This window comes from Shewanella indica, from assembly GCF_033842865.1.
GTDB classification, from domain to species: domain Bacteria; phylum Pseudomonadota; class Gammaproteobacteria; order Enterobacterales; family Shewanellaceae; genus Shewanella; species Shewanella indica.
Map to the genome: position 1 here is coordinate 1206180 of NZ_JAWXXR010000001.1, position 57671 is coordinate 1263850.

Annotated in this window: 48 protein-coding genes, 4 tRNA genes, 6 rRNA genes and 1 pseudogene (2 of these 59 cut by a window edge); 18 read left to right on the forward strand and 41 right to left on the reverse strand. The window is 51.0% G+C overall.

Translation table 11 applies throughout. The annotated features are described in order from the left end of the window. On the forward strand, positions 1 to 31 hold the final stretch of the coding sequence (locus SIL79_RS05525) for a BON domain-containing protein (RefSeq protein ID WP_039035995.1). Its footprint begins 539 nt before the window's first position; the window shows 31 of its 570 coding nt (coding positions 540-570); its start codon lies off the left edge, out of view; the stop codon is at positions 29 to 31. A 35-nt stretch (positions 32 to 66) separates the two neighbouring features. On the opposite strand, the gene SIL79_RS05530 is transcribed toward SIL79_RS05525, so the two are convergent. After that, the gene (locus SIL79_RS05530) at positions 67 to 942 is read right to left on the reverse strand and encodes a DMT family transporter (protein ID WP_319619055.1); all 876 of its coding nucleotides are present in this window, start codon (positions 940 to 942) and stop codon (positions 67 to 69) included. A 122-nt stretch (positions 943 to 1064) separates the two neighbouring features. Between SIL79_RS05530 and SIL79_RS05535 the strand changes: the two genes are divergently transcribed. Further along, positions 1065 to 1955, forward strand: a complete 891-nt coding sequence (locus SIL79_RS05535) for a LysR substrate-binding domain-containing protein (RefSeq protein WP_028780984.1) — start codon at positions 1065 to 1067, stop codon at positions 1953 to 1955. A gap of 57 nt (positions 1956 to 2012) precedes the next feature. Here the strand turns inward: SIL79_RS05535 and trpS are convergent, their stop codons facing one another. Genes trpS through rpe form a run of 3 tightly spaced genes read right to left on the reverse strand, consistent with a single transcriptional unit; the run spans position 2013 to position 4384 of the window. Continuing rightward, complete coding sequence (gene trpS, locus SIL79_RS05540; protein ID WP_025011602.1) at positions 2013 to 3017, reverse strand: tryptophan--tRNA ligase; 1005 nt, start codon at positions 3015 to 3017, stop codon at positions 2013 to 2015. An 8-nt stretch (positions 3018 to 3025) separates the two neighbouring features. After that, a complete protein-coding gene (locus SIL79_RS05545) occupies positions 3026 to 3712 on the reverse strand; it encodes a phosphoglycolate phosphatase (protein WP_039035992.1) in 687 nt (228 codons plus the stop codon). A 3-nt stretch (positions 3713 to 3715) separates the two neighbouring features. Continuing rightward, the gene (rpe, locus tag SIL79_RS05550; RefSeq protein WP_039035991.1) at positions 3716 to 4384 is read right to left on the reverse strand and encodes a ribulose-phosphate 3-epimerase; all 669 of its coding nucleotides are present in this window, start codon (positions 4382 to 4384) and stop codon (positions 3716 to 3718) included. Positions 4385 to 4576: 192 nt separating this feature from the next. Between rpe and SIL79_RS05555 the strand changes: the two genes are divergently transcribed. Both SIL79_RS05555 and SIL79_RS05560 read left to right on the forward strand, forming a co-directional pair. Next, positions 4577 to 4927, forward strand: coding sequence for a hypothetical protein (locus SIL79_RS05555; RefSeq protein WP_039035990.1), 351 nt, complete (start codon positions 4577 to 4579; stop codon positions 4925 to 4927). Then, entirely contained in the window at positions 4928 to 5116 is a 189-nt protein-coding gene (locus SIL79_RS05560; protein WP_071475629.1) for a DUF2970 domain-containing protein, read from the forward strand. A 21-nt stretch (positions 5117 to 5137) separates the two neighbouring features. Here the strand turns inward: SIL79_RS05560 and SIL79_RS05565 are convergent, their stop codons facing one another. From SIL79_RS05565 to SIL79_RS05605, 9 genes are all read right to left on the reverse strand, one after another. Then, positions 5138 to 5977, reverse strand: coding sequence for a Dam family site-specific DNA-(adenine-N6)-methyltransferase (locus tag SIL79_RS05565; RefSeq protein WP_039035988.1), 840 nt, complete (start codon positions 5975 to 5977; stop codon positions 5138 to 5140). Between the two features lie 48 nt (positions 5978 to 6025). Further along, entirely contained in the window at positions 6026 to 7495 is a 1470-nt protein-coding gene (locus tag SIL79_RS05570) for an AAA family ATPase (RefSeq protein WP_319619056.1), read from the reverse strand. Between the two features lie 16 nt (positions 7496 to 7511). Further along, positions 7512 to 8588 (reverse strand): 3-dehydroquinate synthase, encoded by a 1077-nt coding sequence (gene aroB, locus SIL79_RS05575; RefSeq protein ID WP_101095889.1) that lies wholly within the window; start codon positions 8586 to 8588, stop codon positions 7512 to 7514. An 8-nt stretch (positions 8589 to 8596) separates the two neighbouring features. Next, positions 8597 to 9112 (reverse strand): shikimate kinase AroK, encoded by a 516-nt coding sequence (aroK, locus tag SIL79_RS05580; protein WP_025011596.1) that lies wholly within the window; start codon positions 9110 to 9112, stop codon positions 8597 to 8599. A gap of 331 nt (positions 9113 to 9443) precedes the next feature. Beyond that, positions 9444 to 11450, reverse strand: a complete 2007-nt coding sequence (locus SIL79_RS05585) for a type IV pilus secretin PilQ (protein WP_405130430.1) — start codon at positions 11448 to 11450, stop codon at positions 9444 to 9446. 69 nt (positions 11451 to 11519) lie between these two features. Then, positions 11520 to 12038: a pilus assembly protein PilP gene (locus tag SIL79_RS05590; protein WP_039035984.1), complete on the reverse strand. Its 519-nt coding sequence runs from the start codon at positions 12036 to 12038 to the stop codon at positions 11520 to 11522. Next, positions 12035 to 12655 carry a type IV pilus inner membrane component PilO gene (gene pilO / locus SIL79_RS05595; RefSeq protein ID WP_039035983.1) on the reverse strand — a complete coding sequence of 207 codons (621 nt, stop codon included), beginning with the start codon at positions 12653 to 12655 and terminating at the stop codon, positions 12035 to 12037. The genes SIL79_RS05590 and pilO overlap by 4 nt, the downstream gene beginning before the upstream one ends. Continuing rightward, positions 12652 to 13239 carry a PilN domain-containing protein gene (locus SIL79_RS05600; protein WP_039035982.1) on the reverse strand — a complete coding sequence of 196 codons (588 nt, stop codon included), beginning with the start codon at positions 13237 to 13239 and terminating at the stop codon, positions 12652 to 12654. Before SIL79_RS05600 ends, pilO begins: the two co-directional genes overlap by 4 nt. After that, entirely contained in the window at positions 13227 to 14306 is a 1080-nt protein-coding gene (locus tag SIL79_RS05605; protein WP_039035981.1) for a pilus assembly protein PilM, read from the reverse strand. The genes SIL79_RS05600 and SIL79_RS05605 overlap by 13 nt, the downstream gene beginning before the upstream one ends. A 182-nt stretch (positions 14307 to 14488) precedes the next feature. On the opposite strand from SIL79_RS05605, the gene SIL79_RS05610 reads away from it, so the two are divergent. Continuing rightward, the gene (locus SIL79_RS05610) at positions 14489 to 17023 is read left to right on the forward strand and encodes a penicillin-binding protein 1A (protein WP_319619058.1); all 2535 of its coding nucleotides are present in this window, start codon (positions 14489 to 14491) and stop codon (positions 17021 to 17023) included. An 84-nt stretch (positions 17024 to 17107) separates the two neighbouring features. On the opposite strand, the gene argH is transcribed toward SIL79_RS05610, so the two are convergent. The 5 genes from argH to argC all read right to left on the reverse strand — a co-directional run bounded on the left by argH (position 17108) and on the right by argC (position 22512). Beyond that, positions 17108 to 18475, reverse strand: a complete 1368-nt coding sequence (gene argH / locus SIL79_RS05615) for an argininosuccinate lyase (RefSeq protein WP_319619059.1) — start codon at positions 18473 to 18475, stop codon at positions 17108 to 17110. A gap of 65 nt (positions 18476 to 18540) precedes the next feature. After that, entirely contained in the window at positions 18541 to 19764 is a 1224-nt protein-coding gene (locus SIL79_RS05620) for an argininosuccinate synthase (RefSeq protein ID WP_319619060.1), read from the reverse strand. A 34-nt stretch (positions 19765 to 19798) separates the two neighbouring features. Further along, positions 19799 to 20704: an ornithine carbamoyltransferase gene (locus SIL79_RS05625; RefSeq protein WP_039036118.1), complete on the reverse strand. Its 906-nt coding sequence runs from the start codon at positions 20702 to 20704 to the stop codon at positions 19799 to 19801. A gap of 11 nt (positions 20705 to 20715) precedes the next feature. Beyond that, the gene (argB, locus tag SIL79_RS05630; protein WP_025011587.1) at positions 20716 to 21498 is read right to left on the reverse strand and encodes an acetylglutamate kinase; all 783 of its coding nucleotides are present in this window, start codon (positions 21496 to 21498) and stop codon (positions 20716 to 20718) included. Between the two features lie 33 nt (positions 21499 to 21531). Then, positions 21532 to 22512 carry an N-acetyl-gamma-glutamyl-phosphate reductase gene (argC, locus tag SIL79_RS05635; protein WP_039036117.1) on the reverse strand — a complete coding sequence of 327 codons (981 nt, stop codon included), beginning with the start codon at positions 22510 to 22512 and terminating at the stop codon, positions 21532 to 21534. A 264-nt stretch (positions 22513 to 22776) separates the two neighbouring features. On the opposite strand from argC, the gene argE reads away from it, so the two are divergent. The 3 genes from argE to SIL79_RS05650 all read left to right on the forward strand — a co-directional run bounded on the left by argE (position 22777) and on the right by SIL79_RS05650 (position 27245). Continuing rightward, positions 22777 to 23928 carry an acetylornithine deacetylase gene (gene argE, locus SIL79_RS05640; RefSeq protein ID WP_319619061.1) on the forward strand — a complete coding sequence of 384 codons (1152 nt, stop codon included), beginning with the start codon at positions 22777 to 22779 and terminating at the stop codon, positions 23926 to 23928. Between the two features lie 144 nt (positions 23929 to 24072). Beyond that, the gene (gene ppc, locus SIL79_RS05645; RefSeq protein WP_071475625.1) at positions 24073 to 26709 is read left to right on the forward strand and encodes a phosphoenolpyruvate carboxylase; all 2637 of its coding nucleotides are present in this window, start codon (positions 24073 to 24075) and stop codon (positions 26707 to 26709) included. A 29-nt stretch (positions 26710 to 26738) separates the two neighbouring features. After that, complete coding sequence (locus SIL79_RS05650; RefSeq protein ID WP_052248306.1) at positions 26739 to 27245, forward strand: DUF1439 domain-containing protein; 507 nt, start codon at positions 26739 to 26741, stop codon at positions 27243 to 27245. Between the two features lie 86 nt (positions 27246 to 27331). Here SIL79_RS05650 and SIL79_RS05655 read toward each other — a convergent pair whose 3' ends face one another. The 6 genes from SIL79_RS05655 to SIL79_RS05680 form a co-directional block, all read right to left on the reverse strand. Next, positions 27332 to 28606: a CinA family nicotinamide mononucleotide deamidase-related protein gene (locus tag SIL79_RS05655; RefSeq protein WP_319619062.1), complete on the reverse strand. Its 1275-nt coding sequence runs from the start codon at positions 28604 to 28606 to the stop codon at positions 27332 to 27334. A gap of 436 nt (positions 28607 to 29042) precedes the next feature. After that, positions 29043 to 29158: ribosomal RNA gene (gene rrf, locus SIL79_RS05660) — 5S ribosomal RNA — on the reverse strand. Between the two features lie 180 nt (positions 29159 to 29338). Further along, positions 29339 to 32334, reverse strand: a 23S ribosomal RNA gene (locus tag SIL79_RS05665). A 295-nt stretch (positions 32335 to 32629) separates the two neighbouring features. Further along, positions 32630 to 32705 (reverse strand) — tRNA-Ala (locus tag SIL79_RS05670). A 181-nt stretch (positions 32706 to 32886) separates the two neighbouring features. Further along, a tRNA-Ile gene (locus SIL79_RS05675) sits at positions 32887 to 32963 on the reverse strand. A gap of 65 nt (positions 32964 to 33028) precedes the next feature. Then, positions 33029 to 34573 (reverse strand): 16S ribosomal RNA (locus tag SIL79_RS05680). The 16S, 23S and 5S rRNA genes sit together here with 2 tRNA genes alongside, the layout of an rRNA operon. Positions 34574 to 35135: 562 nt before the next feature. On the opposite strand from SIL79_RS05680, the gene SIL79_RS05685 reads away from it, so the two are divergent. Next, complete coding sequence (locus tag SIL79_RS05685; RefSeq protein WP_039036161.1) at positions 35136 to 35585, forward strand: RNA recognition motif domain-containing protein; 450 nt, start codon at positions 35136 to 35138, stop codon at positions 35583 to 35585. Positions 35586 to 35590: 5 nt separating this feature from the next. Here SIL79_RS05685 and murI read toward each other — a convergent pair whose 3' ends face one another. Beyond that, positions 35591 to 36394 (reverse strand): glutamate racemase, encoded by an 804-nt coding sequence (gene murI, locus SIL79_RS05690; protein ID WP_039036162.1) that lies wholly within the window; start codon positions 36392 to 36394, stop codon positions 35591 to 35593. A gap of 165 nt (positions 36395 to 36559) precedes the next feature. Between murI and trmA the strand changes: the two genes are divergently transcribed. Next, on the forward strand, positions 36560 to 37660 hold the full coding sequence (trmA, locus tag SIL79_RS05695) for a tRNA (uridine(54)-C5)-methyltransferase TrmA (protein ID WP_039036163.1): 1101 nt from the start codon (positions 36560 to 36562) through the stop codon (positions 37658 to 37660). A 331-nt stretch (positions 37661 to 37991) separates the two neighbouring features. Beyond that, entirely contained in the window at positions 37992 to 38207 is a 216-nt protein-coding gene (locus tag SIL79_RS05700; RefSeq protein WP_222116214.1) for a transposase, read from the forward strand. Here the strand turns inward: SIL79_RS05700 and SIL79_RS05705 are convergent. The 10 genes and pseudogenes from SIL79_RS05705 to SIL79_RS05750 form a co-directional block, all read right to left on the reverse strand. After that, positions 38143 to 39181 (reverse strand): annotated as a pseudogene (locus SIL79_RS05705) (IS630 family transposase). The gene SIL79_RS05700 and the pseudogene SIL79_RS05705 sit on opposite strands and share 65 nt — an antisense overlap. A gap of 138 nt (positions 39182 to 39319) precedes the next feature. Next, positions 39320 to 39396 (reverse strand) — tRNA-Asp (locus SIL79_RS05710). Between the two features lie 37 nt (positions 39397 to 39433). Beyond that, positions 39434 to 39549, reverse strand: a 5S ribosomal RNA gene (gene rrf / locus SIL79_RS05715). 116 nt (positions 39550 to 39665) lie between these two features. Further along, a tRNA-Val gene (locus SIL79_RS05720) sits at positions 39666 to 39741 on the reverse strand. Positions 39742 to 39832: 91 nt separating this feature from the next. Next, positions 39833 to 42828: ribosomal RNA gene (locus SIL79_RS05725) — 23S ribosomal RNA — on the reverse strand. Positions 42829 to 43117: 289 nt separating this feature from the next. Then, positions 43118 to 44662 (reverse strand): 16S ribosomal RNA (locus tag SIL79_RS05730). 433 nt (positions 44663 to 45095) lie between these two features. Then, a complete protein-coding gene (locus SIL79_RS05735) occupies positions 45096 to 45680 on the reverse strand; it encodes a TlpA disulfide reductase family protein (RefSeq protein WP_039036144.1) in 585 nt (194 codons plus the stop codon). After that, positions 45680 to 46159: a heme lyase NrfEFG subunit NrfF gene (nrfF, locus tag SIL79_RS05740; protein ID WP_039036145.1), complete on the reverse strand. Its 480-nt coding sequence runs from the start codon at positions 46157 to 46159 to the stop codon at positions 45680 to 45682. Before nrfF ends, SIL79_RS05735 begins: the two co-directional genes overlap by 1 nt. Further along, a complete protein-coding gene (locus SIL79_RS05745) occupies positions 46156 to 46710 on the reverse strand; it encodes a DsbE family thiol:disulfide interchange protein (RefSeq protein WP_039036146.1) in 555 nt (184 codons plus the stop codon). Before SIL79_RS05745 ends, nrfF begins: the two co-directional genes overlap by 4 nt. 16 nt (positions 46711 to 46726) lie before the next feature. Next, on the reverse strand, positions 46727 to 48703 hold the full coding sequence (locus SIL79_RS05750) for a heme lyase CcmF/NrfE family subunit (RefSeq protein WP_039036147.1): 1977 nt from the start codon (positions 48701 to 48703) through the stop codon (positions 46727 to 46729). Positions 48704 to 49155: 452 nt separating this feature from the next. Between SIL79_RS05750 and ccmI the strand changes: the two genes are divergently transcribed. Beyond that, the gene (gene ccmI / locus SIL79_RS05755; protein WP_071476054.1) at positions 49156 to 50409 is read left to right on the forward strand and encodes a c-type cytochrome biogenesis protein CcmI; all 1254 of its coding nucleotides are present in this window, start codon (positions 49156 to 49158) and stop codon (positions 50407 to 50409) included. A 65-nt stretch (positions 50410 to 50474) separates the two neighbouring features. Here ccmI and SIL79_RS05760 read toward each other — a convergent pair whose 3' ends face one another. Continuing rightward, positions 50475 to 50768 (reverse strand): c-type cytochrome, encoded by a 294-nt coding sequence (locus SIL79_RS05760; protein ID WP_039036052.1) that lies wholly within the window; start codon positions 50766 to 50768, stop codon positions 50475 to 50477. Between the two features lie 323 nt (positions 50769 to 51091). Between SIL79_RS05760 and ccmA the strand changes: the two genes are divergently transcribed. The 6 genes from ccmA to SIL79_RS05790 all read left to right on the forward strand — a co-directional run bounded on the left by ccmA (position 51092) and on the right by SIL79_RS05790 (position 54949). Beyond that, entirely contained in the window at positions 51092 to 51739 is a 648-nt protein-coding gene (gene ccmA, locus SIL79_RS05765) for a cytochrome c biogenesis heme-transporting ATPase CcmA (RefSeq protein WP_071476055.1), read from the forward strand. Between the two features lie 12 nt (positions 51740 to 51751). After that, positions 51752 to 52438 carry a heme exporter protein CcmB gene (ccmB, locus tag SIL79_RS05770; protein ID WP_025011984.1) on the forward strand — a complete coding sequence of 229 codons (687 nt, stop codon included), beginning with the start codon at positions 51752 to 51754 and terminating at the stop codon, positions 52436 to 52438. A 1-nt stretch (position 52439) separates the two neighbouring features. Further along, positions 52440 to 53186, forward strand: coding sequence for a heme ABC transporter permease (locus SIL79_RS05775; RefSeq protein ID WP_025011983.1), 747 nt, complete (start codon positions 52440 to 52442; stop codon positions 53184 to 53186). Beyond that, positions 53186 to 53386, forward strand: a complete 201-nt coding sequence (gene ccmD, locus SIL79_RS05780) for a heme exporter protein CcmD (RefSeq protein ID WP_025011982.1) — start codon at positions 53186 to 53188, stop codon at positions 53384 to 53386. Before SIL79_RS05775 ends, ccmD begins: the two co-directional genes overlap by 1 nt. Next, the gene (gene ccmE, locus SIL79_RS05785; RefSeq protein ID WP_039036050.1) at positions 53383 to 53871 is read left to right on the forward strand and encodes a cytochrome c maturation protein CcmE; all 489 of its coding nucleotides are present in this window, start codon (positions 53383 to 53385) and stop codon (positions 53869 to 53871) included. Before ccmD ends, ccmE begins: the two co-directional genes overlap by 4 nt. A gap of 103 nt (positions 53872 to 53974) precedes the next feature. Further along, on the forward strand, positions 53975 to 54949 hold the full coding sequence (locus SIL79_RS05790) for an ABC transporter substrate-binding protein (RefSeq protein WP_162207296.1): 975 nt from the start codon (positions 53975 to 53977) through the stop codon (positions 54947 to 54949). Between the two features lie 66 nt (positions 54950 to 55015). Here the strand turns inward: SIL79_RS05790 and rplQ are convergent, their stop codons facing one another. The 5 genes in view from rplQ to rpsM are tightly spaced (at most 41 nt apart) and all read right to left on the reverse strand, a layout consistent with a single transcriptional unit that may run on beyond the window. Next, on the reverse strand, positions 55016 to 55414 hold the full coding sequence (gene rplQ, locus SIL79_RS05795) for a 50S ribosomal protein L17 (protein ID WP_028781249.1): 399 nt from the start codon (positions 55412 to 55414) through the stop codon (positions 55016 to 55018). Between the two features lie 41 nt (positions 55415 to 55455). Further along, complete coding sequence (locus tag SIL79_RS05800) at positions 55456 to 56445, reverse strand: DNA-directed RNA polymerase subunit alpha (protein WP_039036048.1); 990 nt, start codon at positions 56443 to 56445, stop codon at positions 55456 to 55458. Positions 56446 to 56469: 24 nt separating this feature from the next. Continuing rightward, positions 56470 to 57090, reverse strand: a complete 621-nt coding sequence (gene rpsD / locus SIL79_RS05805) for a 30S ribosomal protein S4 (protein ID WP_025011979.1) — start codon at positions 57088 to 57090, stop codon at positions 56470 to 56472. A gap of 34 nt (positions 57091 to 57124) precedes the next feature. Further along, positions 57125 to 57517 carry a 30S ribosomal protein S11 gene (gene rpsK / locus SIL79_RS05810; protein ID WP_025011978.1) on the reverse strand — a complete coding sequence of 131 codons (393 nt, stop codon included), beginning with the start codon at positions 57515 to 57517 and terminating at the stop codon, positions 57125 to 57127. Positions 57518 to 57531: 14 nt separating this feature from the next. Further along, on the reverse strand, positions 57532 to 57671 hold the final stretch of the coding sequence (gene rpsM / locus SIL79_RS05815; RefSeq protein WP_039036047.1) for a 30S ribosomal protein S13. The gene runs 217 nt beyond the window's last position; only the last 140 of its 357 coding nucleotides appear in the window; its start codon lies beyond the right edge, outside the window — the gene reads right to left on this strand; it ends in the stop codon at positions 57532 to 57534.

A 57671-nucleotide genomic window follows, 5' to 3' on the forward strand; every position in this document is an offset into this window, starting at 1 on the left:
GATCAAGGTGTTCGACTACGTCACCCCTTAACAGCCAAATCCCTCGTCTATGCAAACAAGAGCCGGTTATACCGGCTCTTGTGCTTTCAGTTCACGGGTTTTCATCAGCTTGGCGATGGCGGGCAGGCACAAGGTTGGCAGCACCACCAACGCAGCCCCAATCCAACTCAGGGTATCCAGCCACTCATCGAACAGCAGCCAACCCAGGAAGACAATAAAGATCAGTCCGCTGTATTCAGCCACGGCAATTTCACTGGCCTTGGCCCTGCGATAAGCCAGAACACAGAACCAGTGATACGCCAGCAGGAAAGCATTGGATAACAACGCCACCCCGAGCAGTTGCCAACTGAGCCCGGCCAGTTGCTGCGACAATGCCACCAGCAGAGTCAGCGGCAGACTCAGCAAGTTGTAACAGAGCAAAGTCAGACTGGCGGCTTCGGTACCGGGCAGCTTTCGCAAACTCATCTGGTTCAAGGAGAAGGTAAAGGCAGAAACCAACACCGCGATACCGGCAAGTTCCAGTTCACTAGGCTTTAGGATCAACAAGATACCGACAAATCCCAGTGCGGCAACTCCCCACTGCAGCGGCGTGATCTGTTCCTTCAGAAATACAGCGCCGAGCACCATGATCATCAGGGGCGCCGAATAGAATAGCGAGCTGACAGTCGCCAAGGGCAGCGCCATCAGGCCAATAATCAAAAAGAGCGCGCCAACAGCTCCTGTGTTGGCACGCCAAAGGTGGATCTTAAAATGAGAAGTCCCCGGGCGACCGGCCTTGAGCCACAGGGGCAGCAACATAAGTACCGCTGTCACCTGGCGCACCAGCAGGAAAGTCGCCGCATTGGCATCATCCGGTAACCACTTGACCGATACGTCATAAAAAGCGCTGAAGAGATTTCCTACGGTCAATAAAATCAAACCGATAGCAACGGTTCTCTGCATCTTGGTTATCCTGAACGACTCTCAATCGGCGGCATCATATCCGGGTTAAAAACCAAACTGAAATGATGTTTTTTGCGTATAAATGAATTAAATTCATACTAAATTTCCGGAAAGAATAGCCGATGCGAAAACTTCCCCCCTTGAGAGCGCTGCAGGTATTCGAGGCAGCTGCGCGCCAGAGCCACTTTTCCCGCGCCGCCGAAGAGCTGTGCATCACCCAGAGTGCCGTGTCCCATCAGGTCAGATTACTGGAAGAACACTTTGGCGAGTCCCTGTTCCAACGTCAGGGGCGCAGTCTCAAACTGTCACCCAAGGGAGAGATCCTCTACGGGGAACTGGAGCGAATATTCAACGAGCTGGCTGATCTTGGCCGTTTGTTCGGTGAACCCAATCGCGAGCTGAAACTGGCGGTTTACAGCTCTTTTGCAGTTAAATGGTTGATCCCCAGGCTCAGCGACTTTCGCCGCCGTCACCCTGAGGTGCAGATCAGGCTGGAGATGGTGACTCAAGATCCCGAGCTCAGCGACAGCGTGGCCGATCTCTTTATCAGTGGTGGCCTCAAACGACGGGGTTACTGGCAGACGGTGCTGCACAAGGAGCGGCTTATTCCGGTTTGCAGCCCACAATTGCCCCCCAGAGCCGGACAGATAACGATTCAGAGTCTGCAGCAGTACCCACTGTTGACTGTGGATGAAGGCCCGTTGGGGCTGGACTGGAACCGTTGGGCCGAGGCCAACGGTGTGACTCTGACAGCCAATCACAGGCAGCATATTTTCAGCCATGTGTTGATGGCCATAGAGGCCGCGATTGCCGGTCAAGGCATAGCACTGGCGTCAGACTTTATGGTAGAGGATGATATTGCCAGTGGCCGTTTGATTGAGGCCGAACTGCCGGATGTGCACACAGGGTTTGAGTTCACTTTTTGCTGTAAAGAGCGGCGCCTCAAAGAACCGGCGATAGCGGCCTTTGCCGATTGGCTGATGTTGATGGCAAGCCAGCCACAACCGCAGTAACTCGAACGCAGCCACAAAAAAGCCGACCTTGTAGGTCGGCTCTCAAGAGTGGCTGATTTACACCAGCAAGCCTATCTTCTCATAAACTTTCTTCACTGTGACTTCGGCGCGGGCCTGGGCCTTTTCCGCGCCCTGCTTCATCACAGACTCCAGGAAGGCTCTGTCTTCGCGGAACTCACGGAAGCGTTGTTGCAACGGCTCCAACATTCCGACCACGGCTTCACCGGCGGCCACTTTCAAATGGCCATACATCTTGCCTTCAAACTCGGCTTCCAGTTCGGCTATGCTCTGGCCTGTCACCCCGGACATCAGGCTCAGCAGATTGGACACCCCAGGCTTGTTGTCTATGTCGAAACGCACGACAGGCGGCTCATCGCTGTCAGTCATCGCCTTTTTCAGCTTCTTCATCACCGCCTTGGGATCTTCCAGCAGGCCGATGACATTGTTGCGGTTGTCATCTGACTTGGACATCTTCTTGGTGGGATCCTGCAGCGACATCACCTTGGCACCCAGCTCAGGGATAAAAGGCTCTGGCACTGTGAAGGTGTCACCATAGGCGTTGTTGAAACGGGTGGCGATGTCCCGGGTCAACTCCAGATGCTGTTTCTGATCCTGACCGACAGGGATCTCATTGGCCTGGTACAGCAGGATATCGGCCGCCATCAGCACAGGATAACCAAACAACCCGACGTTGATATTGTTGGCGTGCTTTTGCGACTTATCCTTAAACTGAGTCATGCGGCTCAGCTCACCCATCTGGGTATAACAGTTCAGTACCCACCCCAGTTGAGTGTGCTGCGGCACCTGTGACTGAATGAATACTGTACTCTTCTTGGGATCAACACCACAAGCAAGGTACAGCGCCAATGTGTCCAGGCAAGCTTCACGCAAGGCATTGGGATCCTGACGCACAGTGATGGCATGCAAATCCACCACACAATAGAGGCAATCATGGCTGTCCTGCATGGCCACCCACTGACGCAGGGCACCCATGTAGTTACCTATGGTCAACTCGCCTGAGGGCTGGGCACCGCTCAATACTATGGGTTTGGGACTGCTCATGAATTTCATTACTCCGATTGCTGTGGCGGCAAATGCGCCAAAATTTGCTCAAAATGATCGCATACGGCATCTGGGCCGCAAAGCCCAATATCTTCACCGTAGTTGTAGCCATAGGTCAAGCCGATTGAGGCAATACCTGCAGCTTTCGCCGCCAGAACGTCGTTACGGGAATCACCCACCATCAACATCTGCTGAGGCTGCAACTGCCATTTCTCCAGCAGATGAGTCAGCGGCAAGGGATCCGGTTTCATCTTAGTGAGAGAATCGCCGCCGAGAATTTCACTGAAAAATAACTCAATACCAAAAGCCTGCAATAAAGGGATAGTAAAGCGATAAGGCTTGTTGGTGACCACCGCCAACTTAAAACCTCTTTGCTGCAGGGTTCTGAGCACAGACTCAACCCCGGGATACAGCTTGCTGTAACGCTCAAGGCAAGCTTCATAATGCTTCATAAATACCGGCATGGCATCGGCCATGACAGAGGCATCCGGTTCAGCCCCCAGGCTAAAGGTCAGCGCGCGGCGCATCAACATCTCTGTGCCGTTGCCAACCCAGCTGCGTACCTGATCTTCAGTGCAACTTCTAAGCCCCAGATCGGCAAGCGTCGCTTGGGTCGCCGCGGCCAAGTCCGGCACACTGTCAACCAGAGTGCCATCCAGATCAAAGGCGATCGCGCTGATACTGCTTGCGATCATAACTTACACTCCCGCCAGTTCGCTGCGCATTTGGTCGATAACCGCCTTATAGTCAGGCTGGCTAAAGATGGCTGAACCGGCAACAAACATGTCGGCACCGGCGGCGGCAATTTCGGCTATATTGTCCACCTTAACGCCCCCGTCGACCTCCAGGCGGATATCGCGGCCACTCTCATCGATACGGCGGCGTACTTCGGCCAGTTTATCCAGTGTCGATGGAATAAATGACTGACCACCAAACCCAGGGTTAACCGACATCAACAAAATCACATCCAGCTTATCCATCACATAGTCCAGGTAGTGCAATGGCGTGGCAGGGTTGAATACCAAGCCGGCCTTACAGCCGTGGTCACGGATGAGTTGCACTGTGCGGTCCACATGCTCGCTGGCTTCCGGATGGAAAGTGATAATAGAAGCCCCCGCCTTGGCAAAATCAGGCACTATGCGGTCGACCGGCTTCACCATCAGGTGCACATCGATTTCGGCGGTAATACCATAGTCACGCAAAGCTTTGCAGACCATGGGGCCTATGGTCAGGTTAGGTACATAATGGTTGTCCATCACATCGAAGTGAACCACGTCGGCCCCCGCATCCAATACGGCTTTAACATCATCACCCAGGCGGGCGAAATCGGCAGACAGAATGGAAGGAGCAATAAGATATGGGCGCATAGCAATCTCACAGGATGTTTAAGAAGTCGCCTATTTTACCCGCCAAGGCGCTCAGGCTCTATAGCCTGGCGCCCATTTCTGCCGTTGAAAAGCATCATAAGTTGGAATAAGGTTGTTACTTGGTAAAAAGCTGTTCAATTTATCAACGGCTTTGTTATAATCGACCAACGTCACATTTGGGGATGGAACAGGATGAACCAGAAACCGCAGGTTTTCACACACAGCATCAAGTCAGCAGTCATACTCGCTGCCGCCGCTGGCGTGGTGGGAGCGACTGCTGTTGGCTTCCAAAGCCTGGGTTCTTCCGCGAACAATCTGGCCTGCAGCTACAGCCAGGAACACGACTACAATCCCAATCTGCCTTCCAGCCATCCCAATAATCGCTGTGCGACTCAGGAAGATGACTTGAGCTGGGGGGGCTGGTTCAGCGGCAAGAGTCGTTCGGGCCAGTTCCATTTTGTCGACTTACTGGAGTTACTGCACGGCCATCAACGCAAACCGGTTGACGATATCGCCCCGGCAAATTCCAACAACGGTTTTTAAATGTTTGGCCGCTACTGGCGTTACCTTTACAGTACGCTGGCGGCCTTCTTCGGCGTGCAGAGTGAGTCCAATCGTGCCAGGGACTTCAGCGCCAATTCCTCACCTCTCCCTTACATCATCACAGGCGTGTTGCTGGCAGCACTCTTGGTGGTTGGACTATTGCTGCTGGTAAATCAAGTACTCGCCTGATTACTTTGGCAAAGATGACTTTCAGTCGTTCTCGTTGTGATAGGTTTCGTCGTACAAAGCCATCAGCTCATTCACCTTGGTTCTGCTGCTGCCCTTCTGGCTGATATTTCGCTGTACCTGAATCGTTTCCATTCTTGAACCATGGTACAGCTCACGGGTCAGCGGAATATCATGGTTGCTGATAAGCACTGGAATACCACGCTCAATAGCGGTATGACGAGAGTGCCTGGCCAGCAGCGCCTGGTCATCCAACGAAAAGCCGGCCCCAACATAAGTAGTAAAGCTGGCGGTGGTCGATAGGGGGGCGTATGGCGGATCGCAATAAATCACATCACCGCTTTGGGCCAGAGCAAACGCCTGCTCGTAGCCAATACAGCGAAACTCGGCATTTTGTGCCTTGGCGGCAAAGCCGCGTATTTCCTTCTCGGGAAAATACGGCTTCTTGTAGGAACCGAAGGGCACATTGAATGAGCCTTTACGGTTGTAACGACATAAGCCATTAAAACCAAAACGATTGAGATAGAGAAAATAGATAGCTCTATCGAAGGGGTCGCGACTACGGTTGAATTTATCTCGGATCAGATAGTATTGCTCTTTGTCGTTCATCTGCGGCACAAACAACTCGGCCGCCGCCCCTATGTATGCTTCCGGACGAGTCTGAATGATGGAGTAGAGATCGATTAGATCACGATTGATATCGCACAGCAGGTAGCTGGGGTAATCTGTGTTGAGGAACACAGAACCGGCACCGACAAAGGGTTCAACCAGGCGCTCGCCCTTGGGCAAGTGCTGAATCAGGGCATCAACCAGTTTAAATTTACCACCGGCCCACTTGAGAAAGGCTCTTTGTTTTTTCTTCATTAAAATTGATTGGTGCCCGGAAAAACGAAAGTGAGGATTGTACTCGGTTTAAGATGAAATTTCACTGTTACTTAGGCCAGCTTGTAAGCGATAGTGTTGCAGTGATTGCCAGGACTTAATCAAAGGTTGAGGCAGGTCCAAAGACAGTTGCAATACCTTACCGGCTTCGATGGCTTCTTGCTTGCTGGCATATTCCCCTACCAATACCACCCACCAATCCTTATGTTTGGCCACTCTGACATTTTTCACTTTTTTCAGCTTAATCATAAATGCTGTCAGTGAAGACTCGCGTTTCAGACTTACCAATTGCAAGGTGTAACCTTGTGTCGGTAGCACTCCGGCACTAGGCTCTTGTTCAAGCTCAGATTGAGCTTGAATTTCCTGCGCTTCATTATTCATAGAGGCAGCCTCTTTGACCTGCGGCTTTTGGGTAACAGGAGCGGTTTCCACATCCAGCGCCGCCTTGGCATCGCTGAGCAGTTCAGAACCAGTTTCCGACTCAGGGGTCGACTGACTATCCGCTTGGGGCACGGTTTTCTGAGCTGATTTCGGGTCTTGCTGCGAGTCAATCGCTGGTGAAACAAGGCTCTGGCTTCGTGGTTGTTCGAGACGAACATATACAGGAGCCGAGCTGAGAACTTTCGAGGCCGGTTCCGATTCAATATCGAGCCAACGCTCGGCAAACTGGCTTAAGGGACTTGTCCTATGTTCCAGTACCAAGGCAGACTTGGTCAGCTCGGGCAGAGGCTCGGTCGAACGCAACAGATACCAGGAGAGCAATGCCAAACAACTCAGCACAGCAAGGCTCGACATCAGTAAGGTCTTCCACGGGAATACTCTTGGCCTCGGCGGCTCACCATTCAATGCCAGCTCCAACAATGCCAAAACCTCGGCCGGTGTGCCCTGCTGCCGCTCCAACTGCTTAACCACTATAGCCCGCGGCGTAAAGGTGTGTACTGCGCTGCGAGTCAACAAAGTTTGATACAGCCCCTCACGCTCGGCCAGAGAAAGCGGCTCAAGCTTAACCGGCAATACCTGCTGTTTCTGTGCCTTGGGCAGTTGCAACTGTAACTGTTCAGCAAATTCCGGAGAAACCGAACAGGTCAGCGTGATAGGTTCACCTCTGGCTTGCAGCTGAGTCAGCAACAAACACTCGGCCCAGAGCTCCAGCGGCATGTTGTCGGCATCGTCGATCAGTATGTGGATAGGCTTGCGCATCTCACCGAGATAACGCAGCAGGGTGTCGGCCAGCGGCTGTTCGTCGTCAAACAGGGGGTCGGGCAGTAGTTGGATCAGCAACTTGCGCCTTATTTCGGCGGCATCCGCATGTTGAGGACAAGTGACCAACGCCAGATTATGCTCATCGAGCACATTGGCCAAGGCGGTCAACAGCCGTGTCTTACCGGCTCCGACCTGCCCCTGCAACAAAACCAGCTGCTGACCGTAACAGGCCAGATGCTGCAGTCTTTGTAACAGTGCCTCTTGCGAGGGCAGGAGAAGTTCTTCGGTTGCCACCATTGTCACCCATCAAGGTTCAAGCGCGGCAGATCACCTGTTCGAGTAGGGATTCCGGCACTTGAGCAAAAATACCGGCCTGCCCCATATCAGTGGGCAAAACCAAGCGAATTTGCCCAGCCAAAACTTTTTTGTCACGCCGCATGTGTTTGATAAAGCTTTCAAAATCCATGGACTCTGGTGCAGTTATCGGTAAGTCGAATGCCTGTAGCAGCGCACTGATGCGACAGAGAATTGACTCGTCAATCAGTTCCATGGCTTTTGCAGTTTGTGCAGCAAGGACTGTGCCAGCGGCAACCGCTTCACCATGAAGCCAATTGCCATAGCCCATTTCGGCCTCGATGGCATGACCAAAGGTATGCCCCAGATTCAACAGGGCACGAACACCTTGCTCTGTCTCATCTTCGGCAACCACTTCGGCTTTTATCTCACAGCAGCGACGTATGGCATAAGCCAACGCCTCTGGCTGCTGCGACTTGAGTGACTCGACATTGTTCTCGAGCCACAGGAAAAAATCAGCATCCCAAATGATGCCGTATTTGATCACTTCAGCCATACCGGCAGCAAATTCACGCGCCGGCAGGGTCTTCAGACACAGGGTATCTATCAACACAAGTTTGGGTTGATAGAAAGCGCCTATCATGTTCTTGCCCAGCGGATGATTGACTGCCGTCTTGCCACCTACGGATGAGTCGACCTGAGACAGGAGCGTAGTGGGGATCTGGATAAAATCCACCCCCCGCTGATAACAGGCGGCAGCAAAGCCGACCATATCACCAATAACTCCACCGCCGAGTGCCACCAGCACCACATCACGACCGCAGTTATGCTCAAGCAAAGCCGTAAATACGCTATCGAGCTGTGCCAGTGTCTTGTATTGCTCACCGTCGGGTAAAATATGAGCAAAAACCTGAGCCGCAGGCAGCAGAAGGCGCTGCAAGGATTGCAGATACAGGGGAGCTACTGTGTCATTGGAGACAATGAGGACCTTTTTACCCAAGATGCTCGCCGTCAGGCAATCGCTCTGGGCCAACAGACCCTGGCCAATGAAGATAGGATAACTACGTTCACCTAAATCAACCCGGATCTGTTGCATCTTGCGTCCTAGAAACCTAATTGTTCAATGATTTGATTGGCCACCACTTTGGCGCTTTGCTCGTCTGTCTTGACGATAACATCAGCGATTTCCTCATAGAGAGGATTACGCACGTCTGCCAGTGCTTCCAACACTTCACGAGGGTTATCGACCTGCAGCAAGGGGCGACGCTTGTCGCGCTGAGTGCGGGCCACTTGTTTATCAATAGTGGTTTCCAAATACACCACGATACCGCGGGCAGAGAGGAAGTTGCGGATATCTTTGCTTTGAACTGAGCCACCACCAGTAGCCAGAACTATGCCTTGTTTCTCGGTCAGATCGGAAATCACCTGAGCCTCGCGGCGACGGAAACCTTCTTCGCCTTCAACGTCAAATACCCAGGCAATGTCAGCGCCGGTGCGATTTTCAATCTCTTGATCTGAATCGTGGAATTCCAAGTGCAGCATTTGTGCCAGATGACGACCTATGGTGCTCTTGCCTGCGCCCATAGGGCCTACCAGAAAAATATTACGTTTTTCAGCCATTTCTTGTACGTCTGAATCTTATGAAAAGTTTGCCGAATGTCGACTTACTATCAAATCGACGGGATTTGTTACCTTGCTCTTATGAGACTTGACCGGGGATTATCTCAGCTTAAGGACATTCAAGGCAAGTAATGCCGACTATTAAAGCCAAATTTCCCCGCGCCCAAACATCAAAGCCAGCGACTGGCACTGGCTTTGGTTGAAGTTTTACAGGTTTGGAAAAAACTTAAGCAGACCCCCTCATAGCTTCAATCAGATGCCGTGAACGCCAATTGCGTTGCAAGCGACGCACTACAAAAGAGAACGCCACGAGGACTTTTTCGCACCTTCCCTAGATTTCCTCAGTCACTATCTTGGGCGTTACGAAGATCAGCAGCTCCTGGCGCTCATTCTTGTCCGAAGTATTGCGGAACAGGAAGCCAACCAGGGGAATATCCCCCAAAACAGGCACCTTGCTGACCCGACTGATCAAGTTCTGCTGATAGATCCCCCCCAGCACTATGGTTTCACCATTGTCCACCAGCACTTGGGTACCTATGCGCTGGGTATCGATGGAAACAGCTTCTCCCAGCGGCGTCTGTACTATCTTACCTTGAGAATCCTGAGTGATTTCCAAATCCAGTATCACACGGTTATCCGGGGTAATTTGTGGTGTTACCCGCAGTGACAATACCGCTTTCTTGAACTGTACTGTAGCCGCGCCACTGGAAGCCGATTCCACATAAGGGATCTCGACACCCTGCTCAATATAAGCGGCTTTCTGATTTGAGGTGGTAATTCTGGGGCTGGCGATAATTTCACCCTTGTTTTCCTGCTCCAGCGCACTCAATTCCAAATCCAAGACAGTACCGTCGGCCAGTTTGGCAACATGGAAAGCTATGCTGGCAGCATTGCTAGGAGCCGCCGGCAGGTTCACATTGAGACGGTCGCCTATGGATGGAATGGTGCCGTTGGTAATGTCCTGAGCGCCTTCCAGACTACCCGAGGTGCCTTTATTGCCCTGTTGATCTGTGATCCCCCAACGGATACCCAAATCCTCAGCAACATCATCCTTAACCGTAACCATTCGGCTTTCAATCAACACCTGACGAATAGGCACGTCCAGCACTTCTATCAGCTTGTGCACGTTTTCCAGAATATCGGCCGTGTCTTTAACCAGCAGAGTATTGGTTCTTTCGTCCACGGCAACTGTGCCGCGTTTGGACAATAGGCTTGATCCTTCTCCCCTTAACAAGCTGGCAATCTCGGTGGCCTTGGCATAGTTCACCTGCAAATATTCCGAGTAAAGTGGCGCCAACTCTTCAGAGACTTTTTTCTTGTTCTTGAGCTGGTTTTCTTCACGTATGGCAAGCTCCTCAGCCGGCGCAACCATCAGAATATTACCTTCGATTCGCTTATCCAACCCCTTGGTCTGCAGGATAAGATCCAGCGCCTGATCCCAAGGTACGTCATCCAATCTCAGGGTGATACTACCTTCGACTGTATCACTGGTCACCAGGTTGAAGTCGTTGTAATCGGCAATGATCTGCAGCACGGTTCTGACTGAAATATTCTGGAAGTTGAGTGATAGGGTCTTGCCCGAGTATTTCTTCTCCGTCTCCATCTGAACTGCACGCTCAACCTCGGTCATCGCCAAGGTGAACATATTACCGTCTTGTTTGTAGTTGTATTCGTAGTCGCCCTTGATATCGATCAGAATTCGACTGGTCAGCTCTTCTTTGAAGGTCTCAAAGCTCTTCACCGGGGTGGCAAAGTCTTGCACATCCATAACATAAAGCATGTCAGATGGAATATCTGTGTTGTACAACTTCAGCTCCAGCCTGGAACCGACCTGCTCAACATTGGCGGCAACCGATGAATTACGCAGCTCAACCAGCAATTCACCACCCTTATCCCCCAAGCGGCGGAAGTCGATATTTTTTATGCTATTAACAAACGGGCTGCTGGCCTTGCTCTGGGGATCCATGACTTCATCATTGACAGTCAAACGATAGACGTTCCCCACGGCCTTACCTTGATAAGGTTTCACTTTTTTCAGTGCCAAAACCAGTTGCAACTTATCGCCATCCTGCATGCTGGACAGCTGCTCGACCCCGGCAGTGTTAATAGGGATCTGTGCTTTTTCCAGCGCAGAAATACTGTCGCTAAAGTTCAATTGGATACTGGCGGGATCGGCATTCAAATTGATTTCCGGCTCAGATATCGGCCTGTCAAACACCAACTCCAATTCCAGTTGGTGATCCACAATGGCATGGTACTTAACATCTACCAGCTTGTTGGCAGCATCAGCATAGGGACTTAGCCCCAGGATGAGCAAGCTGCCCAGGATATACTGCATCCATTTGGCTGCATTTTTTGGGGTGATATTCGCGGCAGAAGATTCCATTATTCCCTCATCCTTCGCTTGTTATTCTCCGGTCAATTCCAGGCTGCTGTTGCGCTCTGTCCAGCAGCCGGAACCGTCCGGTACTAATTCAATGATATCGATATACTGTGCTGATACTTTGGCTATCCGGCCATGATAAAGTCCCAAATACTCACCGACGCCCATGCGATAGACATTGCCATCAGTCGTCTCCACCAAGGCCCAAACCACCTTGTCTTCGCTCAGGGTGCCGCGCATCTTGAGATTATCCAGGGCATAGGTTTCTAGACGGCCCTTGCGACGCTTGAGATCCGGTTGCAGGCAGTCTTTGGTGGTGTCTATCACCTCTTCCGTCAGTTCTCGGGAAGGTGGTACAAAGGGGCTACGCATCATATCGGCCTGATAATCAAAGTGCTCAAACTGAGGCGGCTCTTTCAGCGGCGGGATTGGAGCAACCGGCTGGGCCTTGGTGCTGGTAACAAAGTCCTCAAGATCCGCTCTGTCACCAATACAACCACTCAGCAATAGCACCGCAGCGGTCAGGGTAATGAGTCGTTTCATTTACCTTTCCCCTTAGCCTTCTCCGGCGGTAATTCCGTTCCTTCTTTAAATCTGTAGGTCTTGGCAAGGATCTCCATCGCCAAGATGCCTGATGGGTCACGCTTAATCACAAAATCATGCAGACTGACAATCCGTGGCAACTTGGCAACCCCGCCGACCATGTGACCCAGTTGGTGATAATCGCCGGTCACGGCCATACGTATCGGAAATTCAATGTAGAAGTCCCGCTGGATCTCTGCGTCCCAATCCAGACTCTGAATCTTCAACCCGGCATCTGTAGCCACATAGGTCAAGTCATCAAGCAAACCCGGCATTTCGTTTTCAGATGGCAGCATCTTCAGCAATTCGGCAAATTGCGCTTCCATCTGCACCAACTGCTCTCGATATAATTTCAGGTTAGCGGCCAAAAGATACTTTTGCTTGAAATCATCACGCAGTTGTTGCTCTTTAACTTGCTCGGACTGATAGATATCTATGGCATCTGAAACAAACAAATAATAGCCACCAACGAACACCAGAATTGCCAGCAAGCCGGCAAACACAGCCTTGACCTGAGTCGGCCAAGCGCCGATATTCTCCATGTCCAGGTCATTGAACTGGCTCAAATCGAAACTCATTTGCCCGCTCCTTTCGCCATCTGTGCCGTCCCCTCAAGCCGATTTGCTCCCTTGATACTGACCTTGAGACTGAAGCGTTGCAGCTCTCTGAGTTCTTCCTGCTGAGAAACTATCGACTGCATACTCGGGTCCTGAAGCCACTCTGATGCTTTAATTTTTCGCATCATGTTGGCGACATTGTTATTGGACTCACTACGCCCCTCGATCCAGATGAGGCTGCCTTTCTTTTCTATGCTGGAAAGATAGATGCCTGGCGGAATAACCCGTACCAGCTCATCCAATACATGGGTAGGCAAATTACGCGCCTGTTGCAGGTTAAGAATAATCTCGGTGCGACGTTCAATATCCTTTTTGCGCTGTTTGATCTTGGTAATCTCAGCTATCTGTTTGTCTAACAAGCTAATTTCTGATTGAAGATAAGCATTTCGCTGCCGCTGATCTTCTGTCATCAAACCGATAAAGTTCAGTGCCATGTAAACCAACAACGCGGCGCCAATAAAAACAGCAGCCAAAATCCCTATATAGTCACGTTTCTGTTTTTCCCTGGCTTCTTCGCGCCATGGTAATAAATTTATGTTCGCCATTGACCATAACTCCTCAGCGCCAGGCCGCAGGCCACCATGTATTTACTGATATGGGGTTGCAGGGCATTTTTTACTGAATCGTCTGCATGCAAACTTCCCTGAAAGGGGTCGGCAATTATTGTATGAACACCTAATTCATTGGTCAGAAGATTAGCCATACCTTCTAATTTGGAGGTACCGCCACAAAGCACCAAATGATCGACTTTATCTTTACCACTGGAAGTGCAATATATTTGCAGCGTGCGTTTTATTTGTTGCAATAATTGCGTTTGGAATGGCGATAACACCTCAAACATATAATTGCGAGGTAGATCACCTTCTATCTTGGCCTTTTCCGCCTGCTCATAAGACATGCCGTAAAAAGACAATATAGATTGAGTGAAGAGTTCACCACCAAACGCCTGTTCGCGGATAAAGGCCGTCTCCCCTTTTTCCACTACCGCGAAGGTAGTCATATTGGCACCAATATCAACTAAAGCGACCACCTGTTCAGCAGCGCCGTCCGGCAGCTGTCCCAAGACCAATTCAAGGGAACGGCCTAAAGCATAACCTTCTACATCAACGACTTTGGGCTCAAGGTCAACACTGTCCAGCGCATCGATTCTGGCATCGATATTTTCGGTTCGGCAAGCACTGAGCAAAACATCAACTTTACTGGGATCTGTCTTGTTAACGCTCAGTGTTTCAAAATCAATACTGACTTCATCAAGTGAATAGGGAATAAGGTTATCCGCTTCAATCTCAATCTGTGCCTCCATTTCCACCTCACTCAGAGAGGCATCCATGTAGATGACTTTAGTCATTACGGCTGATCCGGATACAGCGACAGAAGCAAATTTAGTTGCTTTGGGCAATTGCCTCTTGAGCTGTTTCATTGCTTCAATAACGGCTTCAGGATCCCGAATATCATGATCATTGATGGCTCCTTTTTTAACAGGAGCTGCGGCGTAAGCCTGGATTTTATAACCATCGCCTGTCTTGCCCAGCAGGATTGCCTTGACCTCGTGAGAACCGATGTCAATACCCACCATTTGCGGAGCCTGACGCTTCCATAGATTCGAAAGCATAGTCCTTTGTCACTTTGTTATTGTTAGGTTTTAGAGTAGCACATTTTCAAATTGTTACGCCTCTTTGTATAAAATGTTTGAGTACATTACAACGGCTAATTTTTTGACGCTGCCTTTTTGCTTCACCCTGCACAAAACGCCTTATATACTATTGTGCCCGCAGCAAGTTTTGGAATAATCTAGTGAAGTGGTTAAAACGTATACTCATAGCTCTATTCAGCCTGGCCCTTTTGGGGGTTGCAGCTATCGTTGGAGCCTACTTCTACGTCCTGCCCGAACTCCCGGATGTCGCCACACTCAAGACAGTGCAACTGCAAACACCACTGAGGGTTTATTCCAGTGATGGCAAGCTGATCTCACAATTCGGTGAAAAGCGCAGGATCCCGTTGGAATTGGCCGATGTGCCCAAACCATTACTGCAAGCCTTTCTGGCAACCGAAGATTCACGTTTTTATGAGCACAAAGGCGTCGACCCCATAGGGGTAGCTCGGGCCGCACTGGTTATGTTGGCCACCGGCGAAAAAAAGCAGGGCGCCAGTACCATTACCATGCAGGTGGCCAGGAACTTCTTCCTGACCCGAGACAAGACAATTATTCGTAAAGTCAAAGAGATATTTATCTCTATCCACATAGAGCAGCTGCTGACCAAAGATGAAATTCTGGAGCTCTATGTCAACCGTATCTATCTTGGACAGCGGGCCTACGGGGTTGGCGCCGCGGCTCAAGTATATTATGGCAAGGAAGTCAAAGACTTGACGCTTGCTGAAATGGCAGTTATCGCCGGCTTGCCGAAAGCGCCCTCAACACTCAACCCTATCACCTCCCCCAGCCGAGCTTTGACTCGTCGTAATCTGGTGCTCAACCGTATGCTGGAGGTCGGCTACATCACCCAGAGTGAATACAACGAGGCCAGCGCCCAACCTATTACCGCCAAATACCATGGTGCCGAAATCGATCTCTATGCCCCCTATATTTCAGAGATGGCCAGGGATTATATGGTACAAAAATACGGTGAAGAGGAAGCCTATACCGGAGGATACGATGTCTACACCAGCATAGACTCCTCACTGCAGTTAAAAGCCCAAAAGGCACTGCGCAACAATGTCTACGCCTATGATGAACGCCATGGCTATCGAGGCCCGGAAGCGGTTCTCTGGACAGACAAGCAACCTGATGAGAGCGAGTTGATTGCCACCCTGAAGAAAACCATGCCCATTCAAGAGCTCAGGCCTGCTGCCGTATTGAAGGTAGAAGAACAACAAGCTGAAGTACTGCTCGCTTCAGGAGAAAAGCTCACTCTGCCTTGGGATGGCCTCAAATGGGCCCGCAAATTTATCAGTGACAAACGCCAAAGCGCACCACCGAAGAAAGCCGAACAATTCCTGAAAGTGGGCGAACAGATTTGGGTACGTCACAACGGCGATATCTGGCAACTGGCTCAGGTGCCTCAGGTTGCCAGCGCCATAGTCTCGATAGATCCTAAAGATGGTGCAATTCAGGCACTGGTCGGTGGTTACAGCTTCAGTCAGAGCCAGTACAACCGGGTGACTCAGGCCAAGCGTCAGTTGGGCTCCAACATAAAACCTTTCCTATATGCCGCAGCGCTGGAGAAAGGCTATACCCTGGCGACACTGATCAACAACGCGCCTATCAACAAACCGGATCTCAGCCAAGGTACGGCTTGGCGTCCCAAGAACTCACCCGACGTATACGGCGGCCCCACCAGGCTGCGTCTGGGGCTGGCACAGTCTATCAACGTGATGTCGGTAAGAACCCTACGCTATGTTGGGCTGGATGCCGCCATCGACAAGCTGGTACAGTTTGGTTTCGATGCCAAAGAGCTCAACCACAACGAATCTCTGGCGCTGGGTTCGCCATCAGCCACACCTTTGCAGGTGGTCACAGCCTTCTCAACCTTCGCCAACGGGGGTTATCTGGTTGAACCATACTTCATCAAACGGATCCTGAATGCCCAAGGCGAAATCCTTGAACAGGCTCATCCGGCTCTGGCTTGTGACGCGCCGCTTAAGGCTGAAGAGGATATGACGGATAACGCCATAACCGATTTGACTATGCAAGAGCCGCTGCAGCCCCTGGTTCAGGAAGATCCTTTCAGCTGTGACAGCCCTAGCGCCCGTCACGCCAAGCAGGTGATCAGCGAGCAGACCGCATTCCTGATCACCGATGCCCTCAAGAGTGTTATCTGGGGTGGCGGTAACTGGAGCAAGGGCACTGGCTGGAACGGTACCGCCTGGCGCGCCGCCAGAGTGGTCAAACGCCATGACATAGCCGGTAAAACGGGAACAACCAACGAATCGCGGGACACCTGGTTCAGTGGCTACAATCCAACGCTTGCCACCACTGTCTGGGTCGGCTTCGATGACCATGGCCGTGAGCTGGGACGTACCGCCTGGAATGCCAGCGGCGCCAAAGATCAGATTTCAGGGGCCGAATCCGGTGCCAAGACCGCGGGCCCAGGCTGGAACGAGTTTATGCGCGATGCCCTGGAAGGAACGCCGGAAGAACCCAGCATTCCACCGGCTGGAATCGTTTCGGTGCGTATTGATTTAGACAGCGGCAAGCTGTCGCGTAAGACAGACTACACCAGCGACTTCGAGTACTTTATTCAGGGTACAGAACCCAAGGAATACGCCACCGGCGCCGAAGATGACAGTGACATCTTTATCGAAACACCGCCGGAAGAGCTGTTCCAGTAACTGTCTGTTTAACACCGCCTGTTAAACATTAAAAAACGCGCCGATTGGCGCGTTTTTGTTTGGCTCGAATCCGAGGGGTAGCTTCTATTTGGCCTGCTTGGCTGTCAGCGCAGCCTTGACCTGTTCCACCGCGGTACCACCGAGGATATTGCGTTTCGCCAGGCAAGAATCGATACTCAGATGCGGATAAACATCCTCCGCTATGATGTCGGCATAGCCTTGCAAGACTTCAAGTGGCAAGGCTTCCAGTGGCTTACCCTCGGCAATAGCATGCAACACCACTTCACCCACAACGTGATGCGCCTGTCTAAAGGGCATACCTTTGCCCACCAGATAGTCCGCCAGCTCAGTGGCATTGGCGTATCCCTGTTGAGCTGCGGCCAACGCATTGTCACGGTTAACCTTGACACCTTCGAGCACCAGAGCCGCCATTTTCAAACACAGGCTCCAGCTGTCCATCACATCGAACAAGCCTTCCTTGTCTTCCTGCATATCCTTGTTGTAGGCGAGTGGCAGCGCCTTCATGGTGGTGAGGATCCCCATCAAGCTGCCGTATACCCTGCCCGCTTTACCGCGGATAAGCTCAAGCGCATCGGGGTTCTTCTTCTGCGGCATCAAGGAAGAACCTGAGGTGACATTGTCGGCCAGTTCGATGAAGTTGGCTTCGCCGGAATTGAAGAAGATCATATCTTCGGCCATACGACTTAAGTGCATCATGCTGATAGAGGCATCGCTGCAGAGTTCGATCACATGGTCACGATCAGACACGCTGTCCAGGCTGTTGAGGGTGGCAGAGGCAAAGCCCAGGCTGGCCGCCAGCGCCTGACGGTCGATGGCATAAGCTGTACCCGCCAAGGCGCCACAACCCAGAGGGCAGGTGTTGAGGCGATTCAGTGCATCCTGCAAACGGCTGATATCCCGCTCAAACATTTCCACATAAGCCAAAGCCCAATGACCAAAGGTCACAGGTTGCGCCCGCTGCAGATGGGTATATCCCGGCATCACCGCATCCAACTCGCGCTCGGCCAATGCCAGCAGCCCTTGTTTGACTTCGAGCAACAGACTCAGCAGGTGTGCGCCTTCCTGTTTGCACCACAGCTTGAGATCGGTCGCCACCTGATCATTGCGCGAACGGCCGGTGTGCAGCTTCTTACCCAAGTCACCCACCTTGGCGATCAACTGTGACTCCACAAAACTGTGAATATCTTCGGCGCCGGAAGCGATGATCTGCTCCGGCGTATCTTTAACTTCTGCAAGCAACTCAGCCAGCGCCTGAGTCAGGGCCTGGCATTCTTCCTGGGTTAACACGCCGGCCTGGGTTATCGCCTCGGCCCAGGCGACTGAGCCCTGGATATCCTGCTCCAGTAAACGGAAATCCACCGGCAGGGAATCGTTGAAGAGTTTGAAAAGTTCGCTGCTTTGGCCGCTGAATCTGCCACCCCATAAAGCCATGATAAGGTCCTCTTTCTCGGGCATAAAAACTAAGGGGCGCCAATGCGCCCCTGATATACTGACGCTTACTTGCTGTTGAGCGCGCGAATACGGCTCGCCAATGAGTAGAGGCGGATAAAGCCTTCGGCGTGTTTCTGATCGTAAACCGTGTCTTCACCGAAGGTGGCAAACGCCTCGGAATACAGGCTGTTGGGAGAACGTTTCTTCACGGCTACCGCCTGGCCCTTGAAGAGCTTGATCACCACTTCACCGTTGATGTCCTGGGCCAGAGCCTCGGATGCCGCTAACAGCGAGTTGCACAGAGGCGTAAACCAACGGCCATCATAGACCAGATGTGCCATCTGAGCGGCGACCTGTTCCCGCCAGTTACGGCTGGTCTTGTCGAGCACCAACTCCTCTATCGCTCTCAGAGCAACAAACATGACAGTGCCGCCCGGTGTCTCATAACAGCCACGGGACTTCATCCCCACCAGCCGATTTTCAGTGATATCGATACGGCCAACACCGTGGGCGGCAGCAATCTGGTTCAGCTTCATCAGCGCCGCATAGGGGCTCAGGGCCTCACCGTTGACTTCGGTCACCCGGCAGTTTTCCACTTTCAGGCTGACATACTCAGGCTCATCTGGCGCATCCAGCGGATCGACTGTCATGGTCCACACCTCTTTGCTGGGCTCATTCCAGGGATCTTCCAGCTCCCCACCTTCGTGGGAGATATGCCAGGCGTTGGCATCGCGGCTATAGATCTTGGTGGCCGAAGCCGAGGTCTTGATGTTGCGCTCGGCCAGGTAAGCCAGCAGATCTTCACGGCTCTCCATGGTCCACTCACGCCAAGGAGCAATCACTTTCAGATCCGGCGCCAATGCGGCAAAACAGCCTTCGAAACGCACCTGATCGTTACCCTTGCCGGTACAACCGTGACACAGGGCGTCGGCGCCGACCTTGCGGGCCACTTCCACCTGAGCCTTGGCGATAATGGGTCTGGCCATGGAGGTACCCAGCAGATAGGTTCCCTCATAAATGGCACCGGTCGCTATGGTGGGATAGATGTAGTCTTTAACAAACTCTTCTTTCAAATCAACAATATGACACTCACTGGCGCCGGAGGCCAACGCCTTTTCTGTCAAACCTTCAAGTTCGGCTTCCCCTTGTCCAACATCGGCACAAAAGGCGACGATCTCACAGTTGTTATAGTTCTCTTTCAGCCAGGGAATAATGGCCGAGGTATCCAGGCCGCCGGAGTAGGCCAGGACAACTTTTTTTACATCTGTGTTTTTCTGTGCAATAGACATCTTAATTTTCCTAGATTCAACTGGCCCTTGGCCATCAGCTCAAAAGTGTTACCAGAACGGCATTCTGCGCGTGCATGCGGTTTTCTGCCTGTTGCAGGATCAGAGAACCTTTGCCATCCATCACCTCATCTGTCACTTCTACCCCTCTGTGAGCGGGCAAACAATGCATAAAATACTTCACCTTATACTGATCCATCAGCGGCTGATTGATCTGATAAGGATTAAATTTCGCTTCAATATCAGAAAGTTCTGTTTGGTCGCCCATGGAAATCCAAGTATCAGTGTAGACGGCATCCTGACCTTCCAGGGCGGCGATGTCCGAAGTCAGTACCAGGCTGCCACCATTCTCGGCCGCCAGTTGCTGTACTTCATTAACAATCAGACCATCGGGGAAATGCCCTTCGGGGCAGATAACCGTCATGCTGGCACCCAAAATGGCAGCGCCTATCATCAGCGAGTGGGTCACGTTGTTGCCATCGCCCACATAGGCCAATTTCACCTTGCTCAAGTCACCGAGCTGCTCTGACAGGGTCAGAAAATCCGCCAGTGCCTGACAAGGGTGGTACAAGTCCGACAGCGCATTGATCACAGGCACAGTGCCAAACTCGGCCAGCCCTTCTATGGTCTTGTGGCTGAAAGTCCGTGCCACTATGGCGTCGGCCCAGCAGGAAAGGTTACCGGCGAAATCGGCAACAGATTCGCGCTTGCCCAAAGCACCATTTTGTTGATCCAGATAAAGACAGTGGCCACCCAGCTTGTGGATACCGATATCGAAACTGACCCTGGTACGCAGGGAAGGTTTTTCAAACAGCATCACTACGCTCTTGCCCGCAAGCGCGTGTCGGTAGTCTGCCGGATTGGCCTTGATCTTCTTGGCCAGATCCAACAACGCCAGCAACTGGGATTGGGTAAGTTCTTTAATGGTCAACAGGTGCTTCATACTGCCTTCTCCTATGGTTTTATTTGCGTACCCACGGCTTCGCCCTGAGCCAATGCAGCCAGTTGCGCCGCATCTCTCCAGGAAGCAACCTGTACCGGCTGCCCCATGAGTTCTGCGACTTCCAACGCCGCCTCTACTTTGACTTTCATGCCTTTCTCTATCACGCCCAGTTTCACCAGGTCGTCGATTTCGCTGCGATTAAGACTGGCGATCAACTGCCCCTTACCGTCCAATACTCCGGAAACATCGGAGAGCAATACCAGCTTGCCCTGCACCAGCTTGGCCAGCACTGTGGCGGCCTGATCGGCATTGACGTTAAGCAGTTGCCCTTCGCTGGAGACTGCAATGGAGCTGACAATGGGCATCCACCCCTGAGACAGAACGAAATTGATATAGCTGCCGTCTTTGGGGGAAACTTCACCCACCAGCCCCAAGCGTTCATCTTTAATTACCGCATCGACCAAGTTGGCATCCGCCAGACTCATGCCAACGCTGGCGACACCGGCCTTGATGGCCGCCGCCTGCAGTATCTTGTTGGACATACCGGCCAGAGCGCCGGCGATGATCGGCATCTGCTCCGGCGGGGTGACCCGCAAGCCGTCGAGCTTCACCGTATCCATGCCATTGGCCTTGAGCTGTTCATCCACCAGATAACCGCCACCATGAACCAGAACCACCTTCTGTCCCTGGGCCAGCATTTTCGCCGCAGTATCCATCAGCCTGGCCATTCCCATCTCACACTGCATCAGTGCGCCGCCAACTTTCAGAACCAACACCTTGTCTTTCGTGCTCATAGTGACAACTCTCTCTAACCGTCCCGGGAATAATTAGTATTTAAAGTGAATCTTTATGCATTGAAGCGCCTGACTGGCAGCGCCTTTCATCAGGTTGTCTATGGCACTGGCCACCACCAGATAATGGTTCTGTTCATCAAACTTCCATCCCAGATGACAATTGCCCGTATGTACCACGTCATCCACCTTAGGGAATTGGTTCTGCTTTACGCTGACTATGCTCGAGCCATGGTAGATGCTGTAAGCCTCGGCAACGTCCTCTGCCTTGGTACCCGGCTTGAGCTGCAGCGTAATAGTGGCGAGAATGCCGCGTTTGAAGTTGCCAAGGTGCGGAGTAAAAATCACTTCCTGCCCCAGTTGGCTGGCGATTTCGGGCTGATGCCTGTGACCAAGCACACCGTAGGGCGTTAAACTCACTTCACAGAAACTGGTATGCAGCTGCGCCTTGCGTCCGGCTCCGGTCACACCGCTAACGGCATTGATAACGGGGAAGGCATCAGTCATCAGTGACTTGAGCGGCTTAAGTGCCAACAGGGATGCAGTGGGATAACAACCGGGAACCGCAATCATCTTGCTGTTGGCAATCGCCTCGGCATTCCACTCGGCCAGACCATAAACCGCCTGTGCCAATACTTCGGCTTGGTTATGCTCAAAGCCATACCACTTGGGATAATTGGCCGCGTCGCTGAAACGATAAGCACCGCTCAAATCAAATACCGCCAGCCCCTGGGCATAAAACCAGGCCGCCAATTCCAGGCTTACCGAATGTTCGGTCGCCAGCGCCACGGCGTCGGCCTGCGCCACTATCTGCTGTTTGGCCTCTGGCGTTAACGGCTGCAACACTGCAGAGATATGTTGATAAATAGGATAAAGCTCGGCCAGGCTTTTGCCCTTATCCAGACTATTTTCAGAGACATACAACCCTTGAATGCTTAACTCTGGCTCGGCTTGGATCAGGGCGGTTAACTGGGCACCTGTATATCCACTGGCCCCTATAATGGCGATATTTTTCATGGTTTCTAATTCTTCAAGCTAATCAAAAAAGGAAGGGCACAACGAAAGCCCGTGGCTCAACGCCTAATGACAAGTTTATCGTCGCAGGGAGTTATTGCAGTTTTGGGTCTGAATCAAGCTCAAGGTCGAACTCAACATACTTAGTCTCACTGAATTTAGTCACCATGAAAGATGACACTGGCTTTAGCTGTTTGCTAGACTAACACAGCAATTTATTTATGCAATATATATGAATAGTTATTTTTAATGTTTTGCAGGATAGTCATGAAAAAACTGCCGGAACTCACAGAAAGCTTCAGTGCGCTTATCGCCTCGCCCTCCATCAGTGCCCTGGAGCCCGAGCAAGATCAATCCAATGCTGCCGTTATCGACTTGCTGGCCAACTGGTTTAGCGATTTGGGGTTGGAGTGCCGCCGCCAGCCGGTGCCCGGCAGTCGCAACAAACATAACCTGCTGGCCAACCTGGGCTCTGGCCAAGGTGGCCTACTGCTGGCCGGGCACACAGACACAGTGCCGTTCGATGAAGGCCGTTGGCAGCATGATCCCTTTCGGCTAACCGAAAAAGATAATCTTTGGTATGGCTTGGGAACTTGTGACATGAAAGGTTTCTTTGCCTTGATATTGGAGGCCTTGAAACAACTGCCGCTGACACAAATGAAGCGGCCTCTTTATATTCTCGCCAGTGCCGATGAAGAAACCACAATGAATGGGGCCAAGGCCTTTGCCGCCAACGCTGCAATCAAGCCTGAATTTGCCATCATAGGCGAACCCACCAGCCTGCGGCCGGTTTATATGCATAAGGGGCACATGGCTCAAGGCATTCGGGTAACGGGCCGCAGCGGCCACTCGTCGGATCCGGCCAAGGGACTCAATGCCATAGAAGTGATGCATCTGATCATAGGCCGACTACTTAAACTCAAGCAGCATTTGAGTGAACACTATCGCGAAAACGCCTTCAGTGTGCCTTACCCAACCATGAACTTTGGCCATGTCCACGGCGGCGATGCCGCCAACCGTATCTGTGGCTGCTGTGATCTGCATCTGGATATCCGCCCACTTCCCGGGTTGGCTTTGACCGATCTGCAACTCATGCTGCAGCAGTATTTACAGCCGGTCTGCGAGCAATTCCCGGGGGCGATTTCCATCAGCGAACTCTATCCCGGCTCAGAGCCGTTTGCCGATGATAGAGACTCTCCCTGGAGCCAACTGGTCGCCAGCCTGACGGGGCTGGCACCGCAAGTGGTGAACTATGCCACCGAGGCGCCTTATATTCGGCAACTGGGGTGCCACACTCTGGTATTGGGACCCGGCAGCATAGAGCAGGCTCATCAACCCGATGAATATTTGGATACGGCGCAGATCAAACCCACGATAAATTTGCTGAAACAGCTTATTTATCATGCCTGTATAAAATAATGATCCAGCCCACAGCCGCTGGAAACAACGCGAGGCAAATACCTCAGCGTATTGACCACAGGGCACAGTGCTGGTTATTGTGCTCTACTCAAGTCCGCCCGAAACGACGACTCTTTCTCACTATTCTTTGGAGCAATCAACACGATGGCAGATATGTATGCATCCTTAAGATCCAACGTCAGTATGCTTGGGCAGATCCTCGGCGACACCATGCGATCCGATCTGGGGGAGCCATTTCTCGATAAGGTGGAGCAGATCCGCCAACTGGCCAAGAGTTCCCGTCAGGGTGACGAAAGCGCCCGCCAGCAGATGTTGGAACTGCTGACGGCCTTGCCCGATGACGAACTGGTGCCGGTCACCAAAGCCTTTAACCAATTTCTCAACCTGGCGAATATCGCCGAGCAGTTTCATACCATCAGCCGCAACTGTGATGAGCTGGTGTGTGTACCGGATCCCGTGGAGCAACTGCTCGGACGCATGCTCAACGGCCCCATAGATCAGAAGCAAATGCTATCCTGTCTCAGGGAGATGAACATAGATCTGGTACTGACGGCACACCCGACCGAGATATCCCGCCGCACTCTGATCCAGAAGTACTCATCTGTGGTCGATTGTCTGACGGCACTGGAAAACGATCAGCTCAGCGAACGCGAGTTTAAACAGATCAATCTGCGACTGCGGCAGCTAATTGCCCAGATTTGGCATACCAATGAGATCCGCCGCGAACGTCCGACGCCGGTGGATGAAGCCCGCTGGGGTTTGGCGACTATCGAAACCTCACTGTGGCAGGCGATTCCCGACTTTTTACGCCAGCTCAACGACCAGGTAGAAGAGCGCACCGGCAGCCAACTACCGATTGATATCGCTCCGGTGCGATTCTCCAGCTGGATGGGGGGCGACCGTGACGGCAACCCCTTTGTTACCGCCAAGGTCACTCAGGAAGTATTGGATCGTAATCGCCATGCCGCCGCCAGACTCTATCTCAAAGATATCGTCTCTCTGGTTGGCGAATTGTCCATGGAAGAAGCCAACGAGGAGCTGAGCCAGTATACCAACGGCAGCTGCGAACCTTATCGTGACGTGCTCAGAGATCTGCGCCAAAAGCTGCGCAACACCATAGACTATCTCAATGCCCGCCTCGAAGGTCATCAGCCCGAGGTCGACAACCATAGCATCATCTGGCATCAGGACGATCTGAAAAAACCACTGCTGATGCTGTATCAAAGCTTGTGTGATTGCGGCATGAGCCTGATAGCCAACGGCTTGCTGCTGGATATGCTGCGCCGCTTGGCCTGCTTCGGCATTCATATGCTGAGGTTGGATATCCGCCAAGATGCAGAGCGCCACGCCAATGCCATTGCCGAGCTTACCCGCTACCTGGGCATGGGTGACTTCAACCATTGGGATGAGACAGAAAAGCAGGCCTTCCTGCTCAGAGAACTGGCCAATCGTAGACCCTTGATCCCGGTAAACTGGCAGCCATCAGACGAGGTGGCCGAGGTACTGGCAACCTGCCGCTTGATAGCCACTCAGCCTCAACAAGCGCTGGGCTCCTATGTGATATCCATGGCCAGCCAACCATCCGACGTGTTGGCGGTACTCTTGCTGCTCAAGGAAACCGGCTGCCGCTATCCCATGCGGGTAGTGCCGCTGTTTGAGACCCTGGACGACCTCAATAATGCAGCCGATTGCATCTCAGCCCTGCTCGATATCGATTGGTATCTGGGTTACACCAAAGGCATGCAGGAAGTGATGATTGGTTATTCGGATTCGGCCAAGGATGCCGGAGTCATGGCCGCGGCCTGGGCACAATACCGGGCGCAGGAACAACTGGTTGCTGTGTGTAAGAAGGCCGGCGTCAAACTGACTCTGTTCCACGGCCGTGGCGGTACTATCGGTCGTGGCGGCGGCCCTGCTCACCAGGCGATTCTGTCACAGCCTCCGGGCTCAGTTGACGGACGGATCCGGGTGACAGAGCAGGGAGAGATGATCCGCTTCAAATTCGGCCTCCCCAAGTTGGCGGTGCAGTCACTGGCGCTTTACACCTCGGCGGTGATGGAGGCCACTTTGCTTCCGCCTCCCGAGCCCAAACAGGAGTGGCGGCAATGCATGCAGCGACTGGCCGATGAATCTGTACTGGCCTACCGCAGCATAGTCAGGGAAGAAGCTGACTTTGTTGCCTATTTCAGAGCCGCAACGCCTGAAGTAGAGCTGGGTAAACTGCCACTCGGCAGCCGACCGGCCAAACGCCGGGTGGATGGCGGTATCGAAAGCCTGCGCGCCATTCCCTGGATATTCGCCTGGTCACAGAACCGTTTGATGCTGCCGGCCTGGCTCGGTGCCGGTGAGGCTCTTGAAGCCGCGGCCAAGCGAGGAGAACTCTCTTTGCTACAGGAGATGGAACGCCAGTGGCCCTTCTTCAACACCCGTATCTCCATGCTGGAAATGGTGTATGCCAAGGCAGAACCCAACCTCGCCCGCTATTACGACACCTGCCTGGTGCCTAAAGAACTGCGTCACTTGGGTGAGGCCCTCAGGGAGAGACTACAACAGGGGATCCAGGCAGTACTCGAACTGACCCGCTCTGACAGCCTGATGTCGCATACTCCTTGGAACCGGGAGTCGGTGCGGCTTCGCAACCCCTATATCGACCCGCTCAACTTCCTGCAGGCCGAGCTGTTGGCCCGAAGTCGCAAGGAACAGGAAACCTCGGAACAATTGCAACTGGCGCTGATGCTGACCATAGCCGGTGTCGCGGCGGGCATGAGGAATACAGGGTGAGGCTGCACCTAATACTGTCTCTGTGGTTGATGCTGATGTTGGGCGGCTGTGTCAGCCAATACAGCATCAGCGAAGGACAGCTGGAATCCTATCTGAATAAAGAGCTGCAACTGGATATGCAAGACACCCAGGGGCCACTGGCAACAGAGATCCAGTTGAATAGGGTAACTGTCAAATTGGGGCACAAGCCGGATACCATGGCGGTGAAAGCCACCTCTGAGCTGATACTCAGAACGCCGCTGTTTCCCTTGCGTGCCAGCCTGACAACAGAGTTTGAGGCCAAGCCTTGGTATGACAACCAAACCCATGGCGTCTATCTTCGTGGTCTGGAATTGACCTCTGTCGAGTCCAATCCCAAGGATATTCAGCGGGCTTTACAGGGTATTGCCCCGCAGTTGATGGGCTTTATCCGCAACTTCCTCGAAAGTCAGCCGGTTTATGTTCTGGACACCCAGGACAGCAACCAAGCGAGACTGGCCGATATGACCAAGAGCCTTCAGGTTAAACCAGGCAAGCTGGTACTGGAGTTTAAATAATCGATATTCAGCGCACAAAAAATACGCAGCCTTGGCTGCGTATTTTTATTTAACCTATTACTGGTTTAACCTATTGCTGCCTTTGACTATTTGGCAAATCGACCAATAGATGAGTAGTCAACAATAACCGCCTCGCCCAACAACTCGCGGCGCAGCATGTCATAGGCTACTGCGCTGCTGAGACTGCGAACCAGTTCTCGAGAACGTCTTGGCAGCTGAATCATCTGGCTGTAACAACCGCCTTTGGTCGCCAAGGCTATAGCGACAGTACCGACAGGCTTCTCCTCCGTGCCGCCGTCAGGACCGGCAATACCACTGGTAGCCAGAGCATAGTCGCTATCCAGTATCGCCCTGGCCCCCATCGCCATCTCCTCAACGGTGGCAATCGACACAGCGCCATGGTCATCCAGTGTTGAAGGTTGAACCCCAAGAATCCGCACCTTGCTTTCATTGCTGTAGGTCACCAACCCCTGATGCAAATAGGAAGAACTGCCAGGGAAAGCCACCAATTGGCTGGTCAACATACCTCCGGTACAGGATTCGGCCAGACTAAGACTTAGACCTGAATTCAACAACCTGTGATGGATCTCTTCCGCCAGTGTCGCGCGATTTTCGGCAACAACCGCAGTGCCCAAAACCTGTCGCACATGATTGGTGACTCGGGGCAACAGAGCAATGGCCTTATCACCGCGGGCAAACAACTTGATCTCTATATGTGGCATAGAGGAGCGATAACCTATGGTGATCCCTGCTGGCAACTCCAATGCTTCCAGCTTATCGGCCAGCGTCGATTCGCCATGGCCCAGGGTCAACAGCTTGTTCAATGCGACTTTTGCATCCAGGCCGAACTCCTGTTTGATAAAGGGCAGAAACTGCTCCTCAACCATATGTTTCAGCTCAAATGGCACCCCGGGAGTGAAATAGAGCCAGGCACGATTGAGTTTGACTCTAAAGCCACAGGCCGTGCCAACCGGATTATCCACCATGACGGCAGACTCAGGCAGCAAAGCCTGTTTCAGATTACTCGCCGGCATCTCTCTGTTGTTACGGCTGAACCAGGCCTCCATCTTGGCACGCCATTCGGCTTTCTCAACCAGAGGCTCACCCTTGGCTTTAGCCATGGCTTCAGCCGAGAGATCATCGCTGGTTGGTCCCAAACCACCATTAACCAGAATGATATCGGCATGGAGACTACGCTCCTGAAACACAGCAATCAGATCTTCGAGTCTATCCCCCACTGTGACCCTGCGCTGCACCTCAACCCCATGCTCCATCATCACATTGGCAAACCAGGCGGCATTGGTATCTATTATCTGACCGGACAATACTTCCTCTCCGGTACAAATCATCTCTAACTTCATTCAAAGATCCCTTTGGCAAAAACTGCATATAAGTTAAGTAACAGCAGGATGAATAGCAAGCACAGCTTGATAGATGGCTGTAGCGCGAAGCAGCTTGGCTGCGAGCTGAGGGGCACACACTGCGCCAGCAGCTTTGGGCTGCATGTTAAGTCGTGCTCGCTGGAAGCGAGACAAACAAAAAAGCCCTAGCATTCAGCTAGGGCTTTTTTGTTTGTTAGGCGTCTGGCGATGGCCAGCTTCGAGCAAGCTCTGCGCGTTCGTTTGTCGCATCAAACTGAGTTTGATAAACACGACAACCTCACCCTACTCCACATGGGATTGTGCCTCACTGCGTTCGGACTCTTTATCTTCCCCATGTGAGAGTGGGCATATCAAAATGCTATTAAAACGAAAAATCCCCAACACAGAGTGCTGGGGATTTTTCATTTTATTGGGCGTCTGGCGATGACCTACTCTCACATGGGGAGACCCCACACTACCATCGGCGCGATTGCGTTTCACTTCTGAGTTCGGGATGGGATCAGGTGGGACCACAATGCTATTGTCACCAGACATATTCTTACTGGTTAATTCTCCGTCTGACGGTATTGCTCCAGCTTTATCAGCCAAACAATCACCTGCGTCATTAACCTTTGTTCTTCAATTCAGAAAGCTGTGCTCTTTTCAGAGCTTGAGTTCAAACTTCAATCAAGTATCTAACTTCTTCAAGTCCGTAAAACCCATCTGGGTTGTATGGTTAAGCCTCTCGAGTCATTAGTACAGGTTAGCTCAACGCCTCGCAACGCTTACACACCCTGCCTATCAACGTCCTGGTCTCGAACGGCTCTTCAGAGGTCTCTAGGACCTAGGGATGACTCATCTTGGGGCTCGCTTCCCGCTTAGATGCTTTCAGCGGTTATCGATTCCGAACGTAGCTACCGGGCAATGCCATTGGCATGACAACCCGAACACCAGCGGTTCGTCCACTCCGGTCCTCTCGTACTAGGAGCAGCTCCCCTCAATCATCCAACGCCCACGGCAGATAGGGACCGAACTGTCTCACGACGTTCTGAACCCAGCTCGCGTACCACTTTAAATGGCGAACAGCCATACCCTTGGGACCGACTTCAGCCCCAGGATGTGATGAGCCGACATCGAGGTGCCAAACACCGCCGTCGATATGAACTCTTGGGCGGTATCAGCCTGTTATCCCCGGAGTACCTTTTATCCGTTGAGCGATGGCCCTTCCATTCAGAACCACCGGATCACTATGACCTGCTTTCGCATCTGCTCGACGTGTCTGTCTCGCAGTTAAGCTGGCTTATGCCATTGCACTAACCGTACGATGTCCGACCGTACTTAGCCAACCTTCGTGCTCCTCCGTTACTCTTTGGGAGGAGACCGCCCCAGTCAAACTACCCACCAGGCACTGTCCCTAATCCCGATAAGGGACCAAGGTTAGAACATCAACACTACAAGGGTGGTATTTCAAGGTTGACTCCACAAGAACTGGCGTTCTCGCTTCTAAGTCTCCCACCTATCCTACACATGTAGGGTCAATGTTCAGTGCCAAGCTATAGTAAAGGTTCACGGGGTCTTTCCGTCTAGCCGCGGGTATACGGCATCTTCACCGCAATTTCAACTTCACTGAGTCTCGGCTGGAGACAGCGTGGCCATCATTACGCCATTCGTGCAGGTCGGAACTTACCCGACAAGGAATTTCGCTACCTTAGGACCGTTATAGTTACGGCCGCCGTTTACCGGGGCTTCGATCATGAGCTTCTCCGAAGATAACCCAATCAATTAACCTTCCGGCACCGGGCAGGCGTCACACCGTATACGTCATCTTGCGATTTTGCACAGTGCTGTGTTTTTGATAAACAGTTGCAGCCACCTGGTATCTGCGACTGCCAGCAGCTTACGACGCGAGGTCTTCACCGCCGGCAGCGTACCTTCTCCCGAAGTTACGGTACCATTTTGCCTAGTTCCTTCAGCCGAGTTCTCTCAAGCGCCTTGGTATTCTCTACCCGACCACCTGTGTCGGTTTGGGGTACGATTTCTACTAACCTGAAGCTTAGAAGATTTTCCTGGAAGCATGGCATCAACCACTTCATCCCCGTAGGGACTCGTCGTCAGCTCTCAGTGTATGTGTGCCCGGATTTGCCTAAGCACACCACCTACTACCTTAAACGCGGACAACCAACGCCGCGCTGGCCTAGCCTTCTCCGTCTCTCCATCGCAGTTAGCAGAAGTACGGGAATATTAACCCGTTTCCCATCGACTACGCCTTTCAGCCTCGCCTTAGGGGTCGACTCACCCTGCCCCGATTAACGTTGGACAGGAACCCTTGGTCTTTCGGCGAGGGGGTTTTTCACCCCCTTTATCGTTACTCATGTCAGCATTCGCACTTCTGATACCTCCAGCGTGGGTTACCCCTTCGCCTTCAACGGCTTACAGAACGCTCCTCTACCGCATCAGCGCATCCCTCATACGACTTAAACACCCTGTTTCATCTTTCGACTCAACGTGTTGGGTGCTTGGGCGTCATTCACAAAGTGAATCACGCCAGCAAATCGCATCAGGTGATGCGCTGATACCCGTAGCTTCGGTGAATTGCTTAGCCCCGTTACATCTTCCGCGCAGGCCGACTCGACTAGTGAGCTATTACGCTTTCTTTAAATGATGGCTGCTTCTAAGCCAACATCCTAGCTGTCTAAGCCTTCCCACATCGTTTCCCACTTAGCAATTACTTTGGGACCTTAGCTGACGGTCTGGGTTGTTTCCCTTTTGACGACGGACGTTAGCACCCGCCGTCTGTCTCCCGGATAGCACTCTTTGGTATTCGGAGTTTGCAAAGGGTTGGTAAGTCGGGATGACCCCCTAGCCTTAACAGTGCTCTACCCCCAAAGGTGTTCGTCCGAGGCGCTACCTAAATAGCTTTCGAGGAGAACCAGATATCTCCCGGTTTGATTGGCCTTTCACCCCCAGCCACAAGTCATCCGCTAATTTTTCAACATTAGTCGGTTCGGTCCTCCAGTTGATGTTACTCAACCTTCAACCTGCCCATGGCTAGATCACCGGGTTTCGGGTCTACACCTAGCAACTAAACGCGCAGTTAACACTCGGTTTCCCTACGGCTCCGCTATTCGCTTAACCTCGCTACTAAATGTAAGTCGCTGACCCATTATACAAAAGGTACGCAGTCACGGTCTCAAGAACCGCTTCCACTGCTTGTACGTATACGGTTTCAGGTTCTATTTCACTCCCCTCACAGGGGTTCTTTTCGCCTTTCCCTCACGGTACTGGTTCACTATCGGTCAGTCAGGAGTATTTAGCCTTGGAGGATGGTCCCCCCATATTCAGACAACATGTCACGTGTGCCGCCTTACTCGATTTCATCTCTGGTTAGTTTACATGTACGGGGCTATCACCCTGTGCCGCTGTGCTTTCCAACACATTCCACTAACACCCCAAAGACTTAAGGGCTAATCCCCGTTCGCTCGCCGCTACTTGGGGAATCTCGGTTGATTTCTTTTCCTGAGGGTACTTAGATGTTTCAGTTCCCCTCGTTCGCCTCAATACGCTATGTATTCACGTATTGATGACACCTTATGGTGCCGGGTTTCCCCATTCGGACATCGCTGGCTCAAATGCTTGTTACTAGCTCACCAACGCTTTTCGCAAGTTACTACGTCCTTCATCGCCTCTGACTGCCAAGGCATCCACCGTATACGCTTGGTCGCTTAACCATACAACCCGGATGAGTTTTCATCGGATTGTATTGCAACCAGCTTAGGTTTACTTGTCTCACCTCCGGGTTAAGGAAGTGGACTCGCCTTGAAGAATTTCCAAAACACTTGATTGAAGTGTTTGAGAACTCAATTTGTATTCATCAATTCCAACTCCTAAGAGTCGTCTTGATGTCTACTATCAGCTTTCCAAATTGTTAAAGAGCGGGCTTAAAAAAGCCAAAGATAAATACTGACTTATCTTTGGCGTCTCTCGTCCTTTGTAGAGTGACGGTTCCAGCACTTCCAAGGGAAGTGGTGGAGCTATGCGGGATCGAACCGCAGACCTCCTGCGTGCAAGGCAGGCGCTCTCCCAGCTGAGCTATAGCCCCGTTTTCTTTGCGCTTCTTGTTACCGATTTTGTTGTTAGCTTTCGCCTCAAACTCGATAAAAAGCTCTCGCAAACAGTCTTGAACACCGTTCTGTTCATTCCTTCGACACTAATCAAGGCAGACAGGGAGGAAGTTTACTGGAGTAAACGACGACCTGTTTAACGCAGAATAGCGGAAGAATTGGTGGGTCTGAGTAGACTCGAACTACCGACCTCTCGCTTATCAGGCGAACGCTCTAACCACCTGAGCTACAGACCCCCATGCTCTACTTCTTTTATCAAGCAATCTGTGTGAACACTCAAAAGCACCAATTATCGCTTAGGTAAGGAGGTGATCCAGCCCCAGGTTCCCCTAGGGCTACCTTGTTACGACTTCACCCCAGTCATGAACCACACCGTGGTAAACGCCCTCCCGAAGGTTAAGCTATCTACTTCTGGTGCAGCCCACTCCCATGGTGTGACGGGCGGTGTGTACAAGGCCCGGGAACGTATTCACCGTGGCATTCTGATCCACGATTACTAGCGATTCCGACTTCATGGAGTCGAGTTGCAGACTCCAATCCGGACTACGACCGGCTTTATGAGATTAGCTCCACCTCGCGGCTTCGCAACCCTCTGTACCGACCATTGTAGCACGTGTGTAGCCCTACTCGTAAGGGCCATGATGACTTGACGTCGTCCCCACCTTCCTCCGGTTTATCACCGGCAGTCTCCCTAAAGTTCCCGGCATTACCCGCTGGCAAGTAAGGATAGGGGTTGCGCTCGTTGCGGGACTTAACCCAACATTTCACAACACGAGCTGACGACAGCCATGCAGCACCTGTCTCAGAGTTCCCGAAGGCACCAATCCATCTCTGGAAAGTTCTCTGGATGTCAAGAGTAGGTAAGGTTCTTCGCGTTGCATCGAATTAAACCACATGCTCCACCGCTTGTGCGGGCCCCCGTCAATTCATTTGAGTTTTAACCTTGCGGCCGTACTCCCCAGGCGGTCTACTTAATGCGTTAGCTTGAGAGCCCAGTGTTCAAGACACCAAACTCCGAGTAGACATCGTTTACGGCGTGGACTACCAGGGTATCTAATCCTGTTTGCTCCCCACGCTTTCGTGCCTGAGCGTCAGTCTTTGTCCAGGGGGCCGCCTTCGCCACCGGTATTCCTCCAGATCTCTACGCATTTCACCGCTACACCTGGAATTCTACCCCCCTCTACAAGACTCTAGTTTGCCAGTTCGAAATGCGGTTCCCAGGTTGAGCCCGGGGCTTTCACATCTCGCTTAACAAACCGCCTGCGCACGCTTTACGCCCAGTAATTCCGATTAACGCTCGCACCCTCCGTATTACCGCGGCTGCTGGCACGGAGTTAGCCGGTGCTTCTTCTGCGAGTAACGTCACAGATGTAAGGTATTAACTTACACCCTTTCCTCCTCGCTGAAAGTGCTTTACAACCCGAAGGCCTTCTTCACACACGCGGCATGGCTGCATCAGGGTTTCCCCCATTGTGCAATATTCCCCACTGCTGCCTCCCGTAGGAGTCTGGGCCGTGTCTCAGTCCCAGTGTGGCTGATCATCCTCTCAGACCAGCTAGGGATCGTTGCCTAGGTGAGCCATTACCCCACCTACTAGCTAATCCCACCTGGGCTTATCCATCAGCGCAAGGACCGAAGTTCCCCTGCTTTCCCCCGTAGGGCGTATGCGGTATTAGCAGTCGTTTCCAACTGTTATCCCCCACAAATGGGCAAATTCCCAGGCATTACTCACCCGTCCGCCGCTCGTCATCTTCAAAAGCAAGCTTTTGAAATGTTACCGCTCGACTTGCATGTGTTAGGCCTGCCGCCAGCGTTCAATCTGAGCCATGATCAAACTCTTCAATTAAAGTTTTGGTTGATTCCGAAGAATCGACTCAATGAATTCTGTTCGTATGAACACTCTTCATCGAGTTAAATCGTTTTGTCGATTTCTCAATGCCTGTGAGTGTCCACACAGATTGCTTGATATATTGTTAAAGAGCAGTACCGCGATGGTTCCCATCGGGTCAGGGCTGCGTATTCTACGCTTTCCTGCTGCGGCGTCAAGAGGTATTTACCATCTTTTTTCGCCTGTCGTTGAAAGGACTCGAGAGCCTCTTTTCTTCGACCCTGCCACGTCTTTCGCGTTGCCGCTGTGTCGTGTCAGTGGGAGCGCATTATAGGGAGGCCAGCCAATAGCGCAAGAGCTTTTTACTCCCCCTTACACTAAGCGCCTACCTTTTAACCTCGAAGGCCATTTAATAGCCTTTTTGCATAAAAAACTTAGCTTAAAGGTCCTGCTTATGTTTAAAAATGAGAGCAAAGGTCATTTTTTGGGCGTCAGTCTGGTTTAAAGGTAAATAATTCATTACCATAGTCATTGCTTTTAACAGTAATTTATCAATTATTCTTCACAGAGAACATTTCTTATGCAAAAGTCATTTTTGATTGTGTTGGGCATCGCCATTCTGGGCGCGCTTGCGATATACCAACTCATGCCTCAACTGCCTGCATTTTTGGCCTTCCCTGTTGGTGCACTCCTTGCTGCTGCAGTTTATGCATTCACATCCAGTCCAAGCCAGGCTCAAGCTAAAGGACAAGAAACTTACAATGGCCCAACCATGACTCTCTACGTGGGTAACCTCCCTTACAGAGCACACGACACTGAAGTAAAGTTATTATTTGAGGAATACGGTCCAGTGAATTCTGTTCGTTTAGTGAGAGATCGCAAAACCGGCAGACGTAAAGGATTTGGTTTTGTGGAAATGTCAGAGTCCGGCGCTCAAAAGGCGATGACCAAACTAAATGACTTCATATTCCAGGAGCGCACCCTGAAAGTACGTGAAGCCAAATCGCAAGATTCAGATAAACAGGAATAGTAGTCCTACGTCATCACGCTGGTCGAGGTCTTGGCCGTTTGAGCAAAACCATACTCGGCCAGCGTTGATTTCAATCCTTCAGTAATTCTCTCGCTGGTATAAAAAGCCCATTCATTACTTGGTTGATCTAAGTCAGCGGTTTCCTGCTGATATTGCAGTAGATTCTTCACTCTCTTCGCAATCGCCTCACCGGAGTCCAATAACTCAACATAATCACCCAGTATTTGTTGTAGCTCAGGCTTCAGCATAGGAAAGTGAGTGCAGCCAAGCACAAGCACATCTAGTTCACTGTAGATGATAGGTTGCAGTAACTTCTTCATTTCTGCGATATCTATGGCCTGACCAGCCGCCTTGGCCTCTGCTAGCAATACCAGTTCTGAACAACCAAAGAGTTCCACTTGACAGTCGTTGGCAAAGTGATTGATCAGTTCCTTGGTATAAGCCCTTTTGACAGTTCCCGGTGTGGCCAGTAAGCCTATATGCTTTCGCTTGGAGATAGCCGCAGCCGGTTTGATAGCGGGTACAACCCCGACAACAGGAATCGTCAGTTGAGATCTCAACTCGGGAAGAACCAAAGTGCTGGCTGTATTGCAAGCTATGACCACTATCGCGGCATCTATCTGCTTGGCCATGGTAGTAACCAAGTCCACACATCCGTTTATCAACTCTGCTTCCGCGAGCTCACCATAAGGCAAGCGCGCGTTATCAAACAGATAGCAATACTGTCTCAGCGGCAATAGCTTACGGATCTCTTTCAGCACCGATAGGCCACCTATGCCTGAGTCAAAAACCAGTATGGGACGTGACAAATTGAGCCTCTAAACGATATAAGACGAGTCATGGTTTGAAACCACGAAAGCAGATAAGAACTTATTTTTTCACAGCTTGAATAAAAGCACAAAGGAATGAAACTGGACATAAGCGCCACGTAGTATAATATTTGCGCCCCCGGTTTTAAGCCAAGAGTGAATATTATGAATTTAGAAGCAATGGACCCCAATCAATATGACACGCAGTTGGAACAAAAGCGTCTCAAGCTGGAACAGGCCTTTGCCCGCTTCACTCCGCCGGTATTAGAGGTATTTCCCTCGGTACAGAAACACTACCGTATGAGAGCAGAATTCCGGGTTTGGCATGACGGAGATGACCTCTACTACTACATGTTTGACCAACAACAACAAGCCAAGGTTCGTTGCGATCAATTCCTGCCAGCCAGTGCCCTTATCAATCAAATGATGCCAGCACTGATGGCCGAGCTACGCCCCAACAGCATACTGAGACACAAGCTGTTTCAAGTAGACTTCCTCTCTACTCTGTCCGGCGAGATTTTGGTGTCACTGCTGTATCACAAGCAGTTGGATGATAACTGGCTCGATGAAGCCAAGGCGTTGAAACAAAGACTCGGGAAAGAGTTCAAGGTCGATATTATCGGCCGAGCCCGCAAACAGAAGTTTGTCTTAGATAGAGATTTCGTTATCGAACGCCTGCAAGTCAACCAGCAGGAATACATCTATAAACAAGTGGAAAACAGTTTCACCCAGCCTAATGCCCATGTGGCGACCAAAATGCTGGAATGGGCGATAGACTGTACCCGTGACAGTAACGGCGATTTACTTGAACTCTATTGTGGTAATGGCAACTTTTCCATTGCTCTGGCACAGAATTTCACTAAGGTACTGGCAACTGAATTAGCCAAACCTTCTGTCGATTCCGCTCAATACAATATTGAGCAAAACGGCACTGAGAACCTGCAAATAATTCGTATGTCAGCCGAAGAGTTTACTCAAGCCATGACGGGTGAACGTAGCTTCAAACGTCTGGAGGGAATAGACCTCAAGAGTTACGACTGCAACACCATCTTTGTTGACCCACCGCGAGCCGGCCTGGATCCCGAGACCGTCAACTTGGTACAGAGTTATGACTCTATTCTCTATATTTCTTGCAACCCACAAACCCTGGCAATGAATCTCGAACAATTGAGTCAGACTCATGAGATCAGACGCTTTGCCTTGTTTGATCAATTCCCTTATACCGACCATATGGAAGCGGGTGTATTGCTAAAGCGCATTAAATAAAGGTTTCAGAGTTGCCATACTATAACGAGAATAACTCAAGGTACGGCGTGGGGGATATGGAAGCTGAATCGCCACTGATTTCCTAGACGCCTCTCAGTTAGAGAAACTACGAACAAGTCCCATGTATGCACTGCGTCGGCTTACATGACTAAATGCAAGACGTGGTTCGTAGCAAATGGCCTTAGTCCTTTGCTAGAAACACAACACAGCATTCTGGTCTGTAAGCCACGAACTTCGGGGCCTTCACAGCAACCCGCTCTCTACACAAGAGAACGCCACAAAGGCTTATTCGCACCTTCCTTAGATAAAATAACTGAAAAATAGCTGGTCATTGAGTGGTAAACATTACCCTGAAGAGTTCCAAGTTGGAGCAGTCAAACAGCTTGTTGATCGTAGCCATTCCATCGCAGATGTTGCACATTGCTTAGATATCCCCCCAAGCAATCTAATAAAGCTCAAGCGGCTTTTAATACCATTCCGCATTAAAGTTCAGTCACTTTCGCCCAGTCTCTGGTGCACATCTTTATCACTCGCTTTGTACTGCTGACGCAGTCGTTCCAAGCCTGACTGCAAGCATCCACAATGTCCTCATATCCTTTGAAACCGCGATTAGCGAGATGACGTTGGCGTAGCCAACCCCACACCTGTTCGATGGGGTTTAGCTCCGGGGAATAGGACGGCAATTTGAATATCGACAAGTTGGGGATATCAACTGCAATGTCATTGGTATGCCACCCTGCACCATCCATTACCACCACAGCATGTCATCCTGGTTTAGTTCGGTTGGCGATCAGTTCCAGGTGCTGGCGCATGATGTCCTTATTAACAAACGGCGTGATGATGGCTTCAGTTTCTCCTGTTGCGGGACAGACTGCGCCGAAGAGGTGCGCGTATTCAAACTGCTGCTGTTTTAGCGCTCTGGGTCTACTGCCTTTCGATGCCCAGAGTCGTGTTGTTGTATTTTGCTGACCAAATCTGGCTTCGTCCTGAAACCAAATATCAATCTGGTGTGGTCGTATATGGATAGGTGTGTGAAGGATCGTTTCCAGAGTAAACTTTTTTAAAAGCGTTCTGCACGCCTTGAGTCTGTTTGGGATGCCTGGAGCGGCTGGTTATCCAGCTGAACCCCATGCCTTTGAGTAGCTTGTAGATATGATTGAGGTGGTACTCGACACCAAACTCACTCAATATGTATTGCTGGATATCTGCCCCGGTTAGCCTGCCTCCCTCATTCGATTGTGCTTTGAACTCAATATATCTGGCGAGCCTTCGCTTTTGGTCATTGGACAATGATGGTCTTTTGCCGGGTCGCTGCTTATCTTCAAGCCCTACGAGCCCTTGTTCAAGATAGTTTGAGACCCATGAGTTGACGCTGGATCTTGCCACCTTCAACTGGTTCGCTACTTGAGTACGATTACGGGATTGCAAAAATATGGACACGGCGAGTAACCGCATACGCTTTTGGGGATTTTTTTCTTTTTTAGAGAGGCAAAGCAAGCTTTCGGCAGTTTCAGATTTCATGGCCAACCATAAGTGTTGAGTTGCCTACCATTAGATCAGACTTCAATGCGGATTAGTATTATTGATGACAATTCAGTAGGTAGTCTACGGCAGAATACGAAAAAAGCCTCATCTTTCGATGAGGCTTTCTCTTTAAGTTGGCGGAGCGGACGGGACTCGAACCCGCGACCCCCGGCGTGACAGGCCGGTATTCTAACCAACTGAACTACCGCTCCTTTAGTATCACGCCTTGGCGCACTACTAAAATTGGGCGTCTGGCGATGACCTACTCTCACATGGGGAGACCCCACACTACCATCGGCGCGATTGCGTTTCACTTCTGAGTTCGGGATGGGATCAGGTGGGACCACAATGCTATTGTCACCAGACATATTCTTACTGGTTAATTATCCGTCTGACGGTATTGCTCCAGCTTTATCAGCCAAACAATTACCTGCGTTATTAACCTTTGTTCTTCAATTCAGAAAGCTGTTGCTTTGAAATATGGTGGTCGCTACTGGGATCGAACCAGTGACCCCCTCCTTGTAAGGGAGGTGCTCTCCCGGCTGAGCTAAGCGACCGGTATTCTTGGCTGTGCTCTTTTCAGAGCTTGAGTTCAAACTTCAATCAAGTATCTAACTTCTTCAAGTCTGTAAAACCCATCTGGGTTGTATGGTTAAGCCTCTCGAGTCATTAGTACAGGTTAGCTCAACGCCTCGCAACGCTTACACACCCTGCCTATCAACGTCCTGGTCTCGAACGGCTCTTCAGAGGTCTCTAGGACCTAGGGATGACTCATCTTGGGGCTCGCTTCCCGCTTAGATGCTTTCAGCGGTTATCGATTCCGAACGTAGCTACCGGGCAATGCCATTGGCATGACAACCCGAACACCAGCGGTTCGTCCACTCCGGTCCTCTCGTACTAGGAGCAGCTCCCCTCAATCATCCAACGCCCACGGCAGATAGGGACCGAACTGTCTCACGACGTTCTGAACCCAGCTCGCGTACCACTTTAAATGGCGAACAGCCATACCCTTGGGACCGACTTCAGCCCCAGGATGTGATGAGCCGACATCGAGGTGCCAAACACCGCCGTCGATATGAACTCTTGGGCGGTATCAGCCTGTTATCCCCGGAGTACCTTTTATCCGTTGAGCGATGGCCCTTCCATTCAGAACCACCGGATCACTATGACCTGCTTTCGCATCTGCTCGACGTGTCTGTCTCGCAGTTAAGCTGGCTTATGCCATTGCACTAACCGTACGATGTCCGACCGTACTTAGCCAACCTTCGTGCTCCTCCGTTACTCTTTGGGAGGAGACCGCCCCAGTCAAACTACCCACCAGGCACTGTCCCTAATCCCGATAAGGGACCAAGGTTAGAACATCAACACTACAAGGGTGGTATTTCAAGGTTGACTCCACAAGAACTGGCGTTCTCGCTTCTAAGTCTCCCACCTATCCTACACATGTAGGGTCAATGTTCAGTGCCAAGCTATAGTAAAGGTTCACGGGGTCTTTCCGTCTAGCCGCGGGTATACGGCATCTTCACCGCAATTTCAACTTCACTGAGTCTCGGCTGGAGACAGCGTGGCCATCATTACGCCATTCGTGCAGGTCGGAACTTACCCGACAAGGAATTTCGCTACCTTAGGACCGTTATAGTTACGGCCGCCGTTTACCGGGGCTTCGATCATGAGCTTCTCCGAAGATAACCCAATCAATTAACCTTCCGGCACCGGGCAGGCGTCACACCGTATACGTCATCTTGCGATTTTGCACAGTGCTGTGTTTTTGATAAACAGTTGCAGCCACCTGGTATCTGCGACTGCCAGCAGCTTACGACGCGAGGTCTTCACCGCCGGCAGCGTACCTTCTCCCGAAGTTACGGTATCATTTTGCCTAGTTCCTTCAGCCGAGTTCTCTCAAGCGCCTTGGTATTCTCTACCCGACCACCTGTGTCGGTTTGGGGTACGATTTCTACTAACCTGAAGCTTAGAAGATTTTCCTGGAAGCATGGCATCAACCACTTCATCCCCGTAGGGACTCGTCGTCAGCTCTCAGTGTATGTGTGCCCGGATTTGCCTAAGCACACCACCTACTACCTTAAACGCGGACAACCAACGCCGCGCTGGCCTAGCCTTCTCCGTCTCTCCATCGCAGTTAGCAGAAGTACGGGAATATTAACCCGTTTCCCATCGACTACGCCTTTCAGCCTCGCCTTAGGGGTCGACTCACCCTGCCCCGATTAACGTTGGACAGGAACCCTTGGTCTTTCGGCGAGGGGGTTTTTCACCCCCTTTATCGTTACTCATGTCAGCATTCGCACTTCTGATACCTCCAGCGTGGGTTACCCCTTCGCCTTCAACGGCTTACAGAACGCTCCTCTACCGCATCAGCGCATCCCTCATACGACTTAAACACCCTGTTTCATCTTTCGACTCAACGTGTTGGGTGCTTGGGCGTCATTCACAAAGTGAATCACGCCAGCAAATCGCATCAGGTGATGCGCTGATACCCGTAGCTTCGGTGAATTGCTTAGCCCCGTTACATCTTCCGCGCAGGCCGACTCGACTAGTGAGCTATTACGCTTTCTTTAAATGATGGCTGCTTCTAAGCCAACATCCTAGCTGTCTAAGCCTTCCCACATCGTTTCCCACTTAGCAATTACTTTGGGACCTTAGCTGACGGTCTGGGTTGTTTCCCTTTTGACGACGGACGTTAGCACCCGCCGTCTGTCTCCCGGATAGCACTCTTTGGTATTCGGAGTTTGCAAAGGGTTGGTAAGTCGGGATGACCCCCTAGCCTTAACAGTGCTCTACCCCCAAAGGTGTTCGTCCGAGGCGCTACCTAAATAGCTTTCGAGGAGAACCAGATATCTCCCGGTTTGATTGGCCTTTCACCCCCAGCCACAAGTCATCCGCTAATTTTTCAACATTAGTCGGTTCGGTCCTCCAGTTGATGTTACTCAACCTTCAACCTGCCCATGGCTAGATCACCGGGTTTCGGGTCTACACCTAGCAACTAAACGCGCAGTTAACACTCGGTTTCCCTACGGCTCCGCTATTCGCTTAACCTCGCTACTAAATGTAAGTCGCTGACCCATTATACAAAAGGTACGCAGTCACGGTCTCAAGAACCGCTTCCACTGCTTGTACGTATACGGTTTCAGGTTCTATTTCACTCCCCTCACAGGGGTTCTTTTCGCCTTTCCCTCACGGTACTGGTTCACTATCGGTCAGTCAGGAGTATTTAGCCTTGGAGGATGGTCCCCCCATATTCAGACAACATGTCACGTGTGCCGCCTTACTCGATTTCATCTCTGGTTAGTTTACATGTACGGGGCTATCACCCTGTGCCGCTGTGCTTTCCAACACATTCCACTAACACCCCAAAGACTTAAGGGCTAATCCCCGTTCGCTCGCCGCTACTTGGGGAATCTCGGTTGATTTCTTTTCCTGAGGGTACTTAGATGTTTCAGTTCCCCTCGTTCGCCTCAATACGCTATGTATTCACGTATTGATGACACCTTATGGTGCCGGGTTTCCCCATTCGGACATCGCTGGCTCAAATGCTTGTTACTAGCTCACCAACGCTTTTCGCAAGTTACTACGTCCTTCATCGCCTCTGACTGCCAAGGCATCCACCGTATACGCTTGGTCGCTTAACCATACAACCCGGATGAGTTTTCATCGGATTGTATTGCAACCAGCTTAGGTTTACTTGTCTCACCTCCGGGTTAAGGAAGTGGACTCGCCTTGAAGAATTTCCAAAACACTTGATTGAAGTGTTTGAGAACTCAATTTGTATTCATCAAATACAACTCCTGAGAGTCGTCTTGATGTCTACTATCAGCTTTCCAAATTGTTAAAGAACTCATTGACCTACCAGGGTCAACGGCCTGCTCTATGAACAAGCAATCTGTGTGAACACTCAACAAACACCAATTATCGCTTAGGTAAGGAGGTGATCCAGCCCCAGGTTCCCCTAGGGCTACCTTGTTACGACTTCACCCCAGTCATGAACCACACCGTGGTAAACGCCCTCCCGAAGGTTAAGCTATCTACTTCTGGTGCAGCCCACTCCCATGGTGTGACGGGCGGTGTGTACAAGGCCCGGGAACGTATTCACCGTGGCATTCTGATCCACGATTACTAGCGATTCCGACTTCATGGAGTCGAGTTGCAGACTCCAATCCGGACTACGACCGGCTTTATGAGATTAGCTCCACCTCGCGGCTTCGCAACCCTCTGTACCGACCATTGTAGCACGTGTGTAGCCCTACTCGTAAGGGCCATGATGACTTGACGTCGTCCCCACCTTCCTCCGGTTTATCACCGGCAGTCTCCCTAAAGTTCCCGGCATTACCCGCTGGCAAGTAAGGATAGGGGTTGCGCTCGTTGCGGGACTTAACCCAACATTTCACAACACGAGCTGACGACAGCCATGCAGCACCTGTCTCAGAGTTCCCGAAGGCACCAATCCATCTCTGGAAAGTTCTCTGGATGTCAAGAGTAGGTAAGGTTCTTCGCGTTGCATCGAATTAAACCACATGCTCCACCGCTTGTGCGGGCCCCCGTCAATTCATTTGAGTTTTAACCTTGCGGCCGTACTCCCCAGGCGGTCTACTTAATGCGTTAGCTTGAGAGCCCAGTGTTCAAGACACCAAACTCCGAGTAGACATCGTTTACGGCGTGGACTACCAGGGTATCTAATCCTGTTTGCTCCCCACGCTTTCGTGCCTGAGCGTCAGTCTTTGTCCAGGGGGCCGCCTTCGCCACCGGTATTCCTCCAGATCTCTACGCATTTCACCGCTACACCTGGAATTCTACCCCCCTCTACAAGACTCTAGTTTGCCAGTTCGAAATGCGGTTCCCAGGTTGAGCCCGGGGCTTTCACATCTCGCTTAACAAACCGCCTGCGCACGCTTTACGCCCAGTAATTCCGATTAACGCTCGCACCCTCCGTATTACCGCGGCTGCTGGCACGGAGTTAGCCGGTGCTTCTTCTGCGAGTAACGTCACAGATGTAAGGTATTAACTTACACCCTTTCCTCCTCGCTGAAAGTGCTTTACAACCCGAAGGCCTTCTTCACACACGCGGCATGGCTGCATCAGGGTTTCCCCCATTGTGCAATATTCCCCACTGCTGCCTCCCGTAGGAGTCTGGGCCGTGTCTCAGTCCCAGTGTGGCTGATCATCCTCTCAGACCAGCTAGGGATCGTTGCCTAGGTGAGCCATTACCCCACCTACTAGCTAATCCCACCTGGGCTTATCCATCAGCGCAAGGACCGAAGTTCCCCTGCTTTCCCCCGTAGGGCGTATGCGGTATTAGCAGTCGTTTCCAACTGTTATCCCCCACAAATGGGCAAATTCCCAGGCATTACTCACCCGTCCGCCGCTCGTCATCTTCAAAAGCAAGCTTTTGAAATGTTACCGCTCGACTTGCATGTGTTAGGCCTGCCGCCAGCGTTCAATCTGAGCCATGATCAAACTCTTCAATTAAAGTTTTGGTTGAACCCGAAGGTTCTGCTCAATGAATTCTGTTCGTATGAACACTCTTCATCGAGTTAAATCGTTTTGTCGATTTCTCAATGCCTGTGAGTGTCCACACAGATTTGCTTGTTTATCTTGTTAAAGAGCAATCCCTTAGACGCTGTGGTCATCGGGTCAGGGCTGCGTATTCTACGCTTTCCTGCTGCGGCGTCAAGAGGTATTCACCATCTTTTTTCGCCTGTCGTTGAAAGGACTCAAGAGCCTCTTTTCTTCGACCCTGTCACGTCTTTCGCGTTGCCGCTGTGCCGTGTCAGTGGGAGCGCATTATAGGGAGCCTGAACTTTTGTGCAAGGGCTTTTTAAAAGAAAAAAGATCGCTTGCCGAACTTTTAGGCAAAAACGATCTTTTTCAGTCATCATGGCTGTTTTACAACCAGATTTAGCTAGTTTGCAGCCGACTTAGTAACATTTTCCTGCTCAATAAAGCCTTTGAGTAAGGCTATCGCTTTTGGGTCATCCCAGTCGACAAAGCTACGAACAAAGGCAATCAGCTCCCCTTTACCATTTAGAATAAAGGTCGCCGGGATAGTATCGAGTGGGAATATCTGCCCCAACTGCATCTGCGGATCGTAGTAACTGTGGAAGTTTGCCATCCCCTGGGATTGCAGAAAACTGGCAACTTGCTCCTGCCCCCCCTGATCGATGGAAATCGGTAGCAGGGCGAACTCTTTCTCACTGAACTGCTCTTCAAGTCGTTCCAGTGCCGGCAACTCCCTAACACACGGAGGACACCAAGTGGCCCAGATATTGACCAGCACCACTTTTCCTTTGTGTTGACTGAAATCCAATTGGCTACCGGCCTTATCTTGAAACGGCACCACTTCCAGGGGAAAGCTGTGGGGGAGGACATTGATCTTGTCGACACTGGATTGGATCTGATTGTGCTCCTTTGGCTGCATACCAGGATAAGCCTGCGCCCCCAGTGACAGGGACGCCAGCAAAAGTAATGAGTATCCGAGTTTATTCATTACTTGTCTCGCTTCAATAACTCATCCAACTGGCGTTGTTCTTCGGCAGACAGTTCAAGCTCTTTACCACCGGAAGTACGTTGTTTACGGATGAAGATAAAGCCAATCAAACCACCAAACAACAGCAGTGCCACAGGCCCAAGCCACAGAACGTAGGTCTTGGTTTCAAGTCTCGGCTTATAGAGGACAAACTCGCCATAGCGACTGGTCATGAACTGGACGATTTCATCATCGGCTTTGCCCTCTTCCACCATCTTGTACACTTCAAGACGTAGATCGCGGGCAACCGGTGAGTTGGAATCGATCAGATTTTGGTTCTGACACTGAGGGCAACGCAGCTCATGAGCCAACGACAACGCTCGCTTCTGCTTATCAGGAGAGCTGAACTCGAAAGTGTCCACCGGCGTTGCCGCCACCTGAGCGGCATAGCCAATCAGGAGTGCTACAACAGCAAAGGTTTTTAGCAGCAACTTTCTCATGACGCTTTATCCTTAGCGGCCTCGGCCTGCAACTGTTGGATCATGGGATACAGAGTTTCTTTCCAAACCCGCATATCTACCGGCCCAGCATAGCGATAACGAATAATGCCGTTATGATCCACGATGAAACTTTCCGGCGCACCGTATACTCCGAGATCCAGACCAAGACGACCATCTTTGTCATAGATATTCAGCGTGTAAGGGTCGCCTTGACGAGAGAGTTCTCTCATTGCCAGTGCACGCTCGTCACGATAATTAATGCCATGGATAGGTATCAAATTCTGACGTGCCAGTTGCATCAGGTAAGGATGTTCATACTTACAGGATGGACACCAAGTTGCCCATACGTTCAGCATGGATACCTTACCTTTGAGATCTTCGTTGGTGATCATCTCTCCCGGCGTTTCCAGTTTTTCCAATTGGAAGGCAGGCACTGGCTTGCCTTCCAAAGCGGAATCCAACTGCTGCGGATTCAAGAACAGTCCCTTATAAAGGAAGATCCCCATCAAAAGAAACAATATCAGTGGAATAAAAAGTATTAGCTTCTTCATCTTCTTCTTACCTGTTTCAGGCTGTTGCCAGTTTGGCTTTCTTGGCTGAGGCCGCTTCTTCAGCACGCGCCTTGGCACGGTATCGCTTGTCTGAAGCAGCAAAGAAACCACCAACCATCATAAAGATGCTGCCAAACCACAACCAACGAACAAAAGGTTTGTAGTTCAGTCGCACTGCAAATTCAGTACGGCTAATAGGGTCGCCCATAGTGACATAGAGATCCCGGAACAGGCCCCAGTCGATACCGGCTTCGGTCATATCCATGGTGCGAACATTGTATTGACGACGATCCGGCTGCAACAATGCAATCTTTTCACCATCTTTAAGTACTTCAACCTGTCCTTGCTGTGCCGTGTAATTGGGGCCAACAACGTTACGGGTTTCCAGATAGTTGAAGGTGTAACCGGCCAGTTCATGACTGGTACCAGGCCCCATGCGCACGCTCTTCTCAATAGAGTAGTTAGACACCATGGTGGCACCAACTACTGAGACAGCAATACCTAAGTGAGCAATGATCATCCCCAGTTCACTGCGGCCCATACGCGCCAGGCTGACACTACCATCTTTAGCTTTAATCACGTTGTAACCGGCACGCAGAGTCGCCAGCACAATCCAGACTGCCGCACCTATACCCAGTGCCACCCAGATGTTGAACTCACCACCGGCGATAAATGGCGCGATTACACCCAGCACAGCCGAGATAATCGCAGGTACCAATAACTGACGTTTGAGCTCTCCTTGTTTGGATTTTTTCCAGCGAATGATGGGACCAATCCCCATAAAGCCGAACAGCACCAGCACGATAGGAACAAACACTGCATTAAAGTATGGTGGGCCAACAGAAATCTTACCCATGCCCAACGCATCGATCAGCAGTGGATAAAGAGTACCGAGCAATACAGTACCTGCAGCCACAGTCAGCAATACGTTACAAACCAGCAGCATGGTTTCTTTGGATTTCAAATCGAAGCGAGCTGGGCTGCTCATTTCACTGGCACGGAAGGCAAACAGGGTCAGCGAACCACCGATAGCCAAACCGAGCAGCAACAGAATGAACATACCCCGGCCTGGGTCTGCCGCAAAGGAGTGCACTGAGGTCAGCACGCCAGAACGAACAATAAATGTACCCAGTAAGCTCAAAGAGAAGGCAAAGATAGACAGAAGCACTGTCCAGTTACGGAAGGCACCGCGCTTCTCTGTCACTATCAAGGAGTGAACCAGAGCTGTACCAACAAGCCATGGCATAAAGGACGCGTTTTCAACCGGATCCCAGAACCACCAACCGCCCCAACCTAACTCGTAATATGCCCACCAGGAGCCCAATGCGATACCACCAGTGAGGAAGATCCAGGCAGCCAGAGTCCAAGGACGACTCCAACGAGCCCAGGCAGAATCGAGTCGACCGCTCATCAGCGCAGCAATGGCGAAGGCAAAGCTAACTGAGAAGCCCACATACCCCAGATAAAGCATGGGTGGGTGGAAGATCAAACCCACATCCTGCAACATAGGGTTAAGGTCACGCCCTTCTGCCGGGATCGGGAACAAACGTTCGAATGGGCTGGAAGTGAGCAGCATAAACAGGGTAAAGCCTATGGTGATCATCGCCAACACGGCCAATACCCGAGCGGTAAACACCTCTTCCAACCCCTTGCTGAAGAAAGCTACAGCTGCGGTCCACACCGAAAGTGAGAAGACCCAGAACAACAATGAGCCTTCATGTCCGCCCCAGACTGCTGCAATCTTAAAGAAGATGGGCAATTGAGAGTTGGAATGATGAGCCACATAGGCTACTGAGAAGTCATCGATTGCGAAGCTATAACCCAACGCAATTACCGATAAAAAGATGAAAAAAAACATACCGTAACTTAGTGGCCAGGCATAGCGCACTAGGTATTGGTCTTTGCGGGCAACACCGATCAGGGGGACTGTCATCAGCAGTACTGCGAACGCCATCCCTATGATCAATGAGAAATGTCCAAGTTCTGGGATCATGGGTTTTCCTCAGTTTCCAGGTCAATGTCTGCCAAGCTTCTATTCTAGGCAGACGCACAACTACGGGCACACACCATTACTTTATTAACTTAATTGCGGCTTAAAAGCCGCAAGGGTTAACAGGTATATATTACGAATTTTTGTTCATTTTAGTATTTGCTTTTGTTCCTGTCTGCCACTTTCCACCAATTATGGGTCGCGGCTCTCATTCTCCGAGAGACCAATATTGACCATGGAAAAACGGCAAGACTCCAAGCTGTGACAGGCGTTAAGTAGAGAAGTTTCATTGAATTTTTTGCTGAAATTTGGAACTGTGAACCAGTGCCCAACTATGACCATTAACTTTGGTGGGGGACTTATATTACTGTTCAATGAATCATCTTTCCGTATAATCTTGCAATCAGGCCGTGCGGTAACCCCGCTTTGTCACAAACCAACGTGAAATAAACATAATGACCACTTTTTGGATTTTTATTGCGATTGTTGTGTTAGTCAGCCTGGGGCTGATCTGGCTCCCTCATTTCCGGCAGCAGAAGCTACTCAAGGCTGAAGAGTCCGGTGTCCGTAAACAGACCAACCTGGAACTGTTTAACGAACGTCTAGCTATTCTGGAAAAAGAACGCCAGGAAGAACTGCTGGACCAAGACGAATTTGAATCCCTGAAAAAGGAGCTGGAAGTCAGCTTGTTGCAGGACATCAAGCAAGGAGCGGATGATTCGCTCGATACACAAGCCAAGCCTAAAGGGCTACTGTGGCCAAGTCTGATGTCTGCCGTATTACTGGTCGTGGCCGGTTACTCCTATCAACAGTTAGGCGCCTATCAGAATATCGATTCACCTCAACCTGAAAACCCCCATGCAGGTATGAGTACTGAACAGATCATGATGCAACGGGTGCAAATGATGGAATCTGCAGTGCAGCAGGAGCCGGAAAACAGCCAAGCTTGGTTCAGTCTGGGTCACGCCTACATCTCTGCCGGACAATATGATCAGGCAGTAGCAGCCTTTGATAAGGTGATCGAACTGGTGGGAGTTCACGCCGAGTTGCTTGGCCCCAAAGCTACCGCCCTCTATTATAAGGCCGGTCAGCAGATGATCCCTGTGGTTCAGTCACTGATTGATCAAGCGCTGAAACTGGATCCACAAGACCCTTCCACTCTACTGCTGGTTGGTATGGATGCTTTCTTTACCGCGGATTACAACAAGGCAATCGGCGCTTGGCAAACCATTCTTGACAGTGATAGAGCCGACGTGGATCGCGCCGCACTGATCAATGCCATCGACAGCGCCAAGATGCGCCTGCAGGCAGAAGGTGGTGCCACTATGCCAAATGATGAGGCTCACAAGGGCTTAAAGACAGCAACAGCAAAGACAGTGACACTGAATGTCTCTATCGCCCCTGAACTGGCGGCCAAAGTCAGCAATACAGATATGTTGTTCATCTTTGCCAGAGCAACCGAAGGCCCTAAAGTCCCACTGGCTGCCACCAAGGTGAGTGCCAAGTCATTACCTGTGACTGTGACTCTGGATGATTCCACCAATATGGGTGGTAACGTTAAACTCAGCGATGCTACCGATGTTGAAGTGATTGCAGTATTGTCCAAGCACGGCAGCGTAAAACCTCAACCAGGCGATCTGCAAGGTAAGCTGGCCAGCATCAAAGTCGGTGCCAGCGGTGAACTGGTGCTGGATACCGAAGTTCAGTAATCCTAACCTTGACAAATAGACATAAAAAAACCGGCTGATGCCGGTTTTTTTATGATGATACCTGATTACTTGGACATGAATCCAATAGCGTTCTTGTAATCTTCATCAGTACAATCTGTACACATGCCACCAGGAGGCATAGCGTTCAAACCAGACTTAACGCTGTTAAGCAGGGTGTCGATACCTTTGGCCAGGCGAGGCTCCCAAGCAGCAGCATCGTGTGCTTTAGGTGCACCGGCAACACCCATGCTATGGCAGACTTGGCAGGCTTTATTGTAAACGGCCTCACCTTCTTGGGCTGACACGTTCGCAGACATAGTCAATGCAGCTACTGCGGTCATTGCTAACAGTTTTTTCATGTTCAATGTTCCTAATGCAAATACTTACAAAGCTCAACGCTGCCCTTGGTTTAAGCAGGCAGACTCATTTTAGCTCGCTAAGAGTACAACAAACTTCAATAAATCTCACCTTTTTGTGATTAAAATCGCAGCTTGTTCCGTAAAAAAGGACAAAGGTCGCGAATTCATTAATATATTAGTAACAGATAAAAAAGTTCCAAAAAATTCACTTTTATTGGAAGCACATCAAATTGCTGAAACTTAGTGCAAACCAGTGGTAAACCCCAGCCAGAGCATGTGTTAGTATCTCTTGTGTTTCCTTATCGCTTGTTATAGAGGGCTCAGTGGCAGAACCAAAACCTACATCACTGCTGTCGGCAAGCAGCCTCACTTGTATTCGAGAAGAGCGAATACTATTCGATGAACTCAGCTTCGATATCCATCCTGGCGATATTGTCCAGATTGAAGGTCCCAACGGTGCCGGTAAAACCAGCCTACTGCGGATCCTCGCTGGCCTGTCACGCCCATACGGAGGGGAAGTCCTGTTCCAGGGAGAAGCTATTACTCGTTGCCGCGATGAGTTCAATGAAAACCTGCTTTATCTGGGCCATCTCGCGGGCGTGAAAAGCGAATTAACCGCCGAGGAAAACCTTAACTTCAATTTAAGAATCAGTGGGTATGATGACTTTGATGCTCGGGAAATCCTTGCCAAAGTCAACCTGACCGGTTTTGAAGAAGCGCTTGCAGGCCACCTGTCTGCGGGCCAACACAGACGAACCGCACTCGCCAGGCTCTGGCATACCGCCTGTAAAATCTGGATTCTGGATGAGCCCTTTACCGCGATCGATAAGAAAGGGGTCGCTGAATTGGAACAACTCTATATTCGCCATGCCGACGCCGGTGGCTGCGTCATTCTGACGACCCACCAGGATATGGGCATCATTACAGATGAAAGGTTGCGGAAAATCCGCTTGGATTATCGCTTCGTATAAGGCTTAGCAGAGATGAACAGAGGCATTAGTTTTACCAAGGCATTTTTCACCCTGCTGAAACGGGATCTACAGATTGCCGTGCGTCATCGTGGTGATATTTTTAACCCACTGCTGTTTTTTATCATAGTGGTTACCCTGTTTCCGCTGGGTATAGGTCCTGAGCCGCAGGTGTTGACCCGGATTGCTCCCGGGATTATCTGGGTTGCGGCCTTGCTGGCAGCCATGTTGTCACTGGAACGGTTGTTCAAGGCAGACTTCAGTGACGGAAGTCTGGAGCAGATGTTGCTTAGCCCGCAGCCACTGGCGCTGTTGGTACTGGCCAAAGTGTTTGCTCACTGGTTACTGACTGGCGTACCTTTAATTATAATCGCACCGCTGTTGGCTGTGCTGCTGCATCTGGACGACAACAGTTATGGTGCCCTGATAGCCACCTTGATGCTGGGGACACCTGTGTTGAGTCTGCTTGGCGCCATAGGTGTAGCCCTGACAGTGGGCTTACGCAAAGGCGGCGTGCTGTTGAGTTTGTTGATCCTGCCACTGTATATACCAGTGTTGATCTTTGCGACCGGCGCGATCGACTTTGCAGCATCCAAACAACCCTATGATGGTCAGCTAGCGATTTTAGGCGCTATGCTGGTCGGTTCTTTAGTCTTGGCACCTTTTGCTATTGGTGCCTCATTGCGAGTGAGTACTAACTGAAATGTGGAAATGGTTACATCCCTACGCCGACCCTCAAAGGGCGTATCAACTGTCAGGAAAACTACTGCCTTGGTTTGCACTGCTTGCCCTGGCACTTATCGCAACCGGAACCGTGTGGGGCTTGGCATTTGCTCCCACTGATTACCAACAGGGTGACAGCTACCGTATTATCTTTATCCACGTACCGGCTGCATCCATGTCAATGGCTGCTTACATGGGCATGGCAACCGCGGCCTTCATTGGCCTGGTGTGGCAGATTAAGCTGGCCGATTGGGCAGCCGCCTCTATCGCACCAATTGGTGCTGTAGTGACCTTTATCGCTCTGTTCACTGGTGCCACTTGGGGTAAACCCATGTGGGGCACTTGGTGGGTTTGGGATGCACGCCTGACCTCTGAACTTGTGCTGTTGTTCCTATATTTAGGGGTTATCTCCCTCTATGCCTCATTCGAAGATAAGGTGCTGGCAGCCAGAGCCGCCGGCATTCTGGCCATAGTAGGGGTGATCAATATCCCTATCATTAAGTATTCGGTTGAATGGTGGAACTCACTGCACCAGCCATCCACTATCCGAATCACCGAAAAGTCGACCATGTCCACCGACATGCTCTACCCTTTATTGATCAACATATTTGGGTTTGGTCTGATGATAGGTGCCATCACTCTGGTGCGTTTCCGTGCCGAAATTCTGGCCCGTAATGGAATGCGCCCCTGGGTTAGGGAACTGGCCAAGGCCGAAGGAGTCAAATAATGCAGTTTCAATCTTTAGCAGAGTTTTTCAACATGGGCGGCTATGCCTTCTATGTGTGGTTGGCCTACGGTGTCACTTTCGTGTCCCTTAGCCTGCTTATCCTAGTTAGTTCGATGAAGAAGCGTCGGGTACTGCAGGAAATAGCATCCAAAGTGCAACGTGAGGAACGCCTCGCTCAAAACCGGAGTAACAGATCGTGAACCCAAGACGCAAAAAAAGACTGGTATTGGCAGTGGCCTTGATTGCAGGTGTTGCAGCCGTGGCTTCTTTGCTGTTATATGCCCTCAACTCTAACCTTAACCTCTTCTATACTCCCACCGAGATAGTCAATGGTAAAAAGGACACAGGCATTAAGCCGGAAGTGGGCCAGCGGATCCGCGTGGGGGGCATGGTTACTGTAGGCTCCATGGTACGTGATCCTGAAAGCCTGCATGTTGAATTTGCCGTGCATGATGCCGCCGGCGGTGAAATCATAGTGACTTATGATGACCTGTTGCCGGATCTGTTCCGTGAGGGACAGGGGATTGTAGCCCAGGGTGTACTGGTTGAATCTGGCAAATTGGAAGCCTCTGAAGTGCTGGCCAAGCACGATGAAAACTATATGCCACCTGAAGTTGCTGAAGCCATGGGCCAGACCCATGAAAAGCTTGAGTACAACACGCAACAGGTCGGCGGCGCCAAGTAAACGCCCTTAGATAAAAAAGCCTCTTCGGAGGCTTTTTTATTACTTGCAGAGTCAGAAATTTATGCCACGCTAAAATGCTACAGGCTGAATAGAAGGACTTGGCATGCGCGCATTGGTATTTCTGGGTATACTGCTGTCACTGCCAATCGGTGCTGCCAATCTCTTGCTGATTGAGTCCTATCATGCCGAATATCCCTGGGACCAAAGCTATAAAGCCGGGATAATGTCCATCCTTGGCAATGAACACCAATTTGAGACTTTCGCTCTCGATACCAAGCGACTCCCCAAAGAACAGTTTGAAATCCAGGCCAATAAAGCCTGGCAAAGATACCTGGAACTTAAACCCGATTTGGTCTTTCTCGCCGATGACAATGCCTTGATGCTGCTACACGAACGCTTCAGCCAAACCCAAACCCCGGTAGTTTATTTAGGGATCAACGGCAATCCTCGTGATTATAGGATCAAACATACAGCTAACATTACCGGTGTGTTGGAACGTCCTCTGTTCAAACGTTCCCTCTTGATGGCACAGGCTATGTTACCCACCCCACCACCACATAAATTCTTACTGTTATTTGACTCGGGTTATACCTCGGACACAGCGGTAGCTTCCATCAAAAAGCTCAACCAAAATTTGATGATAGGCAACAACCAAATCGATATTGAACAACATCAAAAGTTCAGTAGTTGGCAGGCTTCTGTGTCAAGCGCCCGAGAGCGAGGCTATGATGCTGTGTTTGTGGCCCTGTATCAAATGCTGCAAGATGATAAGCAACAGATAGTAGGTGAGCTACAGGTAGCACGTTGGACCCACGACAACGCCACTGTGCCTCATTTTGGTTTTTGGCATTTCAGTGTCGGCTCTGAAGGCAATATCGGAGGCTATATTCTGGATGGTTACAAGCATGGCTGCATAGCAGGAACCATAGCCAAACAGATCCTGGCGGGCATAAGACCGGCAACTATATTCCCAAAGATGGATACCAGCGGTGCTTATCTGTTCAGTGAGAGTGGTTTAACAAAATGGCAACTGAAACTGCCAGACAGGGTCAAACAGCAGGCCGAACTCGTAGATTGACCTTAGGCGACGAACAAAATAAAAAGCCCCGCTTGTGAGCGGGGCTTTTTCAGAACTTACCTGAGATTACTCAGCAGCAGCTTCAACTTCTACAGCTTCAGCGGCTTCTGGGCGACCTACCAGCTCGATGTAAGCCATAGGGGCTTTATCACCGGCACGCAGACCGCACTTCAGGATACGGGTGTAACCACCAGGACGTTCCTGATAGCGTGGACCCAGTTCGTTAAACAGTTTACCTACGACTTCTTGGTCGCGAGTACGAGCAAACGCCAGACGACGGTTTGCTACGCTGTCACTTTTAGCAAGTGTTATCAGAGGCTCAACTACGCGACGCAGTTCTTTGGCCTTCACTACGGTTGTCTTGATGATTTCATGACGAACCAGTGAACTTGCCATGTTACGGAACATGGCTTGGCGGTGACTGCTGTTGCGGTTAAGTTGACGACCACTCTTACGATGGCGCATGACCTAATCCTTATAACCTAAATCTGTACAAAACCTGGGACTTACAGGTCGTCTGCCAAACTAGCCGGTGGCCAGTTTTCCAGACGCATACCTAGCGACAGTCCGCGAGATGCCAACACATCCTTGATCTCGGTAAGAGATTTCTTACCCAGGTTAGGCGTTTTGAGCAGCTCAACTTCAGTGCGTTGTACCAGATCTCCGATGTAATGAATCGCTTCGGCTTTCAAACAGTTAGCCGAACGTACAGTTAGCTCTAAATCGTCGACAGGACGCAACAGAATCGGATCGAACTCCGGTTTCTCTTCTTTCTGCTCTGGCTCAGTCACATCACGTAGTTCAACGAAGGCATCCAGCTGTTCAGCCAAGATGGTCGCAGAACGACGGATAGCTTCTTCAGGATCGATAGTACCATTAGTGGTCATATCGATGATCAGCTTGTCCAAGTCAGTACGCTGTTCCACACGAGCCGCCTCAACATTATAAGCAATGCGAGCAACTGGCGAGAATGAAGCATCGACCAGCAGACGACCGATTGGGCGATCATCGTCTTCGGTTTGTGCACGGGCAGAAGCCGGTACATAACCACGACCACGCTCAACGCGGATACGCATACTGATGTCATTGTTACCGGTCAAGTGACAGATAACATGATCCGGGTTCACGATTGTGACATCGCCGTCGTGGGTGATGTCGGCTGCGGTAACAGGGCCTGCGCCGGACTTGCTCAGAGTGAGCATAGCCTCGTCTTTACCCTCGATCATAACTGCCAGCCCTTTCAGGTTCAGCAATATTTCAAGGATATCTTCTTGTACGCCTTCCTTACTGCTGTATTCATGCAGTACGCCGTCGATCTCGACTTCGGTAACCGCGCAGCCGGGCATAGACGACAATAGGATGCGACGCAACGCGTTACCCAAAGTATGACCAAAACCACGCTCGAGTGGCTCCAGAGTCACCTTGGCACGAGTTGGGTTAACCTGCTCGATATCAACGAGACGCGGTTTAAGAAATTCTGTAACAGAACCCTGCATTGTGTCCTCTCTTGTTTGTTAGCCTTACTTAGAGTAAAGCTCGACGATCAGCTGTTCGTTAATTTCCGCAGACAAATCGCTACGTTCTGGCAGACGCTTGAAAGCACCTTCCATTTTTGCGCTGTCGACTTCAACCCATGTAGGCTTCTCGCGTTGAGCAGCCACTTCCAGAGCAGCCTTGATACGGGCTTGCTTCTGTGACTTCTCGCGAATGCTTACAACATCATTCGCAGACACTTTGAATGACGGAATGTTAACAACACGACCGTTGACCATAATTGACTTATGGCTAACCAGCTGACGTGCTTCTGCACGAGTCGCACCGAAGCCCATACGATAAACTACGTTATCCAGACGGGTTTCCAAAAGTTGCAGCAGGTTTTCACCTGTGTTGCCTTTCAGACGTGCAGCCTCTTTGTAGTAGTTACGGAACTGCTTTTCCAGTACACCGTAAATACGACGAACTTTTTGTTTCTCGCGTAACTGCAAGCCATAATCAGACAAACGTGGCTTACGAGCGCCATGTTGTCCAGGTGCAGCTTCCAGCTTACACTTCGAATCGATTGCTCTCACACCGCTTTTCAGGAAAAGGTCAGTACCTTCCCGGCGGCTGAGCTTGAGCTTGGGACCCAAGTATCTTGCCATGATCTTTCTCCAACTATCCTAACGAAACTGCCAATTACACGCGGCGTTTTTTAGGAGGACGACAACCGTTATGAGGGATCGGCGTCACATCAGTGATGTTGGTAATTTTGTAACCAACAGCGTTCAGCGCACGAATGGCTGACTCACGACCTGGACCTGGACCCTTCACGAAAACTTCAAGGTTTTTAACACCATAATCCTGAGCAGCAGTACCTGCGCGCTCAGCTGCCACCTGCGCAGCAAATGGAGTAGATTTACGTGAACCACGGAAACCTGAACCACCTGCAGTCGCCCATGACAGAGCGTTACCTTGACGATCTGTGATAGTAACAATTGTATTGTTGAAAGACGCATGGATATGAGCCATGCCATCAGCAACCTGTTTACGTACGCGCTTACGCGGAGAACGTGACGGAACTTTAGCCATTGTCTACCTTCCCGTTACTTCTTGATTGGTTTACGTGGACCTTTGCGAGTACGCGCATTGGTCTTAGTACGTTGCCCACGGAGAGGCAGGCTACGGCGATGGCGGAGGCCACGATAACAACCAAGGTCCATAAGACGCTTGATGTTCATTGAAA

Excerpts from the sequence above, each read along its gene's own strand:
- SIL79_RS05530 (WP_319619055.1), bottom strand. The coding sequence starts at position 942 with ATGCAGAGAACCGTTGCTATCGGTTTGATTTTATTGACCGTAGGAAAT.
- SIL79_RS05535 (WP_028780984.1), top strand. The coding sequence starts at position 1,065 with ATGCGAAAACTTCCCCCCTTGAGAGCGCTGCAGGTATTCGAGGCAGCT.
- trpS (WP_025011602.1), bottom strand. The coding sequence starts at position 3,017 with ATGAGCAGTCCCAAACCCATAGTATTGAGCGGTGCCCAGCCCTCAGGC.
- SIL79_RS05545 (WP_039035992.1), bottom strand. The coding sequence starts at position 3,712 with ATGATCGCAAGCAGTATCAGCGCGATCGCCTTTGATCTGGATGGCACT.
- rpe (WP_039035991.1), bottom strand. The coding sequence starts at position 4,384 with ATGCGCCCATATCTTATTGCTCCTTCCATTCTGTCTGCCGATTTCGCC.
- SIL79_RS05555 (WP_039035990.1), top strand. The coding sequence starts at position 4,577 with ATGAACCAGAAACCGCAGGTTTTCACACACAGCATCAAGTCAGCAGTC.
- SIL79_RS05560 (WP_071475629.1), top strand. The coding sequence starts at position 4,928 with ATGTTTGGCCGCTACTGGCGTTACCTTTACAGTACGCTGGCGGCCTTC.
- SIL79_RS05565 (WP_039035988.1), bottom strand. The coding sequence starts at position 5,977 with ATGAAGAAAAAACAAAGAGCCTTTCTCAAGTGGGCCGGTGGTAAATTT.
- SIL79_RS05570 (WP_319619056.1), bottom strand. The coding sequence starts at position 7,495 with ATGGTGGCAACCGAAGAACTTCTCCTGCCCTCGCAAGAGGCACTGTTA.
- aroB (WP_101095889.1), bottom strand. The coding sequence starts at position 8,588 with ATGCAACAGATCCGGGTTGATTTAGGTGAACGTAGTTATCCTATCTTC.
- aroK (WP_025011596.1), bottom strand. The coding sequence starts at position 9,112 with ATGGCTGAAAAACGTAATATTTTTCTGGTAGGCCCTATGGGCGCAGGC.
- SIL79_RS05585 (WP_405130430.1), bottom strand. The coding sequence starts at position 11,450 with ATGCAGTATATCCTGGGCAGCTTGCTCATCCTGGGGCTAAGTCCCTAT.
- SIL79_RS05590 (WP_039035984.1), bottom strand. The coding sequence starts at position 12,038 with ATGAAACGACTCATTACCCTGACCGCTGCGGTGCTATTGCTGAGTGGT.
- pilO (WP_039035983.1), bottom strand. The coding sequence starts at position 12,655 with ATGAGTTTCGATTTGAGCCAGTTCAATGACCTGGACATGGAGAATATC.
- SIL79_RS05600 (WP_039035982.1), bottom strand. The coding sequence starts at position 13,239 with ATGGCGAACATAAATTTATTACCATGGCGCGAAGAAGCCAGGGAAAAA.
- SIL79_RS05605 (WP_039035981.1), bottom strand. The coding sequence starts at position 14,306 with ATGCTTTCGAATCTATGGAAGCGTCAGGCTCCGCAAATGGTGGGTATT.
- argH (WP_319619059.1), bottom strand. The coding sequence starts at position 18,475 with ATGGCTTTATGGGGTGGCAGATTCAGCGGCCAAAGCAGCGAACTTTTC.
- SIL79_RS05620 (WP_319619060.1), bottom strand. The coding sequence starts at position 19,764 with ATGTCTATTGCACAGAAAAACACAGATGTAAAAAAAGTTGTCCTGGCC.
- SIL79_RS05625 (WP_039036118.1), bottom strand. The coding sequence starts at position 20,704 with ATGAAGCACCTGTTGACCATTAAAGAACTTACCCAATCCCAGTTGCTG.
- argB (WP_025011587.1), bottom strand. The coding sequence starts at position 21,498 with ATGAGCACGAAAGACAAGGTGTTGGTTCTGAAAGTTGGCGGCGCACTG.
- argC (WP_039036117.1), bottom strand. The coding sequence starts at position 22,512 with ATGAAAAATATCGCCATTATAGGGGCCAGTGGATATACAGGTGCCCAG.
- argE (WP_319619061.1), top strand. The coding sequence starts at position 22,777 with ATGAAAAAACTGCCGGAACTCACAGAAAGCTTCAGTGCGCTTATCGCC.
- ppc (WP_071475625.1), top strand. The coding sequence starts at position 24,073 with ATGGCAGATATGTATGCATCCTTAAGATCCAACGTCAGTATGCTTGGG.
- SIL79_RS05650 (WP_052248306.1), top strand. The coding sequence starts at position 26,739 with ATGCTGATGTTGGGCGGCTGTGTCAGCCAATACAGCATCAGCGAAGGA.
- SIL79_RS05655 (WP_319619062.1), bottom strand. The coding sequence starts at position 28,606 with ATGAAGTTAGAGATGATTTGTACCGGAGAGGAAGTATTGTCCGGTCAG.
- SIL79_RS05685 (WP_039036161.1), top strand. The coding sequence starts at position 35,136 with ATGCAAAAGTCATTTTTGATTGTGTTGGGCATCGCCATTCTGGGCGCG.
- trmA (WP_039036163.1), top strand. The coding sequence starts at position 36,560 with ATGAATTTAGAAGCAATGGACCCCAATCAATATGACACGCAGTTGGAA.
- SIL79_RS05735 (WP_039036144.1), bottom strand. The coding sequence starts at position 45,680 with ATGAATAAACTCGGATACTCATTACTTTTGCTGGCGTCCCTGTCACTG.
- nrfF (WP_039036145.1), bottom strand. The coding sequence starts at position 46,159 with ATGAGAAAGTTGCTGCTAAAAACCTTTGCTGTTGTAGCACTCCTGATT.
- SIL79_RS05745 (WP_039036146.1), bottom strand. The coding sequence starts at position 46,710 with ATGAAGAAGCTAATACTTTTTATTCCACTGATATTGTTTCTTTTGATG.
- SIL79_RS05750 (WP_039036147.1), bottom strand. The coding sequence starts at position 48,703 with ATGATCCCAGAACTTGGACATTTCTCATTGATCATAGGGATGGCGTTC.
- ccmI (WP_071476054.1), top strand. The coding sequence starts at position 49,156 with ATGACCACTTTTTGGATTTTTATTGCGATTGTTGTGTTAGTCAGCCTG.
- SIL79_RS05760 (WP_039036052.1), bottom strand. The coding sequence starts at position 50,768 with ATGAAAAAACTGTTAGCAATGACCGCAGTAGCTGCATTGACTATGTCT.
- ccmB (WP_025011984.1), top strand. The coding sequence starts at position 51,752 with ATGAACAGAGGCATTAGTTTTACCAAGGCATTTTTCACCCTGCTGAAA.
- SIL79_RS05775 (WP_025011983.1), top strand. The coding sequence starts at position 52,440 with ATGTGGAAATGGTTACATCCCTACGCCGACCCTCAAAGGGCGTATCAA.
- ccmD (WP_025011982.1), top strand. The coding sequence starts at position 53,186 with ATGCAGTTTCAATCTTTAGCAGAGTTTTTCAACATGGGCGGCTATGCC.
- SIL79_RS05790 (WP_162207296.1), top strand. The coding sequence starts at position 53,975 with ATGCGCGCATTGGTATTTCTGGGTATACTGCTGTCACTGCCAATCGGT.
- rplQ (WP_028781249.1), bottom strand. The coding sequence starts at position 55,414 with ATGCGCCATCGTAAGAGTGGTCGTCAACTTAACCGCAACAGCAGTCAC.
- SIL79_RS05800 (WP_039036048.1), bottom strand. The coding sequence starts at position 56,445 with ATGCAGGGTTCTGTTACAGAATTTCTTAAACCGCGTCTCGTTGATATC.
- rpsD (WP_025011979.1), bottom strand. The coding sequence starts at position 57,090 with ATGGCAAGATACTTGGGTCCCAAGCTCAAGCTCAGCCGCCGGGAAGGT.
- rpsK (WP_025011978.1), bottom strand. The coding sequence starts at position 57,517 with ATGGCTAAAGTTCCGTCACGTTCTCCGCGTAAGCGCGTACGTAAACAG.